Source organism: Sporomusa sp. GT1 (assembly GCF_014634905.1).
Lineage (GTDB): Bacteria > Bacillota > Negativicutes > Sporomusales > Sporomusaceae > Sporomusa > Sporomusa sphaeroides.
The window spans coordinates 115,343-173,013 of sequence record NZ_BMBX01000003.1 but is presented as its reverse complement, the minus strand read 5'-3'; the positions used below and the strand labels follow the sequence as shown (position 1 = coordinate 173,013).

The following is a 57,671-nucleotide window of genomic DNA, read 5'->3' as shown; positions in this document are numbered from 1 at the left end:
GTTCAAGAGCTTTCCAAGGAAAATGAGTCGTTGATTAAAGCAATAAAAGACCAGTTGACCGGTAAAGTTGCCGATGTTAAGCTTAGCAGCCGCCTCAAATCAAGCGCCGTTTGCCTGGTTAGCGGTGATACCGGCATTAGCTTATCTATGGAACAAATTTTAGCTGAGATGAACAAGTCCTCCTTCAAAGCAAGCCGTATCCTGGAAATCAATCCAGACCATGAAATTTTCGCCGTTATCAAGACCCTGCATGAAACGGCTCCGGATTCTACAGAGTTTAAAGATTATTGCGATTTACTCTATGGGCAGGCCTTGCTTATGGAGGGCATTGCCCCTGAAGACCCAATCAGCTTTGCCAACAAAGTCGCTGCATTAATGGCACAAAGCAGGAAGTAAAGTTGAAAAAGCGCCCGACACTTCCATGTTGTCCGGGCGTTTTTTGCTCTCCATTATTTCAACGCTGCATATTATGTAATATCAGAGTAATGGAGGGTTACATTTGTGAAAAACAAAAGAAATGAACGGCTCAAAGAGTATCCGGAAATAACCGAATTTGACGAACAGCAGGATATTCGTCAATGCTGCATTCCCTTTTATTGCCGCCCGTATCATTGCAGACCATATTACTGCCGGCCATACCGATTATGTCGGCCATTCGACTGCTGCAAGCGCCGTGTAATTCCTTAACCTACTAACCTCCTCAGACAAACTATGAAACGTAAAAAGAACTCCGCGCTATTCGCGAAGTTCTTTTTACGTTTGGTGCCGAGGACCGGAATCGAACCGGTACGGAAATTTCTTTCCGACGGATTTTAAGTCCGTTGCGTCTGCCAGTTCCGCCACCCCGGCATGGGGATTAGTTAGCATAAATAAAAACCACGAATATGTGGCTTTATTTTGTAGATGGAGGCGGCACCCAGATTTGAACTGGGGAATAGAGGTTTTGCAGACCTCTGCCTTACCACTTGGCTATGCCGCCATAAACAGCGAAGCAACATGTGTGAGTCGTTTAGTTCCAGCGTAGCGCGGAACTTCCTCTAAATATGGAACTGGAGCGGAAAACGAGATTCGAACTCGCGACCCTCGCCTTGGCAAGGCGATGCTCTACCGCTGAGCTACTTCCGCTTAAATGGTGCCTCAGGGCAGAATCGAACTGCCGACACGAGGATTTTCAGTCCTCTGCTCTACCGACTGAGCTACCGAGGCGAAATGGCGACCCTGAACGGATTTGAACCGTCGATCTCCGCCGTGACAGGGCGGCATGTTAGACCGCTACACCACAGGGCCGCTAGACAATCGCATGTTTTAGTATATATTATTTGCTAGGTAAAGTCAATACTTTAGCTAGTAAAATCATACTCAACATGCACAGCAACGCGATTAATTATATAGTAATATATCTAAATAGTCAAGTATTTTCAGTAAGCAGATTTAACCAGCCAGGACTTTATTGATCGTTTCCTCTACTTGTCCTGGATCAAAAGGTTTGATAATAAAACTTGATGCACCTGCTTTGATGGCCTCAGTGATAATACTCCGTTGACCAATGGCTGTTACCATAACAATACGAGCAAAAGGGTCTTCCTCATGAATATGTTTGACTGCCTGGATTCCGTCCATGACCGGCATGGTGATATCCATAGTAACCAAGTCCGGTTTATGTTGACGATATAATTGTACAGCGTGTTTTCCGTCACCAGCTTCTGCAACTACTTCGTGTCCTTTTTCTATTAGCAGTTTTTTGAGTATCATGCGCATGAATGAGGAATCATCACATATTAATATTCTTGGCATATAGCTTACCTCCTTAATTGCAGATTCTAATCAGATTGTTCTTGTAGTTTTACTCAAATCGTCAAGAGTTGGAATTAGCTTGTCCACTACCCGCGCCTCAAGCTCAGGCAATGTTTTGGCATCAAAATCAGATATCATAACAGGTGTCCGCTTGGTACGGATTTCACCAAAAAATTCGTCACGGAAAATATTATAGTTTATCGTCAAATTGCTCTCTGTCGTAAAATCACTGTAGTCTATTAAAACGTAGGTACCGTTTAATGCTTTAAGCGGTTCCCGCGGATTTATAAAAAGTTCAAATCCGGACAATTGCTTGGGCAGCTTGGTTATATACGGCCATTCAACAATTTTCTTTTCTTTAAACCGCACACACAAAGATACCGGATCAAAATATACTAATCCCTTAAGGGTTTTTTCCATCCGGTCTGTCAGAATATTTTCCAATGCCGCCAAATCGCCGGTAATAAAGCTAATATCACAGTATTCCATTAATCCCACTACTGTACGGGCCAGGAAGTCTTTAGTCGCTTGATCATACATAATAGTAAAACTGCGCCGGGCCATGTGGTTATTATAAGTAAAAATGCGATACTGGGAACCACAAGTCATTAATTCATTAATTAGCGTAAAACCGAAAATTTCACGAGGGAGTTTCTTTAAATAATCCCAGCCAGCAACTTGTTCAATAATTTTTTCCATGAGTTAGTCCTCTCCTATTAGCTAATGATTATATTCTTGGTTACCTGCAAAAAAACCTGCCTCCCCTGTAACCAAAAAACAAAGTCCGAATACTATAAAAGTAGCTCACCCGGAAGTATAGACAATAGCAACAAGGAGGGATTTCACATGGTAAGACGCTGGTGTGGACTGGTTTCAGTCTTACTTGTACTCACCTTTCTCATTACTGCCTGCAGTCAGGCGCCCGCTACCCGGGTAAATCCGGCAAAAGCCCCTGCCTGGTCCTCTGGCTTAACGCCCCTGCCACAAGAAATCGTTGTAAAAGTCGGCATGAAGCAGGTTGTTTCTGATGCTGGTATTCTTATTGGCATGGCTAAAGGGTATTATCAGGATCTGGGGATTAAAATTGAGCCTGTACAGTTTAATACAGGCCAGGAAATGATCAATCAATTGGCCGCAGGTCAGTTAGATGTCGGTGCGACAGTTACGGCATCCGGACTGCTAAACGCCATGTCGCGGGACATACCGGTAAAAATTGTAGCCGACAAAGGCATTAATGTTCCCGGTCAAGGCTATTACCGGCTGGTTATAAGAAAAGACCTTGCCGGCAAAATTGAAGATTTTTCCGACTTGCGCGGCAAAAAAATTGCCGTGGTTGGCACAGCTTCACTTGATGAAATATGTTTAGACAGAGTGTTGGCCAAGGGAGGCTTAACCGTCAACGATATTGATATGCAGGTAATCCGTGCTTTCCCGGATATGCTTGTTTCACTTGGCAATAAAAGTATCGACGCCGCTATGGTGATTGAGCCTTTTGTAACCCAAGGCATTGCCAGAGGATTTGTCGACCCCTGGAAAGACCCGTCTGAATATGACCCTGAGGCACAAATCGCGCTGTTAGTGTACGGCACAAGCATGACAACACGGCCAGATGTCGCCAACCGCTTTATGACCGCCTATGTTAAATCTATGCGCGACTACAATGACGCCTTTTTTAAGAATAAAAATAAAGGAGAGATCATTGCTATACTGTGCAGGTATTCAGTAATCAAAGATCCTGAACTATATGAAAAAATGTTTCCCACAGGACTTAATCCTGACGGTTACCTAAGAATGCAGGGCATTGCTGCTGACTTGGCCTGGTACAAAGCCAGAGGCTTGCTGAAATCCGAAATTCAATTGGAAGATGCTGTTGATAACAAGTATGTAGACTTTGCCGTACAAACATTGGGTGCTTATCAGTAAGTTATGTCGTATACCGGGAGCTGATTATAATGAAAACAGCCATTTCCATACTGTCTCCGTTAACTCTGCTCTTCATTTGGGAAATTGCAGCCCGGGCAGGGTTTGTTGATACCCGTTTGCTCTCAAGTCCGTCACTTATTCTCCAGGCTTTTTTCCCCTTATTAATTTCCGGCGACCTGATTTACAACACCTGGGTAAGCGTATTACGGGTCATTTGGGGCTTTCTGGCCGGTGCCATTCCCGGGATTCTTCTCGGCATGAGCATGGGGCTTTCCCCTTTTGTTCGTTCGGCTTTTGAACCAATGATTGCAGCTACCTATCCTATTCCCAAACTAGCCATTATGCCGCTCATTCTCCTCATTTTCGGACTGGGGGAAACCTCCAAGATATTCACCATTGCCATTGGTGTCTTTTATCTGGTGGTAATTAATACGATGGCCGGTGTATTAAATATTGATAAAATTTATCTGGAGGTCGCCAAAAATTTTGGTGCCAGCCGTAAAGATTTTTACCTTACCGTTGCTTTGCCGGGAGCATTGCCCATGATATTCGCCGGACTAAAGCTTGGTATGGGCATGGCTCTTATTCTGATTGTGGCAGCCGAAATGTCGGCCGCCAAAGCCGGCGTCGGTTGGATGATTTGGCGGGCCTATGATATGTTTGATATTGAGCAGATGTTTGTGGCACTGATTACCTTATCGGTGCTTGGCTATATCTTTTCCCTGTTGCTTGACTGGCTGGAACATCTGGTGCTGCCCTGGAAACAAACCAATTAAAAGGGTTCCAAAGGAGGTGCGGTTATGCCTTATTACAGCAACAGCATTGTCTTAACCAATATAGGAAAAACATTTGCTACCAGCCGTGGTCAGATTACCGCTCTTACTGACATTAATATTGCTATCGGAGACGGTGAGTTTTTCTCGATTGTTGGACCAAGCGGCTGCGGCAAAACTACACTGCTGCGCATACTTGCCGGCTTGGATACAGCATCCTGCGGCAGTGTTGATATAGCACTCAAATCAGGCGACCGCCCGGTAAATTCTATGGTGTTTCAGGAACAGTCGGTCTTTCCCTGGATGACGGTGATTGACAATGTAGCGTACGGCCTCAAACTGCGTGGTATACCCAAAAAAGAGCGTTATGAAATTGCTGAAGATTATATTCGCATGATAGGCCTGAGCAAATTTGCCAAAGCCTATCCTCACCAGCTTTCCGGCGGTATGAAGCAGCGGGTAAGCGTGGCCCGCGCTTTTGCCAATGATCCGGAGATACTGCTAATGGATGAGCCTTTTGGTGCGCTTGATGAACAGAACAGGATCATTCTTCAGCAAGAACTATTGCGTATTTGGGATCTGAGCAAAAAAACCACCGTCTTTATCACCCATAGCATTGATGAAGCTTTATGCCTCAGTGACCGCATTCTCATCATGACCGCACATCCTGGTACGGTCAAATCAATCGTCAACGTCAATCTCTCCCGCCCTCGTGACATTGCAGCCATCCGCACCACTCTTCATTATAACGAACTGTTCCAGTCTATCTGGCTGACACTGCGTGAAGAGGTATTAAAGGTAAAAGAGCTGGAACTGGCTGACAGGTAAATTAAAGGATCTTGGCTTGTAAGTAAATAAAGAATCCATACAGGCTGAAAACCTGTATGGATTCTTTATTTGTGGCAGGGGCAGAAGGACTTGAACCCTCAACCAACGGTTTTGGAGACCGCTACTCTACCAATTGAGCTATACCCCTGTATGGAGCGGAAAACGAGATTCGAACTCGCGACCCTCGCCTTGGCAAGGCGATGCTCTACCGCTGAGCTACTTCCGCTTAAATGGCGACCCCGAACGGATTTGAACCGTCGATCTCCGCCGTGACAGGGCGGCATGTTAGACCGCTACACCACGGGGCCGTAATTCATGTATCTCCCTGACAGAATCTAATATTACCATGGTTCTCACAGAATAGCAATAGCTTTCAGCAACTATTTTACGGAATTATTTATGTATATCTCGTTGAATATCTTTATATCGCTTGTTTACTATAATTTCTATGAAATAAGTAATAATGTAACAAGGCTGCACGAACTGGTGCAGCCTTGTTTGCATAGTTATAGCTTGCGGCTGCCGCGCTTGGTGATGGCTGTACCTTCTTTACATAAAGGGCAATCATCCGGTTGGTAGGCCGGAACAGTCAAATGCAGCAGCGCTTGAGCCGGTATACCAAAGTCGGCTTTGCCGCCGCTGCGGTCAACCAGCATGCCTACCGCAACCGGAATGCCACCATGCTGGCGCACCACATCAACAACTTCTTTTACCGATCCGCCTGTTGTAACAATATCTTCAACAATAAGCACACGCTGCCCTTTTTCAATGACAAAACCGCGTCTCAGTGTCATCTTTCCATTTTCCCGCTCAGTAAAAATGGCACGGGTACCAAGATGTTTACCCACTTCATGGGCCAGGATGATGCCTCCGGTTACAGGGCCAACTACCAGTTCAATATTAGCGTTCTTAAAACGTTCAGCTATTGCCACACACAGTTTTTCAGTATGTTTCGGATATTGCAACACCTGGAATTTCTCGACATACAGCGGACTATGCAAGCCTGACGTCAATAGAAAATGCCCCTCTAAAATGGCACCTGTCTCAACAAATAGCTGTCTCACTTCTGCCTCATTCATTATGCTTCCCTCATTTCCTCTAAAATTGCCAATGCTGCTGCCCTTGGATCCGGGGCTGCCGTAATGGGCCGTCCTACCACCAGATAATGTGCGCCTGCCTGTAAAGCTGCCGCCGGTGTAGCAATCCGGCTTTGGTCGTTTAAGGCTGCGCCATGGGGGCGAACACCGGGAGTAATAATGGCAAAATTCTTGCCACAGGCTGCCCGGATAAGCTCTGCTTCCTGCGGTGATGCAACCACTCCGTCCATTCCGGCTGCCTGCGCCATTTTTGCCAGATGCACTACCTGGTCAGGAATACTGGCCGTATTTCTCAGCGAGGCCCATTCGGCATCATTCATACTGGTAAGAATAGTGACAGCTATAAGCTTGGGCCGCAGTATATTAAGAGTTTTGGCGGTTTCGGCAACCTTTTCAGCCGCAGCCTGCATCATCGCCTGTCCGCCTGATGCATGAACATTAATCATAGCCACTCCCAGCCGGGTGAGCGAAGCTGCACCCTGAGCCACTGTATTCGGAATATCATGCATTTTCAGATCAAGAAATACATCTTTGCCCTGCTCACGCAGAAAGGTCAGACATTCCATGCCCACACTATAAAAAAGCTGCATGCCGACTTTATAATAGCTTACTGCATCGCCTAAAGTCTCAACAAGTTGCCTGACATCAGCCATACTGGCAACATCAAGGGCTACAATCAAACGGTTACGTACTTCCATTTTGCATTCTCCCTGCTATATGATTTTAGCCGCAGTTGACTTTGCCGACAAGCTGGCTCACTTGGTTTAAACCGCGCTCGATAAGATAATCTCTGATGCCCCCGGCTACCTCAACAGCTGCGTACGGATTAACAAAATTGGCTGTGCCAACCGCTACGGCACTGGCTCCGGCCAGCATAAATTCAACGGCGTCAGCTGCAGTCATAATTCCACCCATACCAATAACCGGTACTTTGACGGCGTTGGCTGCCTGCCACACCATGCGTACTGCCACCGGTTTAACTGCCGGCCCGGAAAAGCCGCCGACAATGTTGCCAAGCACAGGCCGCCAGGTATGGATATCGATAGCCATTCCCAGCAGGGTATTAATGAGCGAGATGGCATCCGCACCGGCAGCTTCCACCGCTTTGGCCATAAGGGCAATATCGGTAACATTGGGTGAAAGCTTGGCGATAACCGGCAAAGTAGTCTTTGCTTTTACTTCTCTCACTACCTGTGCCGCACTATCCGGGCAGGTACCGAAAGCAATGCCGCCTTGCTTGACATTAGGGCAGGAAATATTTACTTCCAAACCGGCTACCCCTGTCTTGTCAAGCCTTGCCGCCAATTGCCCGTATTCTTCCACCGTATTGCCTGAAATGTTAACAATAACAGGCACATCATATTGCACCAGTCTGGGCATTATGGTGTGGATAAATTCCTCCACACCGGGATTTTCCAGACCAATAGAGTTGAGCATCCCTGCCGGGGTTTCCGCCATCCGCCGGCCGCTGTTGCCGGCCTTCGGAGCAAGGGTTGTGCCTTTAACGACTATGGCACCTACCTGGTTCAAATCAACAAAATCGCTGTATTCCAGACCAAAGCCAAAGGTTCCTGAAGCTGTCATAACCGGTGTCTTCATTTTTATCCCGGCAATATTGACAGCAAGCATATCATTTACATTGCTCACCATGCCACCTCCTCGGCCCAGAAAACCGGGCCGTCGGTGCACACTTTGTGACGTTTGCCGCTGGTACCGGCGCAGGTACAGGAAAGACAGGCACCAACACCGCAGGCCATATATTCTTCCAGTGAAACCTGACAAGGAATCTTGTATTTTGCAGCAATGGCCGCCACACCCTGAAGCATGACATGCGGTCCACAGGCATAGATGACATCAAACTTTTCTTTTTCTAATAGTCCGGGCAATACATCTATCGTAAAACCGCGGTAACCGATACTGCCGTCATCTGTTGTAATATGTATATTGGGGCAAACCCCGGCATACATATTGGGCCAAAACAGCTCCTGTTCATTGCGTCCGCCCATCAATATAGTAGCCGGCCGGGAGCAAAAGGCTTTGGCCAGCATAACAAGCGGCGCCAGCCCCATACCGCCCCCTACCAGGAGGGGGCGCTGGCCTGTCAAGGTAAAACCATTGCCCAGCGGTCCCATGCAATCGACAGTATTTCCTGGCTGAAGCTTAGTCATAAGCATTGTCCCACGACCAATAACCCGGTAAATGAGAGTCAGTGTGCCGTTAGCAGCATGGCAATCGGCAATGCTGAGCGGCCGTCTGAGCAATGGATCAAGCTGGTCTGTCAGCCGCAGGTGGACAAACTGACCGGGCCGGGCAATACCGGCAATTGCCGGAGCAGTCACAATCAATTTAAATACATCGCCGGCAATAACGCTATTTTCAATTATCTGAGCCAGTACACAGGTTTTAGCCACGGGTTGTTTCTCCTCCGCCTACATAGTCCTGCAATGCCAGTACATAAAGGAATTTGCCCTGACGCATGATACTAAGCACATCAAGTACGGCGCTGGCCGTGTCCATCGAGGTCAGGCAAAGCAGGGAATGCTCCACAGCCGCCCTTCTGATTTTGAAACCGTCGCTTTCAAAATCCCGTCCTTTAGTTAAAGTATTAATAACCATATTGATTTTTCCAGCCTTAATCATCTCAATGATTTCCGGCTGTTGTTCATGGAGCTTAGGTACCTCGCCTACCGTTAAACCCTGTGACCGGAGATACTTAGCCGTACCGCTGGTTGCAATCAGTTCATAGCCCATTTGGACAAACTCTTTGGCGATCTCGGCAGCCTCAGGTTTATCTTTATCAGCCACTGTCACCAGTACTGTACCCTCTTGCGGTATATTCATACCTGCACCGACAATTCCTTTATAAAGCGCTCTGGAATATTGATAATCAATTCCCATAACCTCACCGGTGGATTTCATTTCCGGTCCAAGCGAGATATCCACATGCTGCATTTTGGCAAAAGAGAATACCGGTACTTTGACGGCAATATAGTCTCTGAGTGGCAGCAGTCCGGGAGTGTATCCCAAGCCTTTCAAGGTCTCGCCTAGAGCTATACGGGTTGCTACGTTGACCATTGGTATATCGGTAATTTTGCTTAAGAACGGAATTGTCCGGCTGGATCTGGGGTTTACTTCGATTACGTAAACTTCTTCATCAACAATAACATACTGAATATTGATCAGGCCTTTTACTTTAAGTCCCTTGGACAGACGCCCGGTGTAGTCGATAATGGTGTCAATGACCTTAGGCGACAATGTTTGCGGCGGGTACACCGCGATACTGTCACCGGAATGGACGCCGGCACGTTCGATATGCTCCATGATGCCAGGGATCAGAAAATCCTCGCCGTCAGCGATAGCGTCAACCTCTACCTCTGTGCCTTGCATATAACGGTCAATCAGCACCGGATGCTCTGGCGAGGCTTTTACGGCACGCACCATATAATCTTTTAACTCGGTTTCATTATAGACAATTTCCATAGCCCGCCCGCCCAGTACATAGGAAGGACGGACAACAACCGGATAGCCGATACGGGCGGCTGCTGCCGGCGCCTGAGCGGCAGCGGTGACTGTAGCGCCCTGGGGGCGTGGAATATTGAGTTCTTCTAAGAGGGCTTCAAACCTTTCCCGGTCTTCCGCTCTGTCAATCCCTTCCACACTGGTGCCAAAGATCTTGACACCGGCTTTTTCCAGCGGTCCGGCCAAATTGATGGCCGTTTGACCACCGAACTGAACGATGACGCCCTCAGGCTTTTCTTTATCAATAATATTTAATACATCCTCCGGTGTCAGCGGTTCAAAGTACAGGCGGTCAGAAGTATCAAAATCTGTTGATACGGTTTCCGGATTATTATTGATAATAACCGACTCAATGCCCATCTCGCGCAGTGCCCAGACAGAATGCACCGAGCAGTAATCAAATTCGATGCCCTGGCCGATACGGATGGGGCCGGAACCCAGTACTACAACTTTGCGTTTATCGGTTGTTGTTACTTCATCTTCCTGGGCATAGCTCGAGTAGTAGTAAGGCGTAACTGCTTCAAACTCACCGGCGCAGGTATCCACCATTTTATAAGTTGGCACAATGTTAGCCTCTTTGCGCATCGTCCGGATTTGGTATACCGTTTTACCGGTAAGCTCGGCAATGGTTTTATCCGCAAACCCCATTTTCTTAGCGCGAAGAAGCACTGCGGGTGATAATTCTTGGCTGATTTTTCTTTCCATCACTACAATGTTTTCAATTTTGTCCAGGAAAAATTTATCGATAGCGGTTATGGCGTGAATATCCGCCACCGTTATGCCGCGGCGCATAGCCTCGGCAATAACAAAGGCCCGCTCGTCATTGGCAGACTCAAGTTTTTCGATAATTTCCTGATCGCTAAGGCCAATCAATTCCGGAATGGATAAACGGTTAAGACCAATCTCCAAGGAACGCACAGCTTTTAATAAGGCTCCTTCAAAATTACGGTCAATGGACATAACCTCTCCGGTAGCCTTCATCTGGGTGCCGAGAGTCCGGTCGGCAAGGTTGAATTTATCAAAAGGCCAGCGGGGAAACTTGACTACCACATAGTCAATGGCCGGTTCAAAGCAGGCTTTAGTTTTTCCGGTTACCGCGTTGGTAATTTCGTCCAGGGTGTAGCCGATTGCGATTTTTGTGGCTACTTTGGCAATCGGATAACCGGTGGCTTTAGAAGCCAGCGCACTGGAACGGCTTACCCGGGGATTTACTTCGATGACAATATATTTACTGCTGTTAGGGTCAAGCGCATACTGGACATTACAACCGCCTTCGATGCCCAGCGCGCGGATGATTTTAAGTGACGCGCTTCTCAGCATCTGATATTCATGGTCCGAAAGCGTCTGTGACGGCGCTACAACAATACTATCACCGGTGTGGATGCCGACAGGGTCAAAGTTTTCCATATTGCATACCGTAATGCAGTTATCGGCCGCATCACGAATAACTTCGTATTCTATTTCTTTCCAGCCTGCTACACTCCGTTCAATCAGCGCCTGACCAATCAGACTGTATTTCAGCCCTCTGTTTACTGTATCAATGAGTTCTTTATCATTATAGGCAATGCCGCCGCCAGTTCCTCCCAGCGTATACGCTGGCCGCACAATAAGCGGATAACCAATTTCCTGCGCAAACTTGAGCGCACTGTCAATATCTTCAACAATGGTGCTTTCCGGAATGGGCTGACCAATTTCTTCCATAGTGGCTTTGAATAGTTCCCGGTCTTCCGCTTTTTTGATTGCGTCAAGCGGTGTCCCCAGGAGCTTAACCTGATATTTGTCCAGTACGCCATTTTCTGCCAGTTTTACCGCCAGATTAAGTCCTGCCTGGCCGCCTAACGTAGCTAACAGCCCGTCCGGACGTTCTTTTGCGATAATTTCCTCTAAATATTCAGGAGTAAGCGGTTCAATATATACCCAATCGGCAATATGGGTATCTGTCATAATGGTAGCCGGATTACTGTTTACCAGCACCACTTCAAAACCATCTTCTTTCAGCGTTTGGCAGGCTTGTGTGCCGGCATAGTCAAATTCAGCCGCTTGGCCAATGACAATTGGTCCTGAGCCGATTACCATAATTTTGTGCAATTTGTCTTTTTTCGGCAACGTTAGTTCCCCCTTGCCTTATTTGTTTCCTGGGCTAAAAGCTTCATAAAATCGTCGAACAAGTAGCTGCTGTCATCAGGGCCTGGTTTGGCTTCGGGATGATATTGCACCGAAAAAATAGGCAAACTATTATGCCGCATGCCTTCGATGGTTTCATCATTAACCGCCCGGTGAGTTACTGTTACGTCAATTTTGCCGAGCGAGCTGTCATCAATGGCATAGCCGTGATTCTGTGAGGTAATATATACCCTGTTTGTTGCCAGGTCTTTGACCGGCTGGTTGGAACCGCGATGGCCAAACTTTAACTTATAGGTATCTGCCCCTAAAGCTAAAGCCAGGAGTTGATGCCCCAGACAAATGCCAAATATCGGTTTTTTGCCGATTAACTCCCGTACAGTATCCACCGGCGCATTTTTAGGGTCGCCAGGCCCGTTGGATAAAAATACACCGTCAGGATTAAGAGCCAATATTTCTGCCGCCGGAGTATGAGCAGGCAGTACCGTAATATCGCAGCCGGTGTTGGCCATCGTGTTCAGGATATTACGTTTAATACCGAAATCCATAACCGCGATACGCGGTCCATTGCCTGAAATCCGATAAACTTCGTTTGTCGTGACTTCATTGACCACATCATCACAAAGCGGTCTTCCCAACAGCTCAGCAATTTCGCCTGCCGTAGCATCAGCCGTTACAATCACGCCTTTCATAGCCCCGTGTGAGCGTATCCGTCTGGTAATTGCCCGGGTATCAACATCATAGATGCAGGGAATATTCCGGGCTTTCAGGTAAGCAGCCAAAGAATCTTCCGCCTGCCAGTTACTGGGCTGATGGCAAAGTTCGCTGATGACAAAACCCCGTACAAACGATTGTCTGGCTTGTTCGAATATATCAGCCACACCGTAATTGCCGATTAAGGGATAGGTCATTGTTACGATTTGTCCGCAATAGGACGGATCTGTCAATACTTCTTGGTAACCGGTCATGCCGGTGTTGAACACTACTTCTCCAACTGTGTTAGCAGCAGAAACCAGCATCCCTTGGAAAACGCTGCCGTCTTCCAATATCAGTTTGCCAATCATTTAAGCACCTCGCCGTTTTGCATAATTATACTACCGTTCACTATAGTAATTAGCGCTTTGCCCTTAAAATTCCTGCCTTCAAATGGAGAATGTTTGCCTCTTGTATAAAAATTTATGCAATTAACATCCCATTTATATTCAGTATCGATAATCGTTATATCTGCCGGAGCGCCGACTTTCAGCACACCGCTTTCCAGTCCGAGGATTTTTGCCGGAGCATATGACATTTTATCAATCACTTCCATCAGTGTCAGCTTTTTGGTGTGATAAAGTCCTGTCAGCACAACACCAAGCGCTGTTTCCAGTCCGGCAAAGCCACTGGGCGCATAACGGAACTCAACATCTTTTTCCTCAAAAGCATGGGGAGCATGATCGGTAGCAATGGCATCCAGGGTTCCGTCCTTCAGTCCGGCAATCAGCGCTTCCCTATGGTCGGCCGACCGGAGCGGCGGGTTTACTTTGAAAGCGGTGTTAAAACTCTTCAGTTCTTCATCAGTCAGGGTCAGGTGATGTGGTGTTGTTTCTGCCGTCACTTTTACGCCCCGCCGTTTAGCCTGCCGGATAATCTCAACCGCCCCCTTACTGCTTACATGGGCAATATGAATGGGCGAATTTGCATATTCTGCCAGCATAATATCTCTGGCAACCGCAATGTCTTCAGCGACGGCCGGCCGTCCTTTTATTCCCAGCATGGCCGATACGGCACCTTCATGCATATAGCCTTCGCCGGCAAGTTCTTCGTCCTCCGAGTGGGTAATGACCGGACGTTGAAACATACCGGTATACTCAAGACCGGTTTTTAACAGCCGGGTACTGTCCAAATGACCGCCGTCATCAGAGATGGCTACCGCCCCGGCTGCAATCATATCACCAATTTCGGCAAGCTCTTTGCCTTCCAGGCCCTTACTTAAGGCACCAATTATTTTAAGGTTCACTACACCTTCTGTTTGGCCGCGCTGAATTAACCCGGAAACCAGAATCGAATTATCAACAACCGGCTTGGTATTAGGCATGCAGGCGACGGTAGTGAAGCCACCGGCCGCGGCTGCCCGTGTACCTGAAGCAATATCTTCTTTTGCCTCCAGGCCTGGTTCCCGCAAGTGCACATGCATATCAATAAGACCAGGAGCCACAACTAAGCCGGCGGCTTCAATAACTTGCCCGCCATCGGCTGTGAGGTTTTGCCCGATTGCCACGATCTTACCCTGTTCAATCACAATATCGCCTGTCATGTCCATCTGTTCAGCCGGATTTATAATGCGTCCACCTTTAATTAGCAGCTTCAATGTGAGTCCCTCCCATCAATACCAAGAATAACAACGCCATTCTAACTGCCAGTCCGTTCTTTACCTGCTCTTGTATCGCCGACTGCTCCCCGTAGGCTACATCAGGCGCAATTTCCAGGCCGCGATTCATCGGACCCGGATGCATCAATAGCGCATCCTGCTTGGCGAGTGCCAGCCGTTTCGCGTTAACACCAAATATGCGGGCATATTCGCGTGCCGACGGGAACAATCCCTTTTGCTGCCGTTCACGCTGAATCCGGAGTACATTCACGACATCTGCCTGATCCAGCGCATCTTCAACCCGGTGGTGTACCGTGACACCCACCTGTTCCAGGCCGCGCGGCAACAGGGTTTGTGGTCCGGCTACATGAACCTCGGCTCCCATTTTCAGAAGACCCCAGATATTAGAACGGGCTACCCGGCTGTGAAGAATATCGCCGACAATAGCCACTTTAAGGCCGGCAATATTGCCTTTATATTGCTTTATGGTAAACATATCCAAGAGACCCTGGGTCGGATGCTCATGCGCGCCATCACCGGCATTGATGATTACCGGTTTAGCGATATTGGCAGCAAATTGCGCCGAGCCTTCGGCTTCATGGCGCATGACGATAATATCTACTCCCATGGCTTCGACGGTTAGCAGAGTGTCACGCAAGCTTTCCCCTTTGGCAACACTGCTTGTGCTTGTCGATATGTTAACAACATCTGCTCCAAGATACTTGCCTGCCAGCTCGAAAGAAGTACGGGTCCGGGTACTGTTCTCAAAAAATAAATTAATGATGGACTTGCCGCGCAGTGTGGGCGCTTTCTTGATATCACGATCGATGATGTTTTTCATTTCTTTTGCAGTATCGAGAATCAGGTTCATTTCGGCTGCGGACATGGTTTCAAGACCAAGAATATCCTTGTTTCTCAGTGATACATGGGCTTTAATCATTACACACTCTCCCTTCGAATGTAAAAAAACTCCCTGCCCCAAGGAGCAAGGAGTTATAACTAACCACGCCGGATAAAGCCTTGGCGTTTTGGCAACAACATCCTTGCAGACCTCACGGGGCCAATTTAAAGGATAGTATTTGTTATTATTAGGCATAATAAAAGCCTTCTTGGCACGAAAAGCGCGCAAGAAGACAAAATTCCCTACTACCATCCCCTTGCCAGCCTCACAGGACCAACTTAAAGGCCATATGCTTATTGTATAAATAATAACAGAGTTCGCCGAGGCTTGTCAATAGATAACTAAAAAAGCCTTTGAGATAGTCTCAAAGGCTTTTTTGCTTTTTGGTGCGGTTGGTGAGACTTGAACTCACACGCCTTGTGAGCGCCACCCCCTCAAGATGGTGCGTCTGCCGATTCCGCCACAACCGCGTTGTTTATTGTAGATAGAGGATGTTCTTCGCTCCACTCAGAACTAAGCGACTCACACAGGTTCTTACTTCGCCTGATGGCTTGCAACAACCTGGTTCGCTGCTTATGGTGCGGTCGAGTGGATTTGAACCACCACGAGGTTGCCCCCACTAGCTCCTGAGGCTAGCGCGTCTGCCGTTCCGCCACGACCGCATGTTATGTTATCCAACAACTGAAATTATACGATAAATGCTTCGGTTCGTCAAGAAATTTTTAAAGGATGTTCCTTGCTACCGTTTGGAACTAAGCGACTCACACAGGTTCTTGCTTCTCTAACGACTCGCAACAACCTTGTTCGCTGCTTATAGATGGTGCGGTCGAGTGGATTTGAACCACCACGGGGTTGCCCCCACTAGCTCCTGAGGCTAGCGCGTCTGCCGTTCCGCCACGACCGCATGTTGTGATATATATAGGTTCTCTGCTTATCACTGTTTAACGCAACATAATGTATATTATCACAACAATAAATCATCGTCAAGCTTTTCCGTCAAGAATTTTATGTCGAGCATTATTTAGTAATCGTAAAACCCCATTGCCAGGCATTCCACATATTGCCTGAGGGGGTTGGATTAGGCTGATAGTTAGCTACCGACGTTTTTACCGCATCAATATTTCCCCGGAAGAACAGCGGAACAACCGGACAATCTTGACGAATAAAATCCTGGATAAGAAAATAGATATCTTTTCTGGCCGCAGTATCGACTGTTCTGACGCCAAGTTCAGTAAGCCTATCCACTTCAGGATTACGCCAGCCGGGATAATTTTGCCCTGTATACGCGTTAGCGGCACCGGGGATCTTACGGGAATGCCAAAGGTTGGTATTGTCCGGATCAATACCGGCCATCCAGGCATATAAGGCTGTTTCAAACCGCCTGTTTTTCAAAACCTCACTGAAAAACACCTGTCCTTCAACAGGCCGTACTTCTACTAAAACACCAATTTCCTTTAGTTGTTCAGCAATCTTTTGGGCAGTCTGCTCCCGTTGCCGATTGCCGGTAGGAGTGGTCAGCGAAAAAGCCAGCTTCTTATTTTCTTTGGTCATAATTCCGTCAGAGCCGGGCTGCCAGCCTGCCTGTGCCAGTAAATTGCGCGCGGTATTAATATCTTTGCCGGTTGGCTGCTGCATAGGATTGTAGGCCCAGGACAGCGGCGACTGGTCAGCATAAGCTGGGCTGGCAACACCTTTGAGCACATTGGTAATAATGGCTTGCGGATCAATGGCAAGAGCAATGGCTTTGCGCACCCTCACGTCCTGGAACAAAACATTATCAAGATTAAAATCCATGTGCTCCCAAACCATAGTGGGCGCAATGACTGTCCGTATTCCGTCTAGCGCCTTTACTTGCTCCAGATGTGAAAAGCCAATATTACTGGCAATATCCAATTCTCCAGTTTTCAGTTGGGTAAGCAGCAAATTTGCGTCAGGAATAACTTTATAAACAATACTGTCTAATACCGGTTTACCACGGTAATAACTGGTGTTAGCCTCCAAAACAACAGCTTCTGCTATCTGCCAATCCTTAAACTTGAAGGGACCGGTACCGATGGGAGCCCGGTTAAAGGCTGCTTTATTAATATCACCTGCGTTTTCCAGCCTGTGTTTTGGCAATATGGTGGTAAACAGCGTCAAATAAGGCGCATAAAACTCTTTGAATTTGATAACAACCGTGTATTTGTCCGGAGTCTCAATATCACTGATCTTATCATAGCCATCCCGCCATACAATATTTACTTTGTGGTTCATGATAAGCTGCCAGGTAAATTTAACATCTTCGGCAGTAAATTCCATGCCGTCATGCCACTTAACCCCCTGGCGCAAGCGATAAGTTATTCTCAGTCCGTCAGGAGTAACCCCGCCGTTAGCCATTGTGGGCACATCCACAGCCAGGTCCGGCAGCCATTCGCCCTTATCTCCGGTAATTACCAAACCACTAAAGAGCAGTCTGCCCACTTCAGCAGTAGATAAAAAATCAGAAAGAAGTGGATTTAACGTGTTCGGTTCCTGTAAACTGCCATACTTTAACTGTCCACCCTGCTGAACAGCTATCTTTTTGTTCTCAGACGGCAGGGACTGTTTGTCGGAACCGCACCCGGCAGCAACTACCGTCAATAAGGTTAAAAGTAAAATCATTAACTTACGCATTTGTAGTACATTTCCCCTCATTACCTGCTAATACATCTAGATTTTGCTTCATAGGGACTCTCAGTTTTCACAAACGGGAGCTAAGACTGTTTATAACCCCCTGGATAAGGGCGACTAACCTTCTGATGGGGTTTTAAAACCCCACCTGAAGCTAAGTCTGCTTTATCGGCCATACAATTCCTGATAGCGTTTTTTGTTATGCATTACTTTTTCTACATACTCTCTGGTTTCCTTGAAAGGGATCTGCTTTATATCAGCAAAATCTTCCGACCAGCCGTACCGCTGCATCCATTGCTTCACATTGCCCCGTCCGCCGTTATAGGCTGCGAGATACAATACTTCATTGTCGTGAAATTCTTTTTTTAATGAAGCTAAATACCAAGTACCAAACCGGATATTAATATCCGGATCAGTAAGATCGGCTATCATAAATTTTTCATGGTTAAGCTGTTCGGCAATCCAGCGGCCAGTATCAGGCATAATCTGCATCAGTCCCAAAGCGCCTTTCGGCGAGCAGGCTTCAGTAATAAACTTACTCTCTGTTTTGATAACACCAGCCACTAAAAACGGATCAATATCCTGTTCTAAGGCATACGTATATATGGCTTCCTGGTATAAAAACGGATACAAAAATTTTTTTTGAAACCAGTCGCCGGTGTATGCCGTATATATCCCGGCGACAGTTAACAAAAGACCGATGAGCAGGACTTTAAACCAAGTCCGGATACGCAATAAAATCACTCCGCACTAAAAATCGCTGTATTAAAGATATGTTTGGTTGGTAAGAAAAATACCGTCAGCTTTGTTGCAAAAGCTTTATCCTCTGCCAGGCTGCAAGCACCTGTGCTTTGGTATTTTCAAGAGTGCCGTTATTGTCAATAATAACGTCCGCATAATTCAATTTTTCACGCAAAGTCATTTGTGCCTGGATTCTTGCCACGGCATCTTCATAACTAATATTGTCACGCAGTTTTAGCCGGGCAAGCTGAGTTTGTTCGTTAACAAAGACCACCCAGACACTATTTGTTTTGTGATGCCAAGCCACTTCGATTAATAACGGCGCATCAAGCACAGCTACCGTACAGCCATTCTGCTCCGCCCTAATAATGGCAGCCATTGTTTCGGCCTCAATACGCGGATGGGTGATTTGTTCTAAATCAAACCGTGCCTGACTGTCAGCAAAAATAATTTGCCCTAAACGTTTGCGGTTGATTTCCCCGCCAGGCTCAATAATACCGTCGCCAAACCGCTTAATAATTTCCTGCCAGGCCGGCTTTCCGGGAAGAGTAACTTCCCGCGAAAGTTGGTCGGCATCAATAATAGCTGCCCCCAGCTTGCCGAGCATTTTGCTTACCGTACTTTTGCCGCTGGCAATCCCGCCGGTTAATCCAATGACATACATAAGGCTTCCTCCGGTTACTTCTGGCAATTAGGACAATAATGAGTGCCACGCCCCCCTACTTCTTTGCGGGCAATAATAGCGCCGCAGCGATGGCAGGGTTGATTGGCACGACCATACACATGGAGGTGGTGCTGGTGGCTGCCGCTTTGGCCTGCACCATCGCGATAATCGCGAAAAGTGGTGCCGCCATGGGAAATTCCGTCAGCGATAACCTGGTTTATTGCCTGGTAAAGATATTTTGCTTCAGTTTCATTAATACTGCTGGCTATTCGGTCAGGGTCGATGCCGGCAATGGCCAGCGCTTCATCAACATAGATATTTCCCAGACCGCCAACCAGCTTCTGGTTTAATAACACCGGTTTAATTTTAGCCTGGCGTTTTTTCAGCATACCGGCAAAATACTCCAGGGTAAACTCCTCGGACAGCGGTTCCGGCCCCATGGAAGCCAGACCGGCAATGCGCCATAATTCAGCCTGAGGCATCAAATATAAAGTTCCTAAAGTACGTGTATCGGCATATAACAGTGCATCGCCATTATCAAGGAAAAACAGGATATGCGTAAATTTATCATATTCTCTTCCCGGGGCTATATAATACAAACGTCCGGTCATTCGTAAATGAATAACAAGCACCAAGCTGTTGTCAAGGTAAAACAGCAGATATTTACCCCGCCGTACCAGCTTTTCAACTGTCCGGTCAGTGAGTACCGCCTGAAATTCTGGTGCTGTCGGCCACTTGATCAGGCGCGATAATTTTATATCAACACGGGTAATTTTCCGCCCTTCAATCTTATTAGTAAGTGTCCGGCGAATTGTTTCAACTTCTGGCATTTCCGGCATGGTACACACTCCCTTTTATTTGGCCTGAGCCCAATTACTGCCGGTCTTTACTTCGGCTACCAGCGGCACATCAAGTTCTACTGCCTGTTCCATTGCTTGTTTCACAAGCGCTGCCACCTGATCAAGCTCGTTTTCTGTTACTTCCAATACTAATTCATCATGAACCTGCAGCAATAGCCGGCTTTTGAGCTGCTTTGCCTTCAGTGCGGCATACACCTCATTCATGGCAATCTTGATAATATCGGCAGCTGCTCCCTGAATAGGGGTATTCATAGCTGTTCGTTCGGCAAAGGAGCGCTGATTAAAGTTGCTGCTGTTAATATCCGGCAAATGACGGCGCCGCCCAAACAAGGTCGTGACATAGCCATCGCGGTGAGCACCGGCAACAACTTCATCAATATATCTTTTCACACCTTGATAGTTAGCAAAATAACTTTCAATGTAGTAACTGGCTTCTTTGCGGCTGACACCAATATCACGCGCCAGCCCGTAATCGCTTATGCCATAAACAATACCGAAATTGACGGCCTTGGCTCTGGCCCGCATCTCCGGCGTAACTTCCACCATCTCTATACCAAAGACTTCCGCTGCTGTCCGGGTGTGTATATCCTGATTATGGCGGAACGCTTCCAGCAAACTGGCATCACCAGCCATATGGGCCAGTACTCTGAGCTCGATTTGCGAATAGTCGGCAGACATAATATACTGGTAGCCTTCGCCGGGAACAAATAATTCCCGGATTTTCCGCCCAATATCGGAACGGATAGGAATATTCTGCAGGTTGGGCTCAGAGCTGCTCAACCTGCCGGTTGCCGTAACCATTTGATTAAAGGTAGTGTGAATTCTGCCTGATTCAGGATGAATTAATCCTTCCATACCATCAAGATAGGTTGATTTAAGTTTGGTCAGCATACGGTATTCCAGCAGCTTATCAATTAGCGGGTGCTGTCCTGCTAATTTTTCCAGTACCTCTGCGTCAGTAGAGTAACCTGTTTTTGTCTTTTTAATAATAGGAAGCTTGAGTTTTTCAAATAAAATAACGCCCAACTGCTTGGTGGAATTGACATTGAATTGTTCATCAGCCAACAGGTAAATTTCATCGATCAGCTGATCTACTTTACCGGCAATACTTACCGCCATCTCCCGCAGGTAGCTGCGGTCAACATTAATACCGGCAACCTCCATCGCTGAAAGAGCTTCGACAAGCGGCATCTCAACTTCCTCAAACAGTTTGTTCAAGCCGGTATTTTTAAGTTGCGAAGCAAGTACTGCTTGCAACTGTCCGGTAATACCACTGGCCCAGGCAGCAAACTCCGGCTTCAACGGCAAGTTTTTGTCTCCGGCAGGTAAAATCACATTTTGCTCCAAATATTTTTTGGCCAAAACATCCAGCGGATAAGCAGAAGCCGTAGGGTCCAGCAAGTAGGCGGCAATCAGGACATCTGTTACTTGAGCCTGCACCAGCGTCCCTCTTGCCTGACAGGCATTATACAGCTTTTTAGAATCATAGGCAACTATCGTTACACTGCTGTCGGCCAACAAGTCAAAAATGCCGTCCCAGCCTTCTGCCTCTGCGGGAATGTAGACGGTTTCTTCAGCACAAGTGAGAGCAAGGCCAATAAGTCCGGCTAATGGTGAGTGTCCTGGCGATACCGGATAGCAGCTCATGCGCCCCTGTTGCCTAACCTTGGCACAAACGGCAGCAACCTCTGCCCGGCTGGTGGCGATAGCAGGCGCACTTAGCTCAACAGCCGGCGATTGAATCTCGCCGGCATCCCTGCTGCTGATTCCCGGAAACAAGGTGTCCACTTTTGCCAACAGGGTTTTGAATTCAAATTTAGCAAACAATTCTTTTACAGTCTGCGTTTCTGGATGAATACCAAAATTTTCCGGGATAAACTCCATATCCATGTTGCAAACAATAGTAGCCAACTGTTTTGATAAAATTGCCTGGTCGGTAAATTGACGCAGATTTTCCTGCAGTTTTTTGCCTGACACCTGGTCAATATTGGCTAAGACATTTTCCAGTGAACCGAATTGGGCCAGCAGCTTTCCTGCCGTTTTTTCGCCAACACCGGGTACACCCGGTATGTTGTCAGAGCTGTCTCCCATCAGACCTTTCATATCAATAATCTGGGCCGGAGTCAAACCGTATTTTTCTTTGAGCGCAGCCGTATCCATGGTTTCCATATCTGAGATGCCTCTTTTGGTAAGCAGCACCTTGGTCTCCGGCCCGATAAGCTGGAGAGCATCACGGTCACCGGTTACAATAAGCACCTCATAGCCTTGTCTGGAAGCCTTTGCTGCCAGTGTGCCGATAATATCATCGGCTTCAAAGCCCGCCTCTTCAATTGTCGTGATGCCAAACGCCTGTAACAGCTCGCGAAGCAAGGGGAACTGTTCGGACAGTTCTCCGGGAGTAGCCTGACGTTGAGCCTTGTACTGTGAGTAAGTTTCTGTCCGGAAGGTCACCCGTCCTTTATCAAAAGCCACCGCTAAAAAATCCGGTTTGTAGTCTGCCAGCAATTTTACAAGCATGGTTGTAAATCCATATACCGCATTGGTATGCAGCCCGTCAGCTGTACGCAGCATTGGCAGCGCATGAAATGCCCGATGAACCAGACTGCTGCCGTCAATTATAATAAATCTCTGGGGCATAAGCCCACCACCTTATATTCTAATATTGTCCAATCTACTTTTATTGGCTATTAAACACAAAATCCCTTCTCTATTTTCCTAAATACCTGCTAACATTATGTAATAGTTTGCTAAAGAAAACACAGCTTGCGCCGAGCCTTTGGCGAAAGCGGAAGCCGATGCTGCCCTTATCCTGCTTTTAAGAAAGTTATACTTTCTGTTAGGATAAGAAAAACGTTGCCACGCTACTGCTTGCCATGACAAAGACCGGAGGTCATGGCAAGTGTCAACGTGACAACGCTATGGGAGGTTATATTAATTTGCGTTAAGGATAAGTAAGCTCTAAGGTCTTAGCCGCTTCATTCAAATACACATAAGCATCAAAGTAACGATTTATATTCGTAATTTTAATGTAGGGCACTGCTGCGACCATCTCAACCGGAACATTAACACTCTGCCCTTTATCGTTGATGGTTAGCTTATGTTCTTTTTCATTCCATTCAAACTTATGTTCCATCATTTCTGCTAACGAGAGCGCCGGTACTGCCAAAATCCCCTGAATTCTAAGCACTTCCATATTCACCGGTTGTTCGTTCAAAAAAACCTTTAATTTATCAAAATTCCAGGAATTTTCTTCTGAGTGCCAGCTCTGCTCACCGCTAAACAACGCTGCTATACTGGCGGCTGAAACAAATACCATACTGCCACTGGCAATGCCTGGTACACTGACTGCTTCATTCCGGGCAGTTTTAGTTTTTTCATCCCAGTGTATTTTCTGTTTCAGCGCCTCGGCAAGTGAATAAAGGGGAATGTAGGGAACTTCCTGCACAATCAGCCCGCGTGAGGTTAGCAGACTGCCATTCACTCTAATAGGAAATGGTTTGGCGATAACTACCTGCTTGTCACTGGGTTTGTTGAGTATATTTCGCAGAAATTCATCACTGACAAAATCGTTTAGGTAATAGGTATTAAGCTTGTTTCTTATATCCCGCACGGTTATACTGCCATAATTATAGACATCAGGATATACTGACAGCAATATCTGGCCGGTGGTATTTGTCCGGACCTTTATTCGGTCATAAGTGATCCGTACCGGTGTACCATAGCTCACCTTGTCAAAAAGCTCTTCCACATCTTCTTCGTACATACGAATACAGCCATTAGATACGGCTGTTCCGATAGACCAAGGCGCGTTTGTACCGTGAATGCCATAGGTATGCCAAATTCCTATCCACCTGTATCCCAGCGGATTAGCCGGGCCTGTGGGCACCACTATCCCCTTCTGATCCGGCGGATACCAGGCAGGATTTACTTCCTTGCAAATAATAGAATAATTCCCAAGCGGAGTTGGGGTAGCCGGCTTGCCGATAGCTACCGGAAACTCCTTCAGCAAATTATCTCCCGAGAATAATTCTATTGTCCGGCTGGGCAAATTCACGATAAGACTTGGTGCAACCAGCTCGGCACTCGGTTTGGCATAGCCGATAGATACTGTTAGCAACAAAAACACATACAGCCACAAGGTAACCCGGAGTAACACTTAGCATCCCTTCTTCACATCGTTTTTTGTAGCAATATCATAATATGAAGAATGCAGGCTCAGATATTACCCCTTAAGCCAGCCTTTAACCTATAATTTTTTAACATACTTACTGAAGATTAAGTATCTGTTGGTGTACCACCCGTAACCGCCGGTGGCGTTCGTCAACAATCGGAAGATAGATATGAATCTGTGCACCTGTATTGCCAGCAGGTAATGGATTGATATTGATAAAGCCACCATGTTCACTAATAATCCGGTGAGCTACCGGCAACCCCAGTCCCATATGTTCAAGTTTTGTGGTATAAAACGGTTCGAATACCCGGGACAAAATTTCCGGCGAAACGCCGGAGCCTGTATCACCGATGGCGATGACAAGCATACTTAGCTCAGAGTTAATCCAGGATTTTACTGACAGTACGCCCTTGCCTGGCATTGCTTCTATGGCGTTTTGCATAATGTTAACAATAGCCTGTTTGATTAAATTACTGTCAACACTGAGCAGCGGCAGATCAGCAGCCAGCTGTTTGTCAATGTCAATCTGTTCACCACCAAGCTGCTTGAAGGTCAATAGCAAGGCTTCTTCAATGACGCGGTTTATGTTGATGCTGTTTTCTTTGTTCACAGGCGGCTTAGCAAACAAAACAAGGTCTTTTACCACATTATTGATGCAAGATACCTCATCCAGCATCATCTCCAGCACATCACGCCCCACCGTATATTGATCATCTTCCAGCCGGCCGAGCATTACCTGCAAATACCCGCTTATGGTTGTAAGAGGAGTCCGCACATGATGAGCCACTCCGGCTGCCAATTCGCCTAAAGACATAAGCATCTGCGTTATCTGTATCTGCTTTATCGCGGCCCGTACGGCAGATAAGTCCTGGATAATAACAATTAAGCCGTTTGTTTCCCGGGCAGCGCCTCTAAGCCTTAGTGTATCAATATGAACATAAACAAACTGATCTTTGACTTTTAGCTTTAAATTTGCAGTATGTAAATCCTCATATTCATCCATATGAAATACCTGCAAAAACTTTTCACCATGATGTTTAAATACATCGTCTACCCGTCTACCTATGGATTTACTCCTGTCAATACCACAAATCTTTTCTGCTTCACGATTGAGATTTTTCAACTTAAGCTCATTGTCTATGAAAATAATTCCTGTGGTGGTTTCAAAAGAATCTTGACAGTCATCCTCTCTGGGTAAGTACACTACGTTATTATCGAGAGCTTCTGCCGCAGACATTGTCGATCGCCTCCTAGTGACCAGCTTTACCTTTGGTGCTGTTAAACATTCTTGTAAATTATTGTAATTCCTGCTAAATTAGCCTAATTAGTTTTCGTAAAAAACCGACACTTTTTCAAGCTTCCTTGTCGAAATTAATAGCTGGAAACCAACAACCCTTGACCTGCTTACGGTTGGAGCGCCGCCTAATTCGACACGATGACTTATTTACCTATGGTTATCCTGCTTATTATTCAACATAATTAGGGCTGACATTTCACTTAATTTACAATATTTGTAATAAAAAAACACTAAATTACAAATATTTCCATTTATATTTTAACCTGCAACAATAGTAAAAGGCAGTGTTCCGGGCAAATTATGCCTTGGCTCACTGCCTTTTACTTAGCAATATATAATATCCAAAAGCTATCGTATACAATTCTTATTTTAGCTAAATAATCGCTGCCAGAATGATTTTTGCTTGGTGGGTTCTTTTTCTTCCGCCAGTTGTTGCAACCGGGCATCTACCAATTGAAAATGTTCGGTGAGTTCCGCTTCCATACGCTCCTCAAGTTTAGAAACTTCTTGCCTTAAATCATGCAATTCTTCCTGCTGTCCGTTTACAATACTAATGGTAGCTGCAATTTGCTGTAAAGCCTGGTTTTGTGAAGCAATAACCGCCATAATGGTAGAACCTTCAACCTGAGCTATTGGCGATAAGGCTTGCGATTGGACCAATTCTTCCTCTTGCGGAGCTGTTGCGCTGCCGTCCTGCGATTCGGCATCGACTTCAATAAATCTTGCAAACCGCCTATTGAGATCACGAGCAATGTCATCTGCATTTTTATTTTGGTGCATACCTTTCGCAATAGCCTGGAACACTTCAACGGCTTCAGGGTAAAAACGTTTCTTTTTCCCTTCGCCGGTAGCCGGCAAATAATCCATAAATAAATCGCGATAATACCGTAAAGTGCTTTGCGGAATACCAATTTCCTGCGATATGTCTTTGATGCTAAGCAATTCTGTCATAAAACCACCCTCCATGTTTTTGTAGTTGCGATTATATTCGCGCTTGCAGGGTGGTTCTCCTGCTATTTTTATGAATTAATGTAAAAAAATACCAAAAATAAATTTATATTCATTTCTTATGAGAATAATGCCAATAATTTATAAGCCGTCAAGTAAAAAGAAGGCCGGAAACAAAATATTGTTCTCTAGGGGATATACGCAGAACAAGGCATCCATATTATGAATGCCTCGTTCTGTTCCCTAATATCTCGTTGTGTTTTGGCGTAAGGCGAAATTACTTAGCAGGTCGGGCTGCAGTCATCATTACAGAAGCAGAATAGCAACAGAATAATGATAATTATTATAAAGCAACCACCAAAGCCGCCTCGACCTCCAAAGCCGCCGAATCCGTTAAATCCCATATGTGCGCCTCCTATCCACAAAGTAAGGGGTATGTTGTAATCTATGAATGGCTGAGCAATTTTGCTACAAAAAAACGTTCATTTAATTCGTGCCGAATTGAAGCCGGAAATAGAAAAACCGCACCCTGCAGGATGCGATCCACTTATACCATCTTTGTTTTCTAATGAATATACCGGTACCGTACGCAATGTAACGGTAAAAAAAGGCAATGGGTAATATTTGTCTATTTTTGGAAACCATTAGCCATTAAAATACTAACCATGCACCAATAAACTATTAATTCGGACAGCTCTTCTAATACCTGCGAATACGGCTTGAGCAATAAAATTAAATTTCTTTCAAAAATAAGCTGTGAAGCTATGGCGGCAATAATTAACAGAACCCCATCAATCGTCGATATGTAGACTTTTTGTTTAATATGCTCCCAGTTGAAATTGCGCCACAGTCCGATTAGTGTACTAATAATGATAACCGTAAGCACCGGATACACATACCGGCCATACCAAATTGCATGAATCGACGGAAACGTAGGGCCATCCGGTCCGGTAGTTATCGGCTCAAAAAATACCCGTCCCCAGCTCAATTCTCGCCCAACCATCATCAGCCAAACAACTATCATCCATAAACACAAATTATGAATTTGTCTATCATCGCGGTTATGATGCGCCAACCTCCAAGATAAGAATGCTCCAAAAATAAGAATAGCCACCTGTGAATTTTCTATCAGACCGTTTTCCCAGCCACACCACTCCGGCAGTAATAAACCAAGAGGAAATAGCAATACTGCCAGAAATAAAGATACCCAGGTTGTCGGGAATATCTTCCGCGTAAATAATTGCTTCTTTTGTATTGACATTGAATTACTCCTTCAGTGTTAACCAGCTTATTCATAGATAATTTACTAGTTAACGTATAAGCCCCTTTTTCAAAAAAAAATAATTAAAGCCACTCCAAGCAATGCTGAGAGCGGCTTATTTCGTCCAAAAAAATTCAAATAAATGTTAAAATAGTTTTTGATTCAATTGGTGCCCGGGAAGGGACTTGAACCCCCACGTTGTTACCAACAAAAGATTTTGAGTCTTCCGCGTCTGCCATTCCGCCACCCGGGCATTTATTATGTTTATGTCCTATAGCGGACATTAGTTATAATACCACCTGCATTTGTTATTGTCAAGTAAGTTTTTTACCATGAAAAAATAACTCTTCCTAGAAAAGGACAATCTGATTTTATGGCAAATATATAATTTTGATTTACTACTATCACAAAGGAATTAACTATGCCGACAATTAAACTCAATGACCGTATAATTACTTATTCACTGCGTCTTGATAAACGCCGGAAAACCATTCAATTGCGGCTGCTCCCTACTGCTGTAGTTGAAATCGCAGCGCCGGGGAAACTCACCGCTGATGAAGTTAAGCAGATTCTGACAAGTAAAAGCAGATGGCTTACAGGCCGGCTAAACAAACAAGCGGCACTTGCCGCCAACCCTGTGAACCAGACGCTGACACCCGGCTCTCAACTGCTGTACCAGGGCCAGACTTACACTCTTGTTGTTTTGCCTGGCAGCAATAACAAGCCGGAAGTAATAATAAAGCCCTCGGAAATTCTCGTAAAGCTGCCTGCACCGAGGATGGCCGCAGAGCATTCTGTCACTACCGAACAAATACTAAAAGCCTGGCTAATAAACCAGGCTGGTGAACAATTTCTTGTCAGAACCAAGCATTGGGCGGCATTAATTGGCGTTCGCCCGGTACGTATAACCATCAGAGATCAGAAAACCCGCTGGGGTAGTTGTTCAAGCCTTGGCAATATCAACTATAACTGGCGAGTCATCATGGCTCCGCCCCGGGTAGCTGATTATCTGATTATTCACGAGCTGTGCCATTTACTGGAGCCCAACCATTCTGTTAAGTTTTGGAATGAAGTCAGAAAGTTTGCTCCTGACTATCAGGAATGCCGCAAATGGCTCACCGATAACGGCAAAGTTTTATGTCGTATCTTTTAAACTATCCCTTTGTTGCCAGCTCTTTCTCCTGGATATATTTCAGCAGCAGTTCGGCGGTATTACCGGTAATTTTAAGGCAAGTACGCCGCTGCTCCTGAGTGCCGAATTCATGAGGATTGAGCACCCGGCAACAGGCGGCGCCAAACTTTTCGGAAAAGATGCCATGGAAATCATGGGAGCTGCTGTAGATAGGACCGCGGCTTTGCTCCTTATTGTCCCGGCCCTGGAACATTCCCAATACCATGGTGGCGCCTGAAAGAGCGCCACACATACAGCCGGCATGACCAAGACCACCGCCGAAGCCTGACGCCATCTTTAAAGCCTCATCAGAAACATCTAACTGATAAAAGTCACGAAAAGTCCTTACAATAGTCTCAGAACAATTGTAGCCTTCTTTGAAGTTTTTCCCTGCCAGTTCTTTGATGCTTAGATTATTTTGCTCTTGTTCGCTCATAATTTGTTTCCTCCGTTCTTCTATTTAATACTATACTTTCTCCTGACGCACCGAAAAACCTCTGCCTGGTTGACATTGGCAGAGGTTTTTTTCGTTACTTGATACGTTGTGCCACCCAATATGCCAATATGCCTCCTACCCCGCCGGTAACCAACTGCGGCCAGCTCATTGCCAGCATAATGCCTGCGGCCACTTTCGGGGAAATCGCGATAAAAGTAAGCAGCCAGGCAAATATTCCGTATAAAAGTCCGCTTTTACCCAAGGTTGCCAGAACAATGCCAGGAATACGGCCCAACTGACGACCGGCTAAAAACAGGAGGATGTATGCCGCATTGCCTAGGGCAACTGGTAAAATGAATACCGGCAAAGGCAGCTGTCCCTGAAAATAAGCCACAACCGGGGCTATTGCGGCAATAATGAGTGCAGGCCACAAACCGGCTTTTTGTGCAGCAATAAGCAAGGAAGCATTAACCAAGCTGCCAATAATAAACATTGATAAAAACGGCGGCAAGGGAATAAAAAACCGCAGCGACTGAAAAATCAGGGTAAGCGACAATAATAATGCCGTTCTGGTAATAATCCGGCTGTCAGACATGAGTATTCCTCCCGGCTATCTACGCCGGCGATTAGTGTAACCGCGCCCAAACATTATATAGGCTAAGAGTCCTAACAGAGCCAGATTGCCAATTACCCCGCTTATTATTCCCAAATCAACCAGAACGTTGACAGCAGTTAAACCGCCAAGAAATATCATAGAGCGCCGCATATCAATAAAGGGGTCGCGACGCAACAGCAAATAAGCTACCCCAAGTACAGCTAAATCAATGACCACCCAAGCCAGTGTATTGAGAACAAAATACTTTAACATGCTGCCTACAATCATAACCGCCAAAACTTGAAACCACATTTGATTCATTCTTAATTCCTCCTGATAATTTATTGTACTCTTGAAAGCAATTAATTTCTGCTAACAGCTAAGAAGGCTCCTAATAAATAAAATTATGCCTGATTAGGAAAATTCCTGCCTTCAAACGCTTAACTTCGGGAATAACACAAATAAACATTAATAATTTTCAAAATTAATGTTTATAGTTTTGTAAGTTTGAGCATACTTTTATTACACGAGTTAAGTTATTAAGGAGTGAATAGCATGAGTGAAGAAAAAAGTTTTTCTTTTACTTTATTTGAACCCCATCGTACCCGGCTGCCCAAAAATGATCAACCAGCCATTGAGGTGCGCCCAAATGGCCGTATTGTTTTTAACAAACAGGCCACACAGCTTTTAGAAAACAATAGTTTTTGCATGTTAGGCTATGATCCCGCAAACCGGGCACTGGGGATTCTTCCTCTGGGAGAACTAAAGCCCAACACTTTTCCTGTACGCTATGCAGCCAAAGGTGCCTATATCGGAGCAAAAAAATTTTTTAAACACTTCGATATCTTACCCAGTCAACTACTTGAAACAGCTCCGTTTAAAAGCGGTGAATTTATCGGCATAACGTTATAATAACAGTATATCTTCCGCTGTACGCAAAAGTTACTCAAATACGGGTAGCTTTTGTTTTTTGGAGAAACGTTTTCTCTTGTCAATTATTATCAACTTGCGGTAGAATGAAAACAATACATTGATTGGAGATAGGAGAACAATTATGTCCAAAAAATCTACACTCTCTATGCCGGAACTACGCACTGCTTTTGAAGCGCACGGGTATATAAGTGATAAAGAGCTTCTTACCACTGTCTATTTGGCGCTTAAGCTGGAAAAACCACTGCTTGTTGAGGGTGCCCCCGGTGTCGGTAAAACCGAAATTGCCAAGGTGCTTAGTAAAGTGTTTGATACCGAACTTATCCGCCTGCAATGTTATGAAGGTCTGGACGAAAACAAAGCCTTATATGAATGGAATTACCAGCGCCAGCTCATCAAAATTCAAATGTTGCGGGACACTGCTTGCCAGAACCTTTCTGAAGATGATGTATTTTCTTTAGACTACTTATTGGAACGCCCGCTGTTAAAAGCCATTCGAGCAGAAAATCGGCCAGTCTTATTAATAGATGAAATCGATAAAACTGACGAAGAGTTTGAAGCTTTTCTTTTTGAGATCTTATCCGACTTTCAAATCTCGATTCCGGAACTTGGCACTGTCAGCGCCAAACATATTCCCATTGTCGTGCTGACAAGCAACCATGACAGAGAATTATCGGAAGGCTTGCGCCGGCGGTGTGTTTACCTATATATTGACTATCCGACCATTGATAAGGAAATTAATATTATTCGCACCAAAATCCCTGAAGTCACAGAAAAATTAGCTCTGCAGATTGCCACTGCCGTTAATCATCTGCGTAACAGTCTGACACTGAACAAACAGCCTTCCATTGCCGAAACGCTTGATTGGACAAGAGCGCTCATTGCCATGCATGCCGACCACCTTGATTCCACCATGGTTAAACAAACAATGGGGCTGCTATTTAAAAACCGCGATGATTTGACAGCCTTTCAGAAGGATATGGGTGCCGATGGACTCTGCGCTGCTGTCAAGCAAGCAACAGGTATGACGAACACAGCTTGCCACTGCCATAACGACGCAAGCTGCGGAGGCTGATCATATTGAACTCACTTGCCGATAATATCGTAGGATTTGCTCAGATTTTACGCCAGCTCGGAGTACGGATCAGCATTGCAGAGACCATTGATGCCGTAAACAGTCTGACAATCATTGATAATTTTGACAGGGACGAATTCCGGGCAGCTTTGAAAAGCACACTAATTAAGAATGCGGAAGATCAAGCAGCCTTTGAGCAAACCTTCAATTTGTTTTTTGTACCGCCTGAAGCAAAGCAAGAGCAGCGTGAGGCCTGGGATTCCAAACAACAGCTTGATCTTGAGCAATCGCAGCAGGCACAGGAAGAACTGGTCTTTCAGGGCCGTCCGCTTGATATTCCTGACGAACTTAGGGATGTCTATAAGCTCTTGCCTGAAGCAGAAAAACAGCGGCTGCAGGAATTTCTGGAGAAAACCTCGACAGGCCATAATGTCAAGGAATCGTTTCAGCCGGTAGTGGAAAATTTGCTCAAGAGCTCTTTGTCATTCTGGCAGCGACAACTGTCGCCGGAAGATTTAGCACAATTGGCAGCCGCTCGGCGGCAATTATTGGGGTATGACGAGTTGGATCATGTCGTGGATTCAGCAGCAGGTCTCGGCGGCACAGGACGCAATCCCCTGCTGTACAAAAATATGCAAGACATTGCCGAACACGAAATTCCACAAGTTACTTCGCTTATCAAGCGTTTGGCGCATCGTCTGACAACTCGTATCTCCCGCCGTTTCCGTATGACCGGACGCCGCAAGCTCATTGATATCCGTCAAAGTATTCGCCGCAATATGCGCTATGGCGGTATCATGATTTCTTTAAAATATAAAACCAAAAAAATTCATAAGCCTAATATTGTTGTCTTGTGCGATGTATCAGCCTCTATGACCAAATATGTCCGGTTTACCCTGCCACTGCTTTTTGGTCTGTCCAGTGTTGTGAAAAATATTGAATCCTTTGTTTTTGCCACCGACCTGGAAAAGGTAACCGGTTATTTTCGCGGCAGAGATGATTTTGCTCAGGTTACGGAAGAACTAATATCAAGTTCCGCCCAAATGGGGCAAGGTACTAATCTTTATATTGCTTTAACAAGTTTAGAAGCTCAATACAAAAAACTGTTGTCACCTTCTACCCTGCTATTTATTATCAGTGATGCCAATACACTGGCGCCGCTCGAAACCGCCGGCGAATTATCGCTGATCAGCAAAAAGGTTAAGCGAATTTTATGGCTTAACACCCAACCCAAAGAACGTTGGAGCCAAAATAGCGCTATTCCGCTTTTTTCTAAACATTGCTCCATGTTTGAGTGCTATTCTCTGGCACATTTAACTAAAATATTATCTCTTAATCTGACCCGCCAATCGTGATGAATGGAATTACTGTAATACAGAATATATAAAAAAGGATGTGACTGACCATGTATTTTGATGGACCCTCATTAGTTGCCCATTATCAGCGTTGGCTCACCACGTATCGTGAGCCTATTGAGGAAAAGTTAACAACCGCTCTAAGCCACAGAGACCAAAAGCAAGCTATGCACAACGCTATGGAAGTCCTTTTGACCGAAGTTTTACCCATGGCCTTAGCTGAAATGATTTTGTACAACAATGGACGCCTGGAAGAATATATGCAAGAACAAGGCGGCGGTTGTTCCAGCTGTGCCACCAATCTTAAAGGATAAATAAACTGCCGCAGGCCTTAAAGAGACCTGCGGCAGTTTATTTACTTTGCGGCGCGGTGAAAACTCGGTGCTTCACTGGCAGGCTGAACATGTGCCGCAGGTTTGAGCCGGAACCGGCAAGCCGAACATCCCCAGCTTTTTCCCAAACAAGTTTGTTTCCGTATCAATTCGTAAAAGAATTTTGTCATTATAATTAACCACCGAACTGTGGGCATGAACCATAACTCCATCAATGGTAAACGTTTGATAATCGTCCTTTTCGTGTTTTTGCGGCTCGCCCACATGCACGGCCGGAACATCTGCTGTCTGGAGGCTGCTGCAACCGGGTATCAGGCGTTTCTCAATTTTAACCGTGATTACGCCACCTTCCTGGGCAATAAATTCTTGTGCCCGTTCTGTCACTGTCATATTCATGAGTTTTCTCTCCTTTTTTTAAAATATAGTATTTATTAATAATGATTATACATTATCCGGTAATTTTCTGCCAACTGAAAAATTGGCTAAGTTTAAAGCTATATAGGTTGAATTAACCGAACTTTTATTGCAGTTTCAGCAGTTACGGCCTATAATAAATAGTGGTTTTACTATACTTTGTCCCGGAAAGGATTGCCAATGAACACATTATCACTATTTTACCTGGCACTAACAAGCGTTTCATTTTTCTGGGGAACTTCCTATGCTGCCGCCAAAATTGGCATGTATGAGCTGTCACCCATTAATTTAGGCATTTTCCGCGCTATTCTCGCGGCTGTCCTTTTTGCGATTATTTTAGCAAAAATGGACCGCGGCAGTACCATTGAGCGCAAAGATATTCCGAAGTTCATTCTTTTGGGGTTTTTGGTAATTACATCTTATTTTTACCTTCACTATACCGGGCTTAGTTATACTACCACAATCAATGCCGCACTCATCATTGCTACCAGTCCCATCTTTACCGCACTACTGGGAGCGGCATTAGGCTGGGAAAGAATCGGCACCGTCGGCGGTATCGGTATTACGCTGGCCTTTGTCGGTGTAAGCCTGATCATTACCAATGGTCAGCTGGGCACTATATTTCAGTCAGCTACGTTGCTGGGTAATCTCCTGCTCTTATCCAATGCCTTAGTTTGGGCCGGGTTCACCCTGTACGGCAAATCACTTTTGCAGAAATACCGCCCCTTCACAGCCATAGCTTATATTCATATTTTCGGTACAATCATGCTGCTGCCATTCGCTTTTTTCCCTACAAAAATCGCACCCCTGCCTTTTATCCAGCAAGTAACGACCATAAGCTGGCCGACTGCCGGTGCGGCATTGTATCTGGCAATACTATGCTCTGTATACGGTTATTATATGTGGTATACCGGAGTCGCACGTATCGGACCTGTGAAAACTGCCGTCTTCAGCTACTTGAATCCGTTGTTCGCCATTTTAACCGGCGTTTGGCTGTTAGGAGAAAAACTAACCGGCTATACTATTTTCGGCGGCATACTGGTTATTGCCGGGGTCTACCTGACCAATCAGTACAAACAGGCGGCGCTGCCAGTCAAACAACATTCTGCCTACGGAAGAGTGGAACAGTATGAATAAGCAGCATATCGTTGCCCTTGATTATATTCGCGGCCTGGCCATGCTTGGCGTTATCGGCATCCATACAGGCGCCTATTCGCTTTCCTACCCGGATAGCAGTCCGCACCTTTTTGCTCTTTTTGAAATTTTCACCAGATTTAGTGTGCCGATATTTTTCTTTGTATCGGCATTCGGGCTATTTATCAGTCAGCCGTTGGCCGCTGATTTTAATTATCCGGCATTTATGCGCCGCCGCTTTAAATCCGTACTTTTACCCTATCTGGCCTGGTCAATTCTGTATATGCTCCATTATACCTGGATAAGCGGTGATGCCGGCATCTGGCATCTGCCAACTGTATATGAATATTTTTTCTTTGGTTTGGCTTCTTATCAACTCTATTTTCTGGTTATTTTGCTTTGGTTTTATGCCCTTATGCCATTATGGCGGCAGCTTACACGCCTGATTGTCAAAGCTCCGGCAACAAGCCTGCTCATGCTGCTCTTCGGGCAAATCGTCTTTAATTATTATTCAAGCTATCTGCTTAAAACCGGGTTTGACAACTATTACCTGAATGTGGCTGTCCAATACCGTATGAATTATTGGATTTTTCATTACCTGTTTATCTTTATCCTTGGTGCCGTTTGTGCTGAACTCTATCCTCAATTTCAGGCCGCTTTGGAGCGGTACAGGCAAAGGGTTACTATATTCTTTACTGTGACTCTGGGCGGAATGCTCTTGGCTTATTATTACTTTATCTACTTTAAACAGTTTAGTCTGGAAGCAGCCGTTAATACCGTCCACCAACTCAGTCCTATTGGCGTATTATATACAGTAGGCGCGACACTATTTTGGTTTAACCTTTTCAGCACACCACTGTCCAAGTGGTTGTCGGCCTTGTTAAGCCGGCTGGGAGAATACTCTTATCTGATTTATCTTGTGCATCCACTAGTTATGTATCATTTGTTTGCTCAACTTACTAAAGCTTCGATACCGTTAACACCACCTGCTGTGATTGCTTTCTATCTGGTCACTCTTGCTTTAAGCACCGGGATGGCCCTGCTTATCACCAGAGCCGGCAGCCTTATCCCTTTAGTAAGCCTGGCTCTTACCGGCAGCTTTCCCAAGCAGCATCCTCTCCGGCATAAGCATAACAGGACCATGTGATACAAGCTTATATATGAAATGGGGCTGGGTAACTTTTCGCAAAGTTGCCACAGCCCCTTGTTTTTTATTCTGAAATAAATCCAAGCCTTTTTAACTGCTCACGGTCGGCTGCGGTTATCCCTTCGCCGGTATTGAAGTCAGCCCCGTCGGCTGTCGCACGCTTTTGACGGCGTTTAATCCTGGTACAATACAAAAATAACAGCTGACAAAACTTCTTGATTGATTTGTTATGTCCGGCGTTTCCCTGTCGCTTAATCCAGTCAAGGTAGATTTGTTCAATGATATCGGCGGCGGTTACAGCAAAGTTTTGCCTGCCAACAAATTCTATCAGTTGCAGACACTCCCGCACCAATACATATAATGCCTGTTGGCGAAAGTTGTCCTGCAGCGGGCCGGCATTGAGTTCTGCAATAAGTAAACGGCGCCCCATTTCAAACAATGGATAGCCAACAGCAAAACATTCTGTTAAGGTCCGTTGGGCTATAGCCAGTCTGGCAGCCTGTCCGGCGCCATCAACCGCCTGCCGCCAAATACTGACGGTTCTCATTTGTACCGCCAGTTCGAGATTTGCCATGGAGATTGCACCGGTTAGCCGGCTATAAGGATTCCGGCTGTCCATACCTGCTAAATAATTGCATTCGGCAATGATTATTGTTATTGCCTGCTCTGTTAATAGCCCTTTTTTCACCAGTTGATCGATGTATTGTGTCAGTATTGCAAGCTGGCTGGCATCACCGGTTTTTACTATCCGGTGCAACCAGGACGATAGTATTCCGGCTACCTGCTCCTGGCTCGAAACCGTTGACGGTACGGCCGTCAGCCAAGTCTCTAGTTTACGCTGCAGTTCAAGGACAAGACCGGTATCCTGCCGGCGCAGAGCAAACACCCCGATAAGCCGCAGCGCCCGCATGGCAGCTGCACGGTCGGCTTCATCTGCCGCTGCCCCCATGCCGGCAGCAATAACCTCCACTGCCCGGGCAGCCAGGAAATTCTGACGCTTTTTCAGGCTGAGAACAGCAATAAGTGCAAGCTGTTCAACTGCGGCCGGCACTTCACCAGGCTTCATATTCTTCAACAAAGGCCGAAAGGCATCAATACCGTGGCCGGCAATATCAAGCTGGTTTGACTTTACAGCCAGATATACAGCGGCAGTAAGCCGCACCGATTCTCCCGGCCTCCCTAACCCATGGCCTAAAGCCAGCTTTAACGAATCAAACGCACGGTAAGCATCAGCTGTCCTACCGGCATGCAAGCTGGTATTGATAATTTTATAAATCCGGCTAAGTATGCGTTTGCCGGCAGCAGCTTTTACCTGCCGCTTATTAGTGATTTTATTTAATTGAGCTGTAATGTGCGCAAATTGCCAATCAAGCCGCCTGGTATAGTACCACCAGGCGGCTAAGATTATCCCAATCAGCGTTAGCGCAAGCAACCATACTGACATAAGGGTTCTCCCTATCGAGCGTTAATTTCTCCCTGATATACAATACCGCGGGCGGCATCCACAGTAACAATGGAACCATCCTGCAGACGTTCAGTAGCGCCCTCAACACCAACAAGTACCGGCATGCCAAAGCTTACTCCCACAATAGCGGCATGAGAGGTCAGTCCACCTTCTTCAGCAACAATGGCCGCTGCCTTAACCGCATAAGAGGCAGTATCTTCATCAATGCTGCTAACCACCAAAATATCGCCGTCTTTGAATTTAGTTTGAATATCCTTAACAGAATTTACAATAGCAATTTTACCGGTTACAGCCCGTTGCCCGATACCTGTGCCACGCATCAGGATATTGCCGACAATATGCACCCGTATCATGTTAGTTGTGCCAGACATACCGGCAGGCACACCGGCAGTAACAACAACTAAATCACCGTCTTTAACAACTCCGGCTTGCAGTGAACTGGCGACCGCACTTTGCACCATTTCGTCAGTATTATTGAAGCTGGGTCCCAAAATCGGATAAACACCCCATAATAACAGCATCCGGCGCACCGTTTTCATACAGGGGGTAACGGCCACAATGGTAGCCTGAGGGCGGTATTTTGATGCCATTCTGGCGGTATAGCCTGTTTGTGTTGCCGTTACAATTGCGGCAGCACCTAATTCATAAGAAATCTGCGCGGTGGCATGGCTGATAGCATCTGTAGTTGTCCGCTGAAGCTGAATGCCTTTGCCTCGCAGAATGGTATTGTGACTTAGTGAGGTTTCTGTACGCATAGCAATCCTGGCCATGGTCTGGACAGCCTCGAGCGGGTATTGTCCGGAAGCCGTTTCACCACTCAGCATAATAGCATCCGAACCGTCAAGAATGGCATTGGCAATATCGCTGGCTTCCGCTCTGGTAGGCCGCGGATTGGTTACCATTGATTCCAGCATTTGGGTAGCCGTAATAACAGGCTTACCAGCCTTATTACATTTTTGGATAAGCATCTTTTGCACCAGTGGCACTTCTTCAGCGGGAATTTCTACGCCAAGGTCACCCCTTGCCACCATGAGGCCATCTGACACTTTAATAATTTCATCAATATTCTTAACACCTTCGGCATTTTCAATTTTAGGGATGATATCCATTGAATAATTGGCGTCTTCCAGTATTTTGCGAATAGCAAGTACATCGGCTGTCCGCTGAATAAAAGAAGCGGCAATAAAATCCATTTGATTTTCAATCCCAAATTTAATATCGGCAACATCCTGCTCGGACAGGGGCGGCAGGTTAACGGCAATACCAGGTGCCGCAACCCGTTTGCGGTCGCCAATTTGCCCACTGTTATTCACCGTAGTAATAATATCATCGCCTTCAACTGCATCAATGTGAAGGCTTACCAAACCATCGGAAATAAGTATAGTTTGTCCGGGGGCAACTTCTTGTGGCAAAAACTTATGATTGACGGAAGCGATCTCTTTGGTGCCCAGAAGCTCGCGTCCTGTCAGCACAAATTTCTGGCCTTTTTCCAGACAGACCTTGCCATCGGCAAACAAACCCAGACGCATTTCCGGTCCTTTAGTATCAAGCATAAGCGCTATTGGCTTGTTAACAGCTTGGGCAGCCTCTCTTACTCTGGCAATACGTTTCGCATGTTCTTCATGAGAACCGTGAGAGAAATTAAACCGGGCAACATTCATACCGGCAGCCATCATGGCTTCTAAAACACCTGGTTTATCTGTGCTGGGACCCACAGTACAAACAATTTTCGTTTTTTTCAACAAATCGTATCACTCCTTATGCTATTTGCTGGTTACCTAATAACTAACCGGTGCTTCGACTTCAGCTTCAGTCAGCGGGAGCATAGAAAAAATTCCCTGCAAGTCATGCGATTTAGTTATAGATGTGCTTCTAACTCCATCTGCAACTAAAACTAACGTGTTACGTATTGGCATAAAATAGAATTAGCTTCGTCGGCTTCTGACTCCAAAACCAAAATTTCATACATGCCATCCCCGAGCGCGGAAACGACTCCTGCCGGACGAATATTAGCAAGTACACCTTCATTGCACAGTACATTTTTAAACATTTCAGCCTGTGCACGGTTAGAAGCTATATATACTACGGTCCACATATGTATCCTCCTATTAGCTTCTTACTAGTTAATCTGCAAAGAAAACACGACTGGCGCTGAGCCTCTGGCGAAAGCGGAAGCCAATGCTACCCTTGCCCTTTGTTTTTAAGAAAGTTATACACATGGTATACTTCACCATTATAAGCCAATATCCTCTAGCTGCACGCAGTCCTATAAAGATTTTCTTTCTGAGTATGTTGTTAGTTTGCAAAATAAAACCCGGGCTCATAAGCCCGGGTTTTATTTTACACCTGGAAGTTATTGGGGTTAACTGCCGTAGCAGCAGAGCGGTCGAGCTTCGCGTCATAAGTTAACAAACTTACTACAACGAAGACTGCAGCATTAGCTACTAATGCCACAAACCCGGCATTTAGGTTCAAATTGGCAAAAGGCAGTGGGTCCATTTTTCCAAGAATGAGCGCAAAAACAAGTATTTCACCCACAATCAGCCCGGCATAGGCTCCCAGCTTTGTGGCTTTCTTCCAGCACAAACCCAGCACAAGCATGGGGAAGAACTGAGTAACGCCGGAATAGCCGGTTAAGAGCAGGTTTACCAGCATATTGGGAACAAATATAGCCAGTGCCAGAGCAATGGCCGTCAGAACAAGCACAACCATCCTTGCCAGCCGGCCGATAGTTGCCGGGCTGGCATTCTGACCTATTGTCCGTCCATATACATTACGCGAAAACAGCATCGAAGTAGACAACAGCAAGTCGGCCGCCGGTATCATACAGGCCAGCGCCCCGGCACCGCCCACCAAGCCGAGAGCCCAGCCAGGGAAAACTTGCTGAACAATGGCCATAAACGCCATGTCAGGTGTCTTAAGTGCCGGTACCAGCACCAGCAGCGCCGTAAAACCAATAAGCATCGGGAAAAGTAAACAAAATTGATATAATGGCAAATACACGGCATTATGACGTAATACTTCATTGTTTTTAGCACTAAAACTGTTTGCGGAAAAATGAGGCCACATGTAAAAGCCTAAGCTGGTGACCACTAAAGTTGACATCACCCAGCTTACATCCAAATTTTTAGTGCCGCCAGGCAAAGTTAGGAAACCCGGTTTTGCCGCATCCAGGGCTTCAAACATACCGCCGACACTGCCGAAATAGTGTGCCGGAAGATATAAACCGAAAAATACTACGGCAACCATCATAACAACATCTTTTATCGCTGCCGTGGCAGCAACACCCTTTAAACCGCTTATGTACACAAAGGTAGCCACCATAGTAAAGGCTATCAGCATAGCCGGTACACGGGTAATTTGCCCATAGGAGCAAGTTTCAATAATCAGGCCAAGCCCTGTTAGCTGAAGCTGCAAATAGGGCATCAGGAAAGCTATCCCTATACAAGCCGTGAGTATGCCCAAGGCTTTGCTGCTATATAGCTTTTCCACCAAATCCGGCTGCGTCATCAGACCATGCTTGCGGCCTACTTGGCAATAGCTGGCAACAAATAATACCCTACTACATAGGCCAGCGCCCCATAACCCAGGATATAGAAAGTCGGTCCGCCACGCGCGTAGGCCCAGCCGCTTGCTCCCAAAAAAGCAAAGGCAGTATAGATCTCGCCAGCCATAATAAACCAATTAAGCCATCGGCCGAAACTCCGGTTGCCAACAGCCCACTCTTCCAAACTCATTTTCTTATTCATACCGGGAATCATACCAACAATAGTAGCGCCAATAACAAAGATAAAAATAACAATAAGCGCAATTACCTCATTACTCATTATTACGTCCCCTTCTTTCGTTCATGGTGCTCATTCCGCCTCTTTATTATTTTTTGAGTCAATGGCATAAAGAGCCTTAATGCATAAGAATGCTACAATAATTCCAGCTACCAGCCAAAAGGCTAAAAACGGCAGACCCATAACCATTGGCTTAACGTGGTTGACAAAAGGAATCATACCAATTGTCCAGATAAAAGGAATTAGCGTTAAAATAATTTTAACCGGACTCAAAATCCTCACCTCCCTGCTATTTCATACTAAATCATGCCTTTAACAGATGCAAGGCAGAATTCACCATAACCTCGACCCCATGGCTAAGCGCCCTTTCGTCCATATCAAACTTAGGATGGTGATGAGGGTAAACAAGCCCTTTGGCCTCATTACCAACACCAATAAACATGAAGCAACCCGGTACCTGCTGCTGATAGTAAGCAAAATCCTCACCTACCATGGCCGGGCTTAATTCAATTACTGCCGTCTTGCCTAAGACCTTTTCTCCGACTGTGGCGACAACTTGTGCCACTTGCGGATTATTGATAACCGGCGGAAAGCCGTACAGACTTTCCAGTGTATACGCAGCGCCTGCAGCAGCACAAATTCCATTGCAAATCCTGTCAATATTAGCAAAAATTATTTCGCGGATATTTTGCGCAAATGTCCGTACCGTTCCCTGCAAGATTGCCGTATCCGGAATTATATTGAAAGCATCGCCTGATTTAAACATCCCAATTGACAGCACAGCCAGCTCCTTGGCATTTACCTGGTTGCCGGTAATGGTTTTTAAAGCCAGCACAATCTGAGCGCCAACGTACAACGGATCAATTGTTTGATGCGGCATTGATCCATGACCGCCGCGACCTTTAATCGTAATAGTAAACTGATCCGGCGAAGCCATCATCGGGCCATAGGTTATCCCCATTGTCCCTACTGCCAGCGGCTGCCAGAGATGCGCCCCAATAATCGTATCCACCTTATCCAGCACGCCTTCATCAATCATAGCAAGAGCACCACCGGGGAAGCTTTCTTCACTCGGTTGAAATAGCAGCCGGATATTGCCTGCCAGTTCATCCTTAATGCTGCTAAAAACTTTAGCACTGCCAAGCAGCATGGCAATATGACCATCATGGCCGCAGGCGTGACAGCAACCGGCATTTTGTGAACAGTAAGGCTGCTCAATCTCATCTTGAATAGGCAGCGCATCAATATCAGCACGAATAGCCACCGTTCTGCCAGCCTTCCCTCCCGTAATCTCAGCCAGAACCCCTGTCCCGGCGATCGAACGGGGCTCCAGCCCCATAGCTGTCAGTTCGGATATGATTTTTTTCTGAGTTTCATACTCCTGTCCGCTTAGCTCCGGAAACTTTCGGAAATGCCGCCTCATTGCAACAACATAATCATGTCCGTGCTGTACAAGTTCATGAATGGGTTGGTTCATATATATCATCCTCTCATCTCAATCTGGCAGCGGAATACAACCATTGAGTGAAGACTTACACAATCGCAGCTAAAATCCTGCTTAATTTGAATTTTTTTACAAATATTTTTCGGGAAAATTATTTCGAACTTTCCCGTCAGGGCAAAAATAAAAGGCTCAGCCTCTGTGAGGCCCAGCCTTCATACTAAAAATCACCAATAGTAATACACTTTGTCGCCAGCATGCTTGATGTAACCGTGACGAAGTTTGTTGGTTCTGTTGTCATCGGCTTTCAATTGATCCACACCGGCATCCCGAGAAATCTGCCCAGCTGCTTGCACAGGAACCGCTCCTATGAACAAAGTAACTGCAATGACAGATAGTAGGGAAAGGAACAATCTGCTTTTCATAAATACCAGCCTTTCAAGCTACTATCGGTATATATTCGCACTCTGCCTGCCACTTCCTGCTGCCGGCTGCCACGCACGTCATAAGAATTAAATTCCAGCTGGAATGTATCCTTATAAACGGACACTGAACAAACTATTCCGTTCACCAAATGAAAACCGGAAGGTACATATTTTCTAAGAATAACACCAGAAAATCCTAACATTATACAATACTGGCTGGTGGGTATTTGCTATATTTTAATATAGCAAATAAATATTGATTATTCAGAAAGGTGGGATTGTTGATGTGCTTATGCAGCGGCAAGGAAAAATTGTTGTGGTAATAATCTAACCGCTGCTGGTATCTGAATGAAGCGCACAACGTGCGCACGAAAGGAATGATCATAAAGATGATTCAAGCTGGAGATACCGCATTTATTTTAATTTGTACCTGTGTTGTTTTGTTCATGACTCCGGCGGTGGCTGTTCTTTATGGCAGCCTGACGGAAAGGCGCTATGGGCCGACGATGCTGATGCAAACCTGTATTGCCATACCCGTTATCACCATTGTCTGGAGCCTGCTGGGCTTTACCCTCGCCTTCGGCAGTGATGTTCTCGGAGGCCTGATTGGCGGTTTAGACTATCTTTTCCTGCGCAATATCGGGATCGAGGCCGGTGCCTTTGCACCTACGGTTTCCTTTGCGCTTTTCTTTGTTTTTCAGGCGACATTTGCCATTATAACATCGGCATTGATTTGCGGCGCCGTCGTCGGTCGGATGCGCTTACTGCCTTATATGCTTTTTATCTCTCTTTGGAGTCTCCTGGTATACAGCCCCGTGGTACATTGGGTATGGGGCGGCGGTATTTTGCAGCAATGGGGTTATGTGGATTTTGCCGGCGGCGTGCCGGTCCATATGATCGCCGGTTTCTCCGCTTTGGCAGCGGTAAAAGCCGTCGGCAACCGGGAGACGGGCAAGGAGGGCCCCAGTAATCTGACAAATGTTGTGATTGCCATGGGGATTTTGTGGGCCGGTTGGTTTTGCTTCAATGGCGGCAGCTCCATGGCAGCCGGCGGCACCGCCGCTGTGGCCATGGTTTCCACCTTGCTGGGCAGCTCCGCCGGGGCCATCGTCTGGATGATGTTAGCCTACTACCGCAATGACAAACAGGTGACGATTTTAGACCTTTCTTTCGGCGCCTTGGCAGGGCTCATTGTCAGCTCCCCTTTGGCCGGCTATGTTGTCCCCTGGGCAATTATTTTGGCCGGCGCCATCGCGGGACTCGCCTGCTATTACGCCGTACTCTTTCGCATACAGCGCAATTATGATGATACCTTGGATGTTTGGGCGCTCCACGGTGTCGGCGGCCTGCTAGGCGCTTTCCTGCTGGGAATTTTTGCTGATCCTTCCCTGGCTCCTGCTGCCGGCCTGCTTTATGGGAATCCACAGCAATTGACGGTGCAAGCCGCCGGGATCCTTATTGCCGCCGTCTATTGTTTTATTGTTACGTATGTCATGGTGAAGGTCATCAACCGTTTCTTCCGTTTCCGCACGGCGGGGGATGTGCCGGAGGATTTCGGCGCCGAGGAGGACACCGCCCTCATGAGCGGCTGAAATCCGCCACTAGAATCAAGTACGAATGAATGCAAAGAGGAGCGGGTTGTCCTGTTTAACAAAGAATTTCCAGGAATCTCTTTCCAGTTAATGCGGAACAGGGGGATTAGTATACAGTTTTAGCTACAGTTTAAATTTGCTTACCGCCTGCGTCAGCGTCTCCGCCATTCTAGCCAGCGACTCGCTGGCGGCAGAGATTTCCTGCATGGATGCTGCCTGTTCTTCGGTAACCGCTGAAACTGTCTGGGTTTGTCCGGCAGTATCCTGGTTTATGCCGGCAATGTCTTGTACGGCAGTAACAATATCCTGGCTGCCGCCGGCAACCCGCTGCACCGCCCCCGTTATTTTGCCCACCTGTTCGGATACCTGCTCAAACAGTGCCACAATCTCGGCAAAGGCATGACCGGCATTATTGACGACTTCCGCTCCGAGTTTTACCTCACGGGTGCCCTCATCCATGGCGGTGACTGCACTGGCAGTCTCGCTTTGGACTTCGCTAATGAGCCCGGCAATCTGCTTGGCGGCTTCCTGGGACTGTTCAGCCAGTTTGCGGACTTCTTCGGCCACTACCGCAAAGCCGCGCCCTTGTTCCCCGGCCCGTGCGGCCTCAATCGCGGCGTTAAGAGCCAAGAGGTTGGTCTGACTGGCAATACCGGCAATAGTGTTGACAATCTGGCCGATTTCATGGGAGCGTTCCCCCAGCTTAACTACAATCTGGGCAGAATGTGTTACTTTAGTTTCAATAGCAGCCATTTGCCGCACGGCGGCTTCGACGGCTTTGCTCCCTTCTTTGGCAGCGCCTGATGCTTGCCCGGAAGTTGTCGCAACTATGCCGACATTGCCGGCCACCTGATTGATTTCGTCGGAAATGCGGGCAACAACCGCTGTGGCTTCGTTAATGGCTTCGGTTTGCCGTTCGGTACCGGCTGCTACCGCCGTAATGGTCGTTGCTGTCTGGCTTGCCCCCTGGGCCGACTGCTCGGCACTTGCCGTCAGCTCTTCTGACGAAGACGCCAGTGATTGTGCCGACTGCATGACCTGCGCCATCAGGGTTCGCAAATTGCCGGACATGGTGTGGAATGCCGCCGCCAGCCGTCCGATCTCGTCATTTGACGTTTGTTCTGCCTTGAGATTGCTCAGATCACCGGCGGCAACCCGGTTAGCAGTTTCGGACAAGCTTTGCAACGGCGTGATAATACGCCGGTTTACAGCATAGGCTAAGGCCAATACGAGTAAAATCAGGGAAACAATCACCAAAATGATATTGAAATACACCAGCTTGTTCAATCCGGCAAAGACTTCCGCCGCCGGATAGGCCAGGAACAGAGTCATACCGCTGTCACCTACCGGGGAATATACGATATAATTGTCGTTTACCCGCATAACTCCCGGCTTGTCCGCCTCAAGCGCAGCTTGACCCAACGTCTGCCAATCCTTGTCAGCCACCTGAGTAAGTTGTACCGACAAATCTTTTACCTGCTCCGTGCCGGGGCCGGTATAATTGCCGATTACTAAACCAGTCCGGGTAAGCGCGAAGGCATAACCGTTCTGCCCCACCCGGATGTCGGTCAGTTGCTTCTTAAAAGTATCCAGGGTAAAATCCGCTGCGGACACGCCAATGCGCTTCCCGTTTTTTTCGATCGGATGAACGCAGCTTACCCATATCCGGCTGGCATCACTTTGATCCAAATAGGGCTCTGAATAAGCAATTTGTTTTTGCGAACTGATGCCCAATTTGTACCACGCTCTCGCATGATAATCCACTACGCTGTAATCCCAGGTCAAAGCCGGGGTGCCGTTCTGGTCCTTTCCGATGTACGGGAAATGATTTTTCACATCCGGCTGATAACCGTATGGTTCAAACGCTACGCCGGCTCCGGCAAACGACTTGCTTTTCTGCACGCTTTTCATAACATAATTAACTATAATCTCGTCACGATACTCCGGCATAGTTGCAGTCATATTGCCCAGAGCCACTGCTTCATCGGCAATTTCTTTGAGGGGGATGTATAATGTCGTCGCTTCCTGCGAAGCCTGCAGCAGCAGCTTTTCTTCCAGTTGAGCCACGACAAATTCTCTAATCTGGGTTGATGAAACATAGGTCTGAATGCCAAATACCAGAAGGGTAATGCCGGTAATGACAAGTATAAAAAAAGTCCGGATACTTTTCACAAGCCTCTCTCCTCTGCTGTTTTTTACCAGTTATATCTTTGTTAGATCTGGCGCACAAGCCGTGCTGTTCAAGCTCTATTGCAAATTTCCCGGCTGAACAAAAACAGCCGCGTTAACCGGGAAAATAATTTTCCAGATAAGTGACAAAATAAAAAAGGCCTGAACTCCTTGATTTTTAAGGACTTCAGGCCTTTTTTAGCTGATTTTACTGCAAAAGTCAAGTGAGCTGAAAGTCTTTACACTATAATAAAATAGAGCTAGCTCGCTAACAAGAAACTAATTGTAAGAAACGAATGGGCAAGTTTTCATACAAACTGTCAGAAGCAAGGGGACGGCTTTGCGGCAATAGCTAACGATAATTGACTTCCTGATTTACGCAAGTCACCAGCGGCTTGCCGGCTAATCCCAGCAGTAAGTTTTCCGCTGCCAGCATCGCCATCTTATTGCGGGTTTCGGTTGTTGCGCTGCCAATATGCGGCACTACAAGAATGTTGGATAGTGTTAAGAGCGGATGATCTGCCGGTAACGGTTCAGGATCGGTAACATCCAAGGCGGCATAGGCAATTTGCTTTTCAGCCAGTGCCTTATATAAAGCCTGCGTATCCACCACCGCACCTCTGGCAGCATTTATGAAATAGGCTGTTGGCTTCATTTTTGCAAATTCTTTTTCGCCAAACATTCCCCTGCTTTCGGCGGTAAGCGGTGTCAGCACAACAATAAAATCGGCTTCGGCCAACAGTTCATCAAACAGGCGATACTCAGCCTTAAGTGCGTCTTGATCCGGGCGTGGCTTGCGGTTACTGTAAATTACTTTCATCCCGCTGGCTTGAGCCCGTCTGGCAACAGCCGAGCCAATTGCCCCCATCCCCACAATGCCAAGTGTTTTTCCATATAAATCTACGCCAAAAGGCATAAGCACGCCAGGCTGCCACTTTCCGGCCCGTACCCAGTCCCAGCCCTCGTGAATGCGCCGGGCGGCAGTTAGCAGCAGTCCAAATGCAAGTTCGGCCGTTGTCTCCACCAGAACGCCGGGGGTATTGCCAAACGGAATTTTACGGTTAGTGCAAGCTGGAATGTCCACACTATCGTAGCCTACTGCCGGTTGGGCAATTACCTTTAACCGGGGCGCAACTGCCAGTAATTCCTCATTGACAGGAATATTTGTCGAAACAAACAGCCCCTCGGCATCACGCAGCCATTCGCTTAAATCCGCTACTCGCGGTCTTGCGGTCTGCTCCCATTGATAGATCTCGCAATGCTCCTTCAGCATCGCCAAACCTGCCGGCATAATTCGTCCGGTAACTACAACTTTATATTTGCCCATATAATTCACCACCATAAGTAATCTCTGGCAGTCTGCCAGGTCTAAAGCCATAAGGTGGATTTGGGCTTGGCAGACTACTAATTATGTATATTCCGCTTGCTCCCGGTAAAATCCTTCCGTTTCTTATTATCTTAGCCGTGTATAAAGAAAACACGGCTTGTGCCGAGCCTGTGGCGAAAGCGGAAGCCGCTGTTGCCCTCAGCCTGTTCTTAAGAAAGTTATACTTTCTGTTGGTAGAACAAAGGCCCCTTCACACCAGCGAAGGGGCCTTTGTTGACAACTTACTGAAGTGATTCTATACGGGCAACTACTTGCTCTGGCGTCATGCCGTCAGCATTAATAACCGGAGCTTTGGTAACCGTATGCTGAATATCCATTAGATTACTATCCATACCTGTTACTATACAAGCCATTACATTTTCCTTGCTTTCAGGGCTTACTACGGTAAAGCCCCTTTGTGTCAACACTTGTTTAATTGCTGACAGGTTATCCTCCACCGCAACTTTTCTTGTCATAATAACACCTCCTTCGGAGTTATTATGACCTGCAAAGCACATAAGCATTACTTAACAGCATACTTTTAACAGCAGCTTTTATAGGAGTCCATAGATATTGCTACTTGCCGGTATGATAGACCGGGTAAGAACCCAGATTCTTATACCACAAACATTTTTCTTCAATGGCCTTAACAGCGCCGGCAATATTACTTTCCGCCGTACTGCCTTCCATGTCAAGAAAAAATATATACAATCCCAGTCCGGTACGGGCAGGGCGAGATTCTATCCTGGTTAAATTGACTTCTCTTGCGGCAAATTCTTGCAATATATTGTACAAGCTGCCTGGACGCAGCCCATTGATCTGACATACCAGTGAGGTTTTGCAGTTGCCCTGTACCTGGCGTACCGGTTGCCGTTCCAGACTAATAAACCGGGTTGAATTAGCGATATTATCCTGAATATCGCCTGCCAATATTTTTAATCCATATATTTCGGCCGCCTTCACACTGCCGACAGCCGCATACCGGCCATCACCGGCAGCAACAATTCTGGCCGCCTCGGCTGTGCTCTCAACCGGTTGGAGTTTAGCCTGCGGATACAGCTTCCCTAAGGTTTTACGGCATTGGGCCAACGCTTGCGGATGAGAAACAATTACAGCAATGTTTTCGTTGCCGTCTTTTTTGGTCAGCAAGCTATGCCTGACAGGCAAGACCACTTCTTTGGTAATATATAAATCAACATCATGGGCAAGGGTATCCAGGGTAATATTGACCGACCCCTCCAGGGAATTTTCCACCGGTACAATACTCTCATCCACTTCACCGGCCGCAACCGCTCTAATTGCGGCATCAATGGCACTAAACGGTTCCAGCCGGGCTTCGCTTTCATGATAAAGGCTTAAGGCAATTTCCTCAGAATATGTTCCTGACGGTCCTAAAAATCCAACTTTTCTAAGCATAGTATCCCTCCATAAAATTAAAAACTCCCGTCCCCTAAAAGGACGAGAGTTAATCTCGCTGTACCACCTTTGTTGTCCGCCTGCCGGCGAAACATCGTAATAAAGTACAGGCCTAACGCCGATACTCTCCTTCGCTGCTAACGGTGAAGGTCTCCGGCTCCGCCTACCATCCGGACAAAGGTACCGGATTTCAGCAAGCAACTCCAAGGTGAACTTCAGCATACCAACCCGTACCGGTTCTCAGCATTTTCCGGTTCTCTGTAGCGGCAATAGATATACTTACTTTTCCTCTTCATAGTCTTTAATTGCTATTTTTACTACTATACCATGCGGTTGTTTTTTATTCAAGCACCAACCACACAGTTACAGGGCTTTTTCTGCGATATTGTCTGTCATAGAGGGCTCAACATAAACACTGGTACTTGGCAAGGCAACAAACACACCCTCTTTCTCCAAAACCTCCATAATTCTGAGATTAATATCCTGCTTAATATTGAGGTACTTTTCCCAAACAATGGTTTTAGCAAAAAAGTATAAAAATATTTCCAGACCATTTTTTCCAAAGGAATCGAATTTGACAAATATCATTTTTTGATCAATTTCCGGATGTGTCCGGAGAATGTTTTCAATCCCGGCAATGCATGCTTCCAACTTATAACTGGGGGTATCGTAACGCACGTTTAATTGAAAAGTTATCCGGCGTAAATTACGTTTGGTAAAATTTATAATAGAAGTATTTACCAGATTGGAGTTAGGAACAGTAACCAGTGCCGCGTCAAAAGCCCTAATTTTAGTGCTTCTGAAATTAATGTCTTCAACCGTTCCTTCAACATCACTTGCTTTTATCCAGTCGCCAATACTAAACGGTTTGTCTGTGATAATAATAATTCCGGAGAAAATATTGGCAATAAGGTCTTTTGCTGCCAGGGCAAAAGCCAGGCCGCCAAGCCCCAGACCGGCTATAAAACCATTGACATCATAGCCCCAGGTACTGGCGATGGCAACAAAGGCTAACGCCAGCACAACAAACCGCATTACTTTTGAAAAAAACGGAATTAAAATTTTGTCTATTTCGTGATTAAAAATCTGGTGGATTCTATCTTGGTTTTCAGAATAATAACCGATTAATGCATTTATAGCACTTGAAAATAAAATAATACTGCCTGTTCTCAATATATTATTTAGTACAGAGTTGAAGGTGTCAGGCAAGAAGTTTTGCAAGGCAAGGTAAATACCGACAAGTACAATTAAATTCCTGATAGGTACACGGACAGTATTAAGAAAAGAATGCTCCTGAGTGTCATTGTTTCGGTGAATAAGCCTGAGAATAAATGCAAAGATATAATTAGTAAAGAGATTTTGAAATCCCCAAAATACAAAAAAAATAAAAACAGATACTGCCAGTTTGGATAGGTATGAGTAGTCTGTAATAAATGCCACTACGGCATGTAATGGCTCCGGTATGTAGATACCGCCCACTTCCATCTTTCTTCCCCCTCCTTGTAGTGCTCAAATATAATGGCCGGAATCCTTAGCAAAAAAGCCAAGTATTACAGCCATTGTCCTCCAAAAGAGTTGCCCCTAACAACCAACCTGATTATATTATAGAAGTTTTAACTTTATTTTTCAAGCTTTTCATCGGTATACTCCTCTGCAAGAAAGCGGAAATCTTCTTTAAAATATATTTATTACTTTATGAGAAGTGTATGAAACTTATCTTACCTTAACAAGAAAATTCTCCAGTATTTTATTTCCTTGGGGCGTCAGAATAGACTCAGGATGAAACTGCACTCCTTCTACATCATACTTGCGGTGTCTAAGGCCCATAATTAAATCATCCTGCGAACTGGCCGTAATTTCCAGGCAGTCAGGCAGTCCTGCTTTATCAACAATCAGTGAGTGATATCTGCCCGCAGTAAACGGCTTGGGCAAATCACGGTAAATGCCCTGCCCCCGGTGAATAATGTACTCGGCTTTGCCATGCACAGGCTGCGGTGCGCGAACCACCTTTCCGCCAAATACTTCACCGATAGCCTGGTGGCCAAGACAAATTCCCAATATGGGAACTTGTCCGGCAAACCGTTCGATAACCGCTTTGCTAATACCCGCATTTGCCGGAGTTCCAGGTCCGGGTGAGATAATGATCCCGCGATATCCCGCCCCGGCAATTTTTTCTATGGTAGTCATGTCATTGCGAATGACCGTTGCCGGGTAGCCCAGACCAGCCACATACTGATACACGTTATAAGTGAACGAGTCATAATTATCGAGCAGTAAAATCATGTTATCGGAGCCTCCTCCAGCAATTGCATTAATACCCGGGCTTTATTCATAATTTCCCGGTATTCCATTTCAGGTATGGAATCGGCGACAATGCCCGCCCCGGTCCGAACCGTCACCTGCTGTCTGTCAATCATCAGCGTACGGATGGTAATACAGGTATCCATATTACCTCTGAAATCAAAGTATCCAACCGCGCCGGCATAAGGACCGCGAATATCCCCCTCCAGTTCGTGAATGATTTCCATGGCCCGCACTTTAGGCGCACCACTCACCGTACCTGCCGGAAAGCAGGCGGTGAGCACATCCACAGCCGAAAATTCAGGCGCCAGTTGTCCGGACACCTCTGACACAATATGCATGACATGGGAGTATTTTTCCACTTCCATCAGCCTGTCAATATGCACTGTTCCCGGCACGCTAATCCGTCCTAAATCATTGCGGCCAAGGTCGACAAGCATGGCATGTTCGGCCCGCTCTTTGATATCGGCCAGCAGTTCCCCGGCCAGCCGCTCATCTTCCGCCGCGCTCTCACCCCGGCGGCGCGTTCCGGCAATCGGACAAGTCAATACTTTGTTGTCTTCCAGCTTGACCAGCCGCTCCGGCGAAGCCCCGACAAGCTGCCGTTCGCCAAAGTTAATATAAAACATGTACGGTGAGGGATTGGCTTGCCGCAGCCGCCGGTATAGTGAAAACGGCGGACTGGCTAACCGGTAGTGGAAAGGGCGTGACAGCACGACCTGAAATAATTCGCCTGCCGCAATGTATTCTTTGGCTTGTTCTACCATCGCCAGATATTGTTCTTTACCCGGTACCGCCTCCCCGACTCTGTCGGCTGCCACCGGCCGGCCTGTCTGCTCTGACTCATCCTCAGGCAAAGGAACAGGCTGTTTAAGCTTGGCCGCTAATTCCGTCAGCTCCTGTACTGCCTGTTCATAGGCGCCAGAGGCCTGAGCAGTTGACGTGACATGCACCAAATTTATCAGCCTGGTAGAATGAGTCAGATGATCCATAACCAGGATGTATTGGCAAACCATTTGCTCGATAAGCGGCAATTCATCCGGAATATCCAGGCCACGTACCCGTTCCCAGGACACTACCGCTTCATAGGCGGCATATCCCACCGCGCCACCGGCAAAAGGCGGCAGTTCCGGCAGCTTGGGCATAGAAAACTTCTTTAAAAAATCTTTGAACACCAGATGCGGTTTGCCGCTCTCCTGTGTTGAACATTCGCCAACTGTTATGTCAGCCCGGTTTTTGCAGGCAGTAAAAACAGCCAGCGGCTTTGTACCGATAAAGGAATACCGTCCAAAGGTCTTGCCTGTCTGCGCACTTTCCAAAATAAATCCCGGACTTTCTCCCACCAGTTTGTAATACAGGGAAACCGGAGTTTCCAAATCGGTAGACAATTCCATGGTAACAGGCAATAACGTATATTGATCAGCTAACTGGCAAAATTCCTCCTTGCCCGGATATATTCGCATCAGCAGCCACACTCCCTGTCCAGCGCCTGTCTGAGCGAATGGGTAAATTCCGCTGCCGCCTCAACCCCGTCCTGCATCAGTCGTTCCATAACAGCGCTGCCGACAATGACTGCGTCAGCGTGCTGAGCGGCTTGACAGGCGGCAGCCGGGCTGCCGATTCCAAAACCAATGGCCAGGGGTAAATCTGTTTCCCGGCGGACAGCCGCTAACAGCGGCGCTAACTGCTGGTAGTCAATCTGCCGCACACCAGTGACTCCGGTACTTGAAATACAATACAAGAAGCCGGAAGCCTGCCGGTAAATGTCTTTTAATCTGGCAGGAGTGGTGGTAGGAGCAAGAAACCGGATGAGGTCAAGACCGGTCTTAAGGCAGGCAGGTTCTACGGCACTTGCCTCTTCCAGTGGCACATCAGGAATAATTAATCCGCTAACACCGGCCTGGGCAAAATCAGCGGCAAACTTCTCCACCCCGTATTGCAGTACAGGATTGTAATAGGTCATAACTGCCAGTGGTATAGAGGCTTCCCGCCTGATATGCGCTGTCAATTCCAGTAACTTGCCGGTGGTGGCGCCTGCCGCCAGCGCCTGGGTTGCTGCCTGCTGGATGATGGGACCATCGGCCATGGGGTCGGAAAACGGCAGTCCAAGTTCGATTATGTCGGCGCCGGCGGCTTCCAGCGCCTTCACGGTCTCAAACGTAACATGGTAATCAGGATAACCGGCTGTCAGATAAATAATTAAGCCTTTGCGCCTCGCTGCTTTCAAATCGCATAATTTTTCCGTTATCTTGCTCATATCCGTCCCTCCAATACATCGGCCACCATCTGCACATCTTTGTCGCCCCGCCCTGACAGGCAGACAACAATCGCGTCCGTTGCCTTGGTCTGTGGCATTAATTCTTCCAGGTACGCCAAAGCGTGAGAGCTCTCCAGCGCCGGGATGATTCCCTCCAGCCGCGCCAGCTGTTGAAAAGCAGCCAGTGCCTGCTTATCGGTAACCGACGTGTAGGTTACCTGTCCGCTATCTTTGAAGCAGGCATGTTCCGGCCCAACTCCCGGGTAGTCAAGACCGGCTGATATAGAGTAAGCCGGAATAACCTGACCTTCACCATCCTGCCGGAGATAGCTTAGAGCTCCATGCAATACACCAGGCCTGCCGTGGGTCAATGAGGCCGCATGTTCACCGGTGCTAAGCCCTTTGCCGGCAGCCTCGACGCCAATCTTACAAACTGCCGCGTTATCTCGGAATGGATAAAAAATTCCCATGGCATTGCTGCCGCCGCCAACACAAGCAACCATATATTTTAGCTCAGCCCCAATTTCTTCAACCTGCCGGGTGACTTCCCGGCCGATAACTGCCTGAAAGTCTCTTACAATCATCGGATACGGATGCGGGCCGACTACTGAGCCAATAATATAGTGGGTATCCTGAATATGGGTTACCCAGTACCTGATGGCTTCACTGGTAGCATCTTTAAGCGTACCGCTGCCGCTGGTGACCGGCATGACTTGTGTACCTAACAGGCGCATGCGGAAAACATTCAGCGCCTGCCGCTCCATATCTTCCTGGCCCATAAAAACGCAGCACTCCATGCCGAACAGCGCCGCCACCGTGGCGCAGGCTACCCCATGCTGACCGGCGCCGGTCTCGGCGACAATACGTTTCTTCCCCATTCTCCTGGCTAATAGTGCTTGACCAATGGCATTGTTAATCTTATGGGCGCCGGTATGGAGCAAATCTTCCCGTTTCAGATAAATTTGTCCCCGTCCATAATGCTGCGTCAGCTTGGCGGCATGATACAACCGGGTGGGACGCCCGGCATATTCATTAAAGTAAAACTCCACTTCAGCTTGAAAACCGGCATCTGCTTGCAAGGCACGATAGCTTTCCTCCAGTTCAATCAGGGCCGGTATAACCGTCTCAGGCACAAACCGGCCGCCGTAGCTGCCAAATCTTCCATTTTTATCAGGCATTATTGTCTCTCCCTTCCTCTTTAGCACTGAGCAAAGCAAGCTCGCGGGTTTTAGCGGCAATATCCCCGGCTGTTACCAGCCCTTCGCCGACCAATATGCCGTTTACCCCAGCCTGTTTCAGTCTTAGCGCGTCTTGCCTGGCCGTAATGCCGCTTTCGCTGATAAGCAAGCGCCCTCCCGGTTCATAATAGGGCAGCAAGGCAAAGGTTTGCTCGATACTGGTGGTAAAGGTCTCCAGATTGCGATTGTTGATGCCTATCAGTTTCGCCGTTGTCTGCTGCACCTGCTGCAGTTCCGGCAGGGTGTGCACTTCCACCAATGCGTCCATCCCCAAATCGGCGGCAATCCCGATAAAGCGGACAAGTTCGTCTGCGGTTAATATGGCAGCAATAAGCAGTACAGCATCGGCGCCTGCTGCCCGGGCCGCATAGAGCTGGTATTCGTCAAGGATAAACTCTTTGCATAACACCGGCAAATCAATCGTTTGCTTTACCCTGGCAATATCGTCAATACTGCCGCGAAAAGCGGCGTTGGTATGCACCGATAACGCGGCGGCGCCATGGGCGGCGAAAACTCCGGCAAGCTCCGGTACCGAATAGCCGGCACACAGCGTTCCTTTAGCCGGAGAAGCCAGCTTGCACTCGGCAATCAGTGTCCAGTCACGCTTTTTAATAGCCGTACTGAAAGCATATTTTCCGGCAACTATATCCTGCTCGATAACCACAAGCGGTTTATTTTGTTTAGCCAACGCTACCGCCTGTCTGGTCTGATCCACAATGATGTTCAGCATTTTGGTCTATCCCCCTTTGGCTGCCGTGATGAATTGTTTAATTTTTTCAATATCTTTTATCCCGTTGGTTTCCACACCGCCGGATACGTCAACACCGTCAGGACTGAGGACGGCAATTGCCTGAGCCACATTTTCCGGGGTGAGACCTCCTGCCGCCAACAGTGGTCTTGGTGCCTGCTTAGCCAGTGTTTGTGCTGCCTGCCAGTCAAAGGCCCTGCCTGTTCCCCCTTGCACCCCGGCAGTAAAGCTGTCAAACAAAGTCCATGATGTCCGATACCCGTTGAAAGCGGCTCTACTAAAACCCGGACCAATTCTAAAGGCCTTAATCACCGGATAACCAACCAGGCGGCAATACTCAGGCGGTTCATCACCATGCAACTGCACATAATCCAACTTGCACGCCGAGGCTGCCTCCCGTACTTCAGTCAGCGGCGCATTAACAAATACGCCGACCTTGCCAATCTGCGAAATCCTGCAGGAAATTTTCCTGGCCTCTGCCAGCGTAATACGCCGTTTACTTGGCGCAAACACAAAACCAAGCCAATCTGCGCCAAAATCATAGGCCGCCAGCGCCGCCTCCAGGGTATTGATACCACAAATTTTTACGATAATGCTAATCCCTCCTCCTGATACCCTTGAGTAAACTTCCTCAATTCCTCCAACTTGCCCAGGGCAGCTCCGGTATCAATGCTTAGTGCAGCTAGCTGCAGCCCTTCCCTGATATCTGCCGCTGCCTCCGCAACAACCAAAGCTGCGGCGGCATTGATCAGGACAATATCGCGTTTAAAACCTTGCTCGCCGTTTAGTAGGGCAAGAATAATCCTGGCGTTGTCTTCCACGGTGCCGCCTCGGTAATCAGCCTGCGTGCAGGTGCTAAAGCCATAGGCTTTAGGGTCAATTACATAGGAGCGGATTTCCCCCTGATAAACTTCGGCAACCTTTGTCGGCAGGGCTGTTGATATTTCATCAAGTCCATCCAGGCTGTGCACAACCATCGCCC

56 protein-coding genes, 12 tRNA genes and 1 other annotated feature (2 of these 69 running past the window's edge) are annotated in these 57,671 nt (G+C 46.8%); of the genes, 14 read left to right on the top strand and 54 right to left on the bottom strand.

What is annotated here, in order from left to right; genetic code table 11:
• Together htpG and GT1_RS06430 are read left to right on the top strand one after the other, a co-directional pair.
• Positions 1 to 396, top strand: partial view of a molecular chaperone HtpG gene (gene htpG / locus GT1_RS06435; RefSeq protein ID WP_188398032.1) — the 3' portion only. The gene continues 1,563 nt to the left of window position 1, outside the view; the window shows 396 of its 1,959 coding nt (coding positions 1,564-1,959); its start codon lies beyond the left edge, outside the window; it ends in the stop codon at positions 394 to 396.
• A gap of 105 nt (positions 397 to 501) precedes the next feature.
• Complete coding sequence (locus GT1_RS06430) at positions 502 to 687, top strand: hypothetical protein (protein WP_143558978.1); 186 nt, start codon at positions 502 to 504, stop codon at positions 685 to 687.
• 73 nt (positions 688 to 760) lie between these two features.
• On the opposite strand, the gene GT1_RS06425 is transcribed toward GT1_RS06430, so the two are convergent.
• The 7 genes from GT1_RS06425 to GT1_RS06395 form a co-directional block, all read right to left on the bottom strand.
• Positions 761 to 849: transfer RNA gene (locus GT1_RS06425), tRNA-Leu, on the bottom strand.
• Positions 850 to 904: 55 nt separating this feature from the next.
• A tRNA-Cys gene (locus GT1_RS06420) sits at positions 905 to 979 on the bottom strand.
• A gap of 71 nt (positions 980 to 1,050) precedes the next feature.
• Positions 1,051 to 1,125 (bottom strand) — tRNA-Gly (locus GT1_RS06415).
• Between the two features lie 5 nt (positions 1,126 to 1,130).
• Positions 1,131 to 1,206: transfer RNA gene (locus GT1_RS06410), tRNA-Phe, on the bottom strand.
• Between the two features lie 4 nt (positions 1,207 to 1,210).
• Positions 1,211 to 1,287: transfer RNA gene (locus tag GT1_RS06405), tRNA-Asp, on the bottom strand.
• Between the two features lie 144 nt (positions 1,288 to 1,431).
• Entirely contained in the window at positions 1,432 to 1,794 is a 363-nt protein-coding gene (locus GT1_RS06400; protein ID WP_075755720.1) for a response regulator, read from the bottom strand.
• 30 nt (positions 1,795 to 1,824) lie between these two features.
• Positions 1,825 to 2,493 carry a hypothetical protein gene (locus GT1_RS06395; protein WP_188398031.1) on the bottom strand — a complete coding sequence of 223 codons (669 nt, stop codon included), beginning with the start codon at positions 2,491 to 2,493 and terminating at the stop codon, positions 1,825 to 1,827.
• A 147-nt stretch (positions 2,494 to 2,640) separates the two neighbouring features.
• Between GT1_RS06395 and GT1_RS06390 the strand changes: the two genes are divergently transcribed.
• From GT1_RS06390 to GT1_RS06380, 3 genes are read left to right on the top strand one after another with little or no spacing between them, the layout of a single operon-like run.
• Entirely contained in the window at positions 2,641 to 3,717 is a 1,077-nt protein-coding gene (locus GT1_RS06390; protein ID WP_075755722.1) for an ABC transporter substrate-binding protein, read from the top strand.
• Between the two features lie 29 nt (positions 3,718 to 3,746).
• A complete protein-coding gene (locus tag GT1_RS06385) occupies positions 3,747 to 4,493 on the top strand; it encodes an ABC transporter permease (protein ID WP_075755723.1) in 747 nt (248 codons plus the stop codon).
• Between the two features lie 24 nt (positions 4,494 to 4,517).
• Complete coding sequence (locus GT1_RS06380) at positions 4,518 to 5,318, top strand: ABC transporter ATP-binding protein (RefSeq protein ID WP_188398030.1); 801 nt, start codon at positions 4,518 to 4,520, stop codon at positions 5,316 to 5,318.
• Between the two features lie 72 nt (positions 5,319 to 5,390).
• Here GT1_RS06380 and GT1_RS06375 read toward each other — a convergent pair.
• From GT1_RS06375 to GT1_RS06260, 24 genes are all read right to left on the bottom strand, one after another.
• Positions 5,391 to 5,466 (bottom strand) — tRNA-Trp (locus GT1_RS06375).
• A gap of 3 nt (positions 5,467 to 5,469) precedes the next feature.
• Positions 5,470 to 5,544, bottom strand: a tRNA-Gly gene (locus GT1_RS06370).
• A gap of 5 nt (positions 5,545 to 5,549) precedes the next feature.
• Positions 5,550 to 5,626: transfer RNA gene (locus GT1_RS06365), tRNA-Asp, on the bottom strand.
• A gap of 198 nt (positions 5,627 to 5,824) precedes the next feature.
• Positions 5,825 to 6,397: an orotate phosphoribosyltransferase gene (pyrE, locus tag GT1_RS06360; RefSeq protein WP_188398029.1), complete on the bottom strand. Its 573-nt coding sequence runs from the start codon at positions 6,395 to 6,397 to the stop codon at positions 5,825 to 5,827.
• On the bottom strand, positions 6,397 to 7,113 hold the full coding sequence (gene pyrF / locus GT1_RS06355; RefSeq protein WP_188398028.1) for an orotidine-5'-phosphate decarboxylase: 717 nt from the start codon (positions 7,111 to 7,113) through the stop codon (positions 6,397 to 6,399). Before pyrF ends, pyrE begins: the two co-directional genes overlap by 1 nt.
• 25 nt (positions 7,114 to 7,138) lie before the next feature.
• Complete coding sequence (locus GT1_RS06350; protein ID WP_188398027.1) at positions 7,139 to 8,065, bottom strand: dihydroorotate dehydrogenase; 927 nt, start codon at positions 8,063 to 8,065, stop codon at positions 7,139 to 7,141.
• A complete protein-coding gene (locus GT1_RS06345) occupies positions 8,059 to 8,826 on the bottom strand; it encodes a dihydroorotate dehydrogenase electron transfer subunit (RefSeq protein ID WP_188398026.1) in 768 nt (255 codons plus the stop codon). The genes GT1_RS06350 and GT1_RS06345 overlap by 7 nt, the downstream gene beginning before the upstream one ends.
• Entirely contained in the window at positions 8,819 to 12,040 is a 3,222-nt protein-coding gene (carB, locus tag GT1_RS06340; RefSeq protein ID WP_188398025.1) for a carbamoyl-phosphate synthase large subunit, read from the bottom strand. The genes GT1_RS06345 and carB overlap by 8 nt, the downstream gene beginning before the upstream one ends.
• 2 nt (positions 12,041 to 12,042) lie before the next feature.
• Entirely contained in the window at positions 12,043 to 13,119 is a 1,077-nt protein-coding gene (gene carA / locus GT1_RS06335; protein ID WP_075755730.1) for a glutamine-hydrolyzing carbamoyl-phosphate synthase small subunit, read from the bottom strand.
• Positions 13,116 to 14,405 (bottom strand): dihydroorotase, encoded by a 1,290-nt coding sequence (locus GT1_RS06330; RefSeq protein WP_075755731.1) that lies wholly within the window; start codon positions 14,403 to 14,405, stop codon positions 13,116 to 13,118. The genes carA and GT1_RS06330 overlap by 4 nt, the downstream gene beginning before the upstream one ends.
• Entirely contained in the window at positions 14,389 to 15,345 is a 957-nt protein-coding gene (locus GT1_RS06325; RefSeq protein ID WP_188398024.1) for an aspartate carbamoyltransferase catalytic subunit, read from the bottom strand. Before GT1_RS06325 ends, GT1_RS06330 begins: the two co-directional genes overlap by 17 nt.
• A gap of 345 nt (positions 15,346 to 15,690) precedes the next feature.
• Positions 15,691 to 15,776 (bottom strand) — tRNA-Leu (locus GT1_RS06320).
• Positions 15,777 to 15,882: 106 nt separating this feature from the next.
• Positions 15,883 to 15,968 (bottom strand) — tRNA-Leu (locus tag GT1_RS06315).
• Between the two features lie 156 nt (positions 15,969 to 16,124).
• A tRNA-Leu gene (locus GT1_RS06310) sits at positions 16,125 to 16,210 on the bottom strand.
• 113 nt (positions 16,211 to 16,323) lie between these two features.
• Entirely contained in the window at positions 16,324 to 17,958 is a 1,635-nt protein-coding gene (locus tag GT1_RS06305; RefSeq protein WP_223226086.1) for a peptide ABC transporter substrate-binding protein, read from the bottom strand.
• Between the two features lie 162 nt (positions 17,959 to 18,120).
• Positions 18,121 to 18,699 carry a lytic transglycosylase domain-containing protein gene (locus tag GT1_RS06300; RefSeq protein WP_223226085.1) on the bottom strand — a complete coding sequence of 193 codons (579 nt, stop codon included), beginning with the start codon at positions 18,697 to 18,699 and terminating at the stop codon, positions 18,121 to 18,123.
• 55 nt (positions 18,700 to 18,754) lie between these two features.
• Positions 18,755 to 19,360, bottom strand: coding sequence for a dephospho-CoA kinase (coaE, locus tag GT1_RS06295; RefSeq protein ID WP_188398021.1), 606 nt, complete (start codon positions 19,358 to 19,360; stop codon positions 18,755 to 18,757).
• A 14-nt stretch (positions 19,361 to 19,374) separates the two neighbouring features.
• Positions 19,375 to 20,199: a bifunctional DNA-formamidopyrimidine glycosylase/DNA-(apurinic or apyrimidinic site) lyase gene (mutM, locus tag GT1_RS06290; protein WP_188398020.1), complete on the bottom strand. Its 825-nt coding sequence runs from the start codon at positions 20,197 to 20,199 to the stop codon at positions 19,375 to 19,377.
• A 15-nt stretch (positions 20,200 to 20,214) separates the two neighbouring features.
• Entirely contained in the window at positions 20,215 to 22,857 is a 2,643-nt protein-coding gene (polA, locus tag GT1_RS06285; protein WP_188398019.1) for a DNA polymerase I, read from the bottom strand.
• A 304-nt stretch (positions 22,858 to 23,161) separates the two neighbouring features.
• Positions 23,162 to 24,376, bottom strand: a complete 1,215-nt coding sequence (locus GT1_RS06280) for a L,D-transpeptidase (RefSeq protein WP_188398018.1) — start codon at positions 24,374 to 24,376, stop codon at positions 23,162 to 23,164.
• Between the two features lie 109 nt (positions 24,377 to 24,485).
• On the bottom strand, positions 24,486 to 25,628 hold the full coding sequence (locus tag GT1_RS06275; protein WP_188398017.1) for a nitrogen regulation protein NR(II): 1,143 nt from the start codon (positions 25,626 to 25,628) through the stop codon (positions 24,486 to 24,488).
• 429 nt (positions 25,629 to 26,057) lie between these two features.
• On the bottom strand, positions 26,058 to 26,639 hold the full coding sequence (locus GT1_RS06270; protein WP_075755740.1) for a MerR family transcriptional regulator: 582 nt from the start codon (positions 26,637 to 26,639) through the stop codon (positions 26,058 to 26,060).
• A gap of 625 nt (positions 26,640 to 27,264) precedes the next feature.
• A complete protein-coding gene (locus GT1_RS06265; RefSeq protein ID WP_188398016.1) occupies positions 27,265 to 27,897 on the bottom strand; it encodes a hypothetical protein in 633 nt (210 codons plus the stop codon).
• A 167-nt stretch (positions 27,898 to 28,064) separates the two neighbouring features.
• A tRNA-Leu gene (locus GT1_RS06260) sits at positions 28,065 to 28,150 on the bottom strand.
• Between the two features lie 168 nt (positions 28,151 to 28,318).
• Here GT1_RS06260 and GT1_RS06255 point away from each other — a divergent pair.
• Complete coding sequence (locus GT1_RS06255; protein ID WP_188398015.1) at positions 28,319 to 29,050, top strand: M48 family metallopeptidase; 732 nt, start codon at positions 28,319 to 28,321, stop codon at positions 29,048 to 29,050.
• Between the two features lies 1 nt (position 29,051).
• Here GT1_RS06255 and GT1_RS06250 read toward each other — a convergent pair whose 3' ends face one another.
• The 3 genes from GT1_RS06250 to GT1_RS06240 all read right to left on the bottom strand — a co-directional run bounded on the left by GT1_RS06250 (position 29,052) and on the right by GT1_RS06240 (position 30,420).
• On the bottom strand, positions 29,052 to 29,504 hold the full coding sequence (locus GT1_RS06250; RefSeq protein ID WP_075755743.1) for a C-GCAxxG-C-C family (seleno)protein: 453 nt from the start codon (positions 29,502 to 29,504) through the stop codon (positions 29,052 to 29,054).
• 94 nt (positions 29,505 to 29,598) lie between these two features.
• Positions 29,599 to 30,099, bottom strand: a complete 501-nt coding sequence (locus tag GT1_RS06245) for a hypothetical protein (protein WP_075755744.1) — start codon at positions 30,097 to 30,099, stop codon at positions 29,599 to 29,601.
• Between the two features lie 15 nt (positions 30,100 to 30,114).
• Positions 30,115 to 30,420, bottom strand: coding sequence for a hypothetical protein (locus GT1_RS06240; protein WP_075755745.1), 306 nt, complete (start codon positions 30,418 to 30,420; stop codon positions 30,115 to 30,117).
• A gap of 234 nt (positions 30,421 to 30,654) precedes the next feature.
• On the opposite strand from GT1_RS06240, the gene GT1_RS06235 reads away from it, so the two are divergent.
• The 4 genes from GT1_RS06235 (at position 30,655) to GT1_RS06220 (ending at position 33,773) form a co-directional block, all read left to right on the top strand.
• Positions 30,655 to 31,011, top strand: a complete 357-nt coding sequence (locus tag GT1_RS06235; protein ID WP_075755746.1) for a hypothetical protein — start codon at positions 30,655 to 30,657, stop codon at positions 31,009 to 31,011.
• A 142-nt stretch (positions 31,012 to 31,153) separates the two neighbouring features.
• Positions 31,154 to 32,104, top strand: a complete 951-nt coding sequence (locus GT1_RS06230; RefSeq protein ID WP_188398014.1) for a MoxR family ATPase — start codon at positions 31,154 to 31,156, stop codon at positions 32,102 to 32,104.
• A gap of 5 nt (positions 32,105 to 32,109) precedes the next feature.
• Positions 32,110 to 33,459, top strand: a complete 1,350-nt coding sequence (locus GT1_RS06225; RefSeq protein WP_188398013.1) for a VWA domain-containing protein — start codon at positions 32,110 to 32,112, stop codon at positions 33,457 to 33,459.
• Positions 33,460 to 33,509: 50 nt separating this feature from the next.
• A complete protein-coding gene (locus tag GT1_RS06220) occupies positions 33,510 to 33,773 on the top strand; it encodes a hypothetical protein (RefSeq protein WP_075755749.1) in 264 nt (87 codons plus the stop codon).
• A 72-nt stretch (positions 33,774 to 33,845) separates the two neighbouring features.
• On the opposite strand, the gene GT1_RS06215 is transcribed toward GT1_RS06220, so the two are convergent.
• Positions 33,846 to 34,187: a CC/Se motif family (seleno)protein gene (locus GT1_RS06215; RefSeq protein ID WP_188398012.1), complete on the bottom strand. Its 342-nt coding sequence runs from the start codon at positions 34,185 to 34,187 to the stop codon at positions 33,846 to 33,848.
• Between the two features lie 198 nt (positions 34,188 to 34,385).
• On the opposite strand from GT1_RS06215, the gene GT1_RS06210 reads away from it, so the two are divergent.
• Entirely contained in the window at positions 34,386 to 35,342 is a 957-nt protein-coding gene (locus GT1_RS06210; protein ID WP_188398011.1) for a DMT family transporter, read from the top strand.
• Complete coding sequence (locus tag GT1_RS06205) at positions 35,335 to 36,486, top strand: acyltransferase (RefSeq protein WP_188398010.1); 1,152 nt, start codon at positions 35,335 to 35,337, stop codon at positions 36,484 to 36,486. Before GT1_RS06210 ends, GT1_RS06205 begins: the two co-directional genes overlap by 8 nt.
• Before the next feature lie 64 nt (positions 36,487 to 36,550).
• On the opposite strand, the gene GT1_RS06200 is transcribed toward GT1_RS06205, so the two are convergent.
• The 7 genes from GT1_RS06200 to GT1_RS06175 form a co-directional block, all read right to left on the bottom strand.
• The gene (locus tag GT1_RS06200) at positions 36,551 to 37,930 is read right to left on the bottom strand and encodes a hypothetical protein (RefSeq protein ID WP_188398009.1); all 1,380 of its coding nucleotides are present in this window, start codon (positions 37,928 to 37,930) and stop codon (positions 36,551 to 36,553) included.
• 11 nt (positions 37,931 to 37,941) lie between these two features.
• Entirely contained in the window at positions 37,942 to 39,696 is a 1,755-nt protein-coding gene (gene pyk / locus GT1_RS06195) for a pyruvate kinase (RefSeq protein ID WP_188398008.1), read from the bottom strand.
• 149 nt (positions 39,697 to 39,845) lie between these two features.
• Positions 39,846 to 40,046, bottom strand: coding sequence for a putative signal transducing protein (locus tag GT1_RS06190; RefSeq protein ID WP_075755755.1), 201 nt, complete (start codon positions 40,044 to 40,046; stop codon positions 39,846 to 39,848).
• Positions 40,047 to 40,291: 245 nt separating this feature from the next.
• Complete coding sequence (locus tag GT1_RS06185) at positions 40,292 to 41,461, bottom strand: sodium:solute symporter (RefSeq protein ID WP_255430412.1); 1,170 nt, start codon at positions 41,459 to 41,461, stop codon at positions 40,292 to 40,294.
• Between the two features lie 17 nt (positions 41,462 to 41,478).
• Positions 41,479 to 41,778, bottom strand: a complete 300-nt coding sequence (locus tag GT1_RS22130; protein WP_223226084.1) for a hypothetical protein — start codon at positions 41,776 to 41,778, stop codon at positions 41,479 to 41,481.
• A gap of 30 nt (positions 41,779 to 41,808) precedes the next feature.
• Positions 41,809 to 42,018, bottom strand: coding sequence for a DUF3311 domain-containing protein (locus GT1_RS06180; RefSeq protein WP_376742001.1), 210 nt, complete (start codon positions 42,016 to 42,018; stop codon positions 41,809 to 41,811).
• A gap of 22 nt (positions 42,019 to 42,040) precedes the next feature.
• Positions 42,041 to 43,213 carry a M20 family metallopeptidase gene (locus GT1_RS06175; protein ID WP_188398006.1) on the bottom strand — a complete coding sequence of 391 codons (1,173 nt, stop codon included), beginning with the start codon at positions 43,211 to 43,213 and terminating at the stop codon, positions 42,041 to 42,043.
• Positions 43,214 to 43,991: 778 nt separating this feature from the next.
• Here GT1_RS06175 and GT1_RS06170 point away from each other — a divergent pair.
• Positions 43,992 to 45,194: an ammonium transporter gene (locus GT1_RS06170; RefSeq protein ID WP_188398005.1), complete on the top strand. Its 1,203-nt coding sequence runs from the start codon at positions 43,992 to 43,994 to the stop codon at positions 45,192 to 45,194.
• Between the two features lie 123 nt (positions 45,195 to 45,317).
• Here GT1_RS06170 and GT1_RS06165 read toward each other — a convergent pair whose 3' ends face one another.
• Both GT1_RS06165 and GT1_RS06160 read right to left on the bottom strand, forming a co-directional pair.
• The gene (locus GT1_RS06165) at positions 45,318 to 47,366 is read right to left on the bottom strand and encodes a methyl-accepting chemotaxis protein (RefSeq protein ID WP_188398004.1); all 2,049 of its coding nucleotides are present in this window, start codon (positions 47,364 to 47,366) and stop codon (positions 45,318 to 45,320) included.
• A 349-nt stretch (positions 47,367 to 47,715) separates the two neighbouring features.
• The gene (locus GT1_RS06160; protein ID WP_188398003.1) at positions 47,716 to 48,690 is read right to left on the bottom strand and encodes a D-glycerate dehydrogenase; all 975 of its coding nucleotides are present in this window, start codon (positions 48,688 to 48,690) and stop codon (positions 47,716 to 47,718) included.
• Positions 48,691 to 48,773: 83 nt separating this feature from the next.
• Between GT1_RS06160 and GT1_RS06155 the strand changes: the two genes are divergently transcribed.
• Entirely contained in the window at positions 48,774 to 48,983 is a 210-nt protein-coding gene (locus tag GT1_RS06155; RefSeq protein ID WP_188398002.1) for a hypothetical protein, read from the top strand.
• Here the strand turns inward: GT1_RS06155 and GT1_RS06150 are convergent.
• From GT1_RS06150 to trpD, 10 genes are all read right to left on the bottom strand, one after another.
• On the bottom strand, positions 48,972 to 49,205 hold the full coding sequence (locus GT1_RS06150) for a YkuS family protein (protein WP_075755763.1): 234 nt from the start codon (positions 49,203 to 49,205) through the stop codon (positions 48,972 to 48,974). The two genes, GT1_RS06155 and GT1_RS06150, sit on opposite strands and share 12 nt — an antisense overlap.
• Positions 49,206 to 49,305: 100 nt before the next feature.
• Positions 49,306 to 50,145, bottom strand: coding sequence for a prephenate dehydratase (gene pheA, locus GT1_RS06145; protein ID WP_188398001.1), 840 nt, complete (start codon positions 50,143 to 50,145; stop codon positions 49,306 to 49,308).
• A 35-nt stretch (positions 50,146 to 50,180) separates the two neighbouring features.
• Positions 50,181 to 50,450, bottom strand: a binding site (T-box leader).
• A 58-nt stretch (positions 50,451 to 50,508) separates the two neighbouring features.
• Positions 50,509 to 51,630: a mechanosensitive ion channel family protein gene (locus GT1_RS06140; protein WP_188398000.1), complete on the bottom strand. Its 1,122-nt coding sequence runs from the start codon at positions 51,628 to 51,630 to the stop codon at positions 50,509 to 50,511.
• 228 nt (positions 51,631 to 51,858) lie between these two features.
• The gene (locus GT1_RS06135) at positions 51,859 to 52,428 is read right to left on the bottom strand and encodes an aminodeoxychorismate/anthranilate synthase component II (RefSeq protein WP_188397999.1); all 570 of its coding nucleotides are present in this window, start codon (positions 52,426 to 52,428) and stop codon (positions 51,859 to 51,861) included.
• On the bottom strand, positions 52,425 to 53,909 hold the full coding sequence (gene trpE / locus GT1_RS06130) for an anthranilate synthase component I (protein ID WP_188397998.1): 1,485 nt from the start codon (positions 53,907 to 53,909) through the stop codon (positions 52,425 to 52,427). The genes GT1_RS06135 and trpE overlap by 4 nt, the downstream gene beginning before the upstream one ends.
• A complete protein-coding gene (trpA, locus tag GT1_RS06125; protein ID WP_188397997.1) occupies positions 53,909 to 54,703 on the bottom strand; it encodes a tryptophan synthase subunit alpha in 795 nt (264 codons plus the stop codon). Before trpA ends, trpE begins: the two co-directional genes overlap by 1 nt.
• The gene (gene trpB / locus GT1_RS06120; protein ID WP_188397996.1) at positions 54,700 to 55,881 is read right to left on the bottom strand and encodes a tryptophan synthase subunit beta; all 1,182 of its coding nucleotides are present in this window, start codon (positions 55,879 to 55,881) and stop codon (positions 54,700 to 54,702) included. The genes trpA and trpB overlap by 4 nt, the downstream gene beginning before the upstream one ends.
• Positions 55,874 to 56,671, bottom strand: coding sequence for an indole-3-glycerol-phosphate synthase (locus GT1_RS06115; protein WP_188397995.1), 798 nt, complete (start codon positions 56,669 to 56,671; stop codon positions 55,874 to 55,876). The genes trpB and GT1_RS06115 overlap by 8 nt, the downstream gene beginning before the upstream one ends.
• A gap of 6 nt (positions 56,672 to 56,677) precedes the next feature.
• A complete protein-coding gene (locus GT1_RS06110) occupies positions 56,678 to 57,241 on the bottom strand; it encodes a phosphoribosylanthranilate isomerase (RefSeq protein ID WP_255430417.1) in 564 nt (187 codons plus the stop codon).
• Positions 57,242 to 57,273: 32 nt separating this feature from the next.
• Positions 57,274 to 57,671 carry the end of an anthranilate phosphoribosyltransferase gene (gene trpD / locus GT1_RS06105; protein ID WP_188397994.1) on the bottom strand. 640 nt of this gene lie beyond the right edge of the window, so 398 of the gene's 1,038 nt are visible here — the last part of the coding sequence; its start codon lies off the right edge, out of view; its stop codon occupies positions 57,274 to 57,276.

Coding starts and splice junctions, on each gene's coding strand:
- GT1_RS06135 (WP_188397999.1), bottom strand. CDS start 52,428: ATGATTTTACTGCTCGATAATTATGACTCGTTCACTTATAACGTGTAT.
- GT1_RS06170 (WP_188398005.1), top strand. CDS start 43,992: ATGATTCAAGCTGGAGATACCGCATTTATTTTAATTTGTACCTGTGTT.
- GT1_RS22130 (WP_223226084.1), bottom strand. CDS start 41,778: ATGAGTAATGAGGTAATTGCGCTTATTGTTATTTTTATCTTTGTTATT.
- GT1_RS06205 (WP_188398010.1), top strand. CDS start 35,335: ATGAATAAGCAGCATATCGTTGCCCTTGATTATATTCGCGGCCTGGCC.
- GT1_RS06390 (WP_075755722.1), top strand. CDS start 2,641: ATGGTAAGACGCTGGTGTGGACTGGTTTCAGTCTTACTTGTACTCACC.
- GT1_RS06305 (WP_223226086.1), bottom strand. CDS start 17,958: ATGCGTAAGTTAATGATTTTACTTTTAACCTTATTGACGGTAGTTGCT.
- GT1_RS06155 (WP_188398002.1), top strand. CDS start 48,774: ATGTATATTCCGCTTGCTCCCGGTAAAATCCTTCCGTTTCTTATTATC.
- GT1_RS06115 (WP_188397995.1), bottom strand. CDS start 56,671: ATGCTGAACATCATTGTGGATCAGACCAGACAGGCGGTAGCGTTGGCT.
- GT1_RS06215 (WP_188398012.1), bottom strand. CDS start 34,187: ATGAATATGACAGTGACAGAACGGGCACAAGAATTTATTGCCCAGGAA.
- GT1_RS06200 (WP_188398009.1), bottom strand. CDS start 37,930: ATGTCAGTATGGTTGCTTGCGCTAACGCTGATTGGGATAATCTTAGCC.
- trpE (WP_188397998.1), bottom strand. CDS start 53,909: ATGCGAATATATCCGGGCAAGGAGGAATTTTGCCAGTTAGCTGATCAA.
- pyrE (WP_188398029.1), bottom strand. CDS start 6,397: ATGAATGAGGCAGAAGTGAGACAGCTATTTGTTGAGACAGGTGCCATT.
- GT1_RS06245 (WP_075755744.1), bottom strand. CDS start 30,099: ATGTCTGACAGCCGGATTATTACCAGAACGGCATTATTATTGTCGCTT.
- GT1_RS06265 (WP_188398016.1), bottom strand. CDS start 27,897: ATGTCAATACAAAAGAAGCAATTATTTACGCGGAAGATATTCCCGACA.
- GT1_RS06380 (WP_188398030.1), top strand. CDS start 4,518: ATGCCTTATTACAGCAACAGCATTGTCTTAACCAATATAGGAAAAACA.
- GT1_RS06160 (WP_188398003.1), bottom strand. CDS start 48,690: ATGGGCAAATATAAAGTTGTAGTTACCGGACGAATTATGCCGGCAGGT.
- GT1_RS06230 (WP_188398014.1), top strand. CDS start 31,154: ATGTCCAAAAAATCTACACTCTCTATGCCGGAACTACGCACTGCTTTT.
- GT1_RS06250 (WP_075755743.1), bottom strand. CDS start 29,504: ATGAGCGAACAAGAGCAAAATAATCTAAGCATCAAAGAACTGGCAGGG.
- trpA (WP_188397997.1), bottom strand. CDS start 54,703: ATGAGCAAGATAACGGAAAAATTATGCGATTTGAAAGCAGCGAGGCGC.
- GT1_RS06325 (WP_188398024.1), bottom strand. CDS start 15,345: ATGATTAAAGCCCATGTATCACTGAGAAACAAGGATATTCTTGGTCTT.
- carA (WP_075755730.1), bottom strand. CDS start 13,119: ATGATTGGCAAACTGATATTGGAAGACGGCAGCGTTTTCCAAGGGATG.
- GT1_RS06175 (WP_188398006.1), bottom strand. CDS start 43,213: ATGAACCAACCCATTCATGAACTTGTACAGCACGGACATGATTATGTT.
- GT1_RS06235 (WP_075755746.1), top strand. CDS start 30,655: ATGAGTGAAGAAAAAAGTTTTTCTTTTACTTTATTTGAACCCCATCGT.
- GT1_RS06240 (WP_075755745.1), bottom strand. CDS start 30,420: ATGAATCAAATGTGGTTTCAAGTTTTGGCGGTTATGATTGTAGGCAGC.
- GT1_RS06210 (WP_188398011.1), top strand. CDS start 34,386: ATGAACACATTATCACTATTTTACCTGGCACTAACAAGCGTTTCATTT.
- pheA (WP_188398001.1), bottom strand. CDS start 50,145: ATGCTTAGAAAAGTTGGATTTTTAGGACCGTCAGGAACATATTCTGAG.
- GT1_RS06385 (WP_075755723.1), top strand. CDS start 3,747: ATGAAAACAGCCATTTCCATACTGTCTCCGTTAACTCTGCTCTTCATT.
- polA (WP_188398019.1), bottom strand. CDS start 22,857: ATGCCCCAGAGATTTATTATAATTGACGGCAGCAGTCTGGTTCATCGG.
- GT1_RS06400 (WP_075755720.1), bottom strand. CDS start 1,794: ATGCCAAGAATATTAATATGTGATGATTCCTCATTCATGCGCATGATA.
- GT1_RS06350 (WP_188398027.1), bottom strand. CDS start 8,065: ATGGTGAGCAATGTAAATGATATGCTTGCTGTCAATATTGCCGGGATA.
- GT1_RS06395 (WP_188398031.1), bottom strand. CDS start 2,493: ATGGAAAAAATTATTGAACAAGTTGCTGGCTGGGATTATTTAAAGAAA.
- trpB (WP_188397996.1), bottom strand. CDS start 55,881: ATGCCTGATAAAAATGGAAGATTTGGCAGCTACGGCGGCCGGTTTGTG.
- pyrF (WP_188398028.1), bottom strand. CDS start 7,113: ATGGAAGTACGTAACCGTTTGATTGTAGCCCTTGATGTTGCCAGTATG.
- coaE (WP_188398021.1), bottom strand. CDS start 19,360: ATGTATGTCATTGGATTAACCGGCGGGATTGCCAGCGGCAAAAGTACG.
- GT1_RS06185 (WP_255430412.1), bottom strand. CDS start 41,461: ATGACGCAGCCGGATTTGGTGGAAAAGCTATATAGCAGCAAAGCCTTG.
- GT1_RS06275 (WP_188398017.1), bottom strand. CDS start 25,628: ATGTCTGCGGCAGAAGCTCTCGATAATAACGTAGTGTACTTACCCAGA.
- GT1_RS06270 (WP_075755740.1), bottom strand. CDS start 26,639: ATGACAGAATTGCTTAGCATCAAAGACATATCGCAGGAAATTGGTATT.
- GT1_RS06220 (WP_075755749.1), top strand. CDS start 33,510: ATGTATTTTGATGGACCCTCATTAGTTGCCCATTATCAGCGTTGGCTC.
- GT1_RS06150 (WP_075755763.1), bottom strand. CDS start 49,205: ATGACAAGAAAAGTTGCGGTGGAGGATAACCTGTCAGCAATTAAACAA.
- GT1_RS06255 (WP_188398015.1), top strand. CDS start 28,319: ATGCCGACAATTAAACTCAATGACCGTATAATTACTTATTCACTGCGT.
- mutM (WP_188398020.1), bottom strand. CDS start 20,199: ATGCCGGAAATGCCAGAAGTTGAAACAATTCGCCGGACACTTACTAAT.
- GT1_RS06140 (WP_188398000.1), bottom strand. CDS start 51,630: ATGGAAGTGGGCGGTATCTACATACCGGAGCCATTACATGCCGTAGTG.
- GT1_RS06190 (WP_075755755.1), bottom strand. CDS start 40,046: ATGTGGACCGTAGTATATATAGCTTCTAACCGTGCACAGGCTGAAATG.